The organism is Mangrovimonas spongiae (genome assembly GCF_003944795.1).
Taxonomy (GTDB): Bacteria; Bacteroidota; Bacteroidia; order Flavobacteriales; family Flavobacteriaceae; genus Mangrovimonas; species Mangrovimonas spongiae.
The window spans coordinates 288358-346028 of record NZ_RWBG01000001.1 but is presented as its reverse complement, the minus strand read 5'-3'; the positions used below and the strand labels follow the sequence as shown (position 1 = coordinate 346028).

The following is a 57671-nucleotide window of genomic DNA, read 5'->3' as shown; positions in this document are numbered from 1 at the left end:
AATTATGGGTAATCAACTCTTTTTGCTTTTAGCAGTCGTCTTAATTATCATCTATTTTTATAACCGAAATAGAGGCCGCAGAAGATAATTTATCGTGTTTTTAACCACCCAGTAATACTAAGTCTTTTAGTATTTACAGGTTTTACTTCATGCTCTAGCAACTGACTCTCAAAAATAACCATCCTACCGGGAAATGGATAAATAACTTTTGGTATTTCTTGCCCTTCATTATTTAAATACAACACCAATTCGCCGCCATTTTCTGGCGTCCAATCTTCATCGTTTAAATAACAAACTATAGACAATTTTCGTCTATCATCATTTTGAAACGTATCTAAATGGCGTTTATAAAATGTGCCTTTAGGATAAATAGCATAATGAAACTCCTTATGCAAAATTCCCATAAAGCATGTTTTGTTTAAGTAAGCAATTAAATCGTTTACTTTAGTAAAAAATAACTGTTCGGAAGCATTTGCTTTTGCCTCATCAATCCAAAAAATTTGATCGCCACGAATAGTCTTTACAACACTCTCGTTTACTTTATTCCCTATCGCAGCTTTTTTAAAGGCATCGTCCTCTTGCTTTGCTAGTAAATCATGTCGAAGTGCATGTACTTCGGTTTCAGTAAAAAACGCTTCAACAATACTGTATTGTTGCTCCAGTAAATCTGAAATAATGCGTTCATATTGTGGATTTTCAACAAAATCCAATCGCTCAAAAAGCTCGCTCATAAACTTAAATCACAAAAAGTGTGTAAATGTAATTTAAAATCCGATTGCTTTTACAAAATCGATACCTTTGCAATGAAATTTTTTTACAACATGAGTCATATTAGAATCACTAAACTATTTTCTTTTGAAACAGGACACGCCCTTTACGGCTACGACGGAAAGTGCAAAAATGTACATGGACATAGCTATAAACTATCGGTAACTGTAATAGGAAAGCCTATTAACGATACTTCCAATGTAAAATACGGTATGGTTATCGATTTTGGTGATTTAAAAAAAATCGTGAAAGAAGATATTGTTGATGTGTTTGACCATGCTACGGTTTTTAATAAAAACACCCCGCATGTAGAACTCGCCAAAGAACTACAAGACCGCGGACACAACGTTATGTTGGTGGATTACCAACCAACAAGTGAAATGATGGTCATAGATTTTGCAAAAAAAATTAAAAAACGTTTGCCTGACAATATTAAACTACACGCTTTAAAGCTTCAGGAGACCGATACGAGTTATGCCGAATGGTACGCTTGCGATAATTAAAAATGATTTGTTATGCTAAACTTGACTTAGCATCTATTATATTTACTTCATGAATATCCCAAAAGGAAAAAAAATTTATTTTGCCTCCGATAATCACTTAGGAGCACCCAATAAAAAAACGTCGTTGCCACGCGAAAAAAAATTTGTTAACTGGTTAGACAACGTTAAACAAGATGCGGCGGCTATTTTCTTACTTGGCGATTTATTTGATTTTTGGTTTGAATATAAAACCGTTGTTCCTAAAGGATTTACCAGGACCTTAGGGAAGCTTGCCGAAATTTCGGATGCCGGTATTCCTATTTACTATTTTGTGGGCAATCATGATTTATGGATGAATGGTTATTTTGAAGAAGAATTAAACATACCTGTATACCATAAACCCAAAACATTTACGTTTAACAACAAAACCTTTTTAATTGGTCATGGTGATGGTTTAGGCCCAGGAGACAAAGGCTATAAACGTATGAAAAAAGTCTTTACAAATCCGTTTTGTAAATGGTTGTTCCGATGGTTACATCCAGATTTAGGCGTAAAATTGGCTCAATACCTTTCTGTAGAAAACAAACTTATTTCTGGTGAAGAAGATGCCAAATTCCTTGGCGAAGATAACGAGTGGTTAGTGCAATATTGCAAACGAAAAGAAGCCCAAAAACATCACGATTTTTATGTGTTTGGTCACAGACATTTGCCTCTAGAAATAAACCTCAACGAAACATCTAAATACATTAATTTAGGCGATTGGATAAACTACTATACCTATGGTGTTTTTGATGGGGATACTTTTAAACTTCATACTTTTAATTAAAATGAAAAAAAACTTATTACTACTATTAACACTCTCTTTTTTGTTTTCTTGTGCTGAAAAACCTTCCAATTGCAACGCATTTAAAACAGGCACATTTAAATACACTGGAGAATCATCATTTCCTGGTGTTATAACAAGAACGGCGTCCTCACAAATTGAAGAAGTGCCTCAAAATGGTTTAGAAGTTCATAGCGATATTGAATGGGTATCAGATTGTGAATATATTTTAACTTATACAAAAGTAGTAAGTAACACTATTGGATCAGAAGGGATTGTAGGAAAGCAAATGCATGTAACTATTTTAGAAGCCAATGAAAATACGTTTTTAATTCATGCCAAAAGTGATGCTATAGACGATAATTTAGAGCTTATCAAAATAGAGTAATTTATCTATTCTTCATCATCGTGTGCTTCAACATCTTTGGTTAAATCTAAACGTCTAAAAGATGGCGAAATTAACCCCATAGAAATTACGGTAAGTAACGTCATGGAACCACCAAAAACAACAGCAGTAACGGTTCCCATAAGTTTGGCTGTTAAACCACTTTCAAAAGCGCCTAATTCGTTAGAAGACCCAACAAACATAGAATTTACCGATGCTACACGACCACGCATATGATCGGGGGTTTTTAATTGTAGAATAGTTTGTCTAATCACTACAGAAACGCCATCAAACACACCACTAAAGAATAAAGCTATTAAGGAAATCCAAAACATTTCGGATAATCCAAAAACAATAATACTTACCCCAAACCCAAAGACCGCTCCTAGAAGCTTCAACCCAGCTTTTCTACTTAATGGAATATAGGCAGTAACTAACATGGTTATAAAAGCGCCTACTGCTGGCGCAGCACGTAATACGCCAAACCCTTGCGAACCAACCTTTAAAATATCTTGTGCAAAGACGGGTAATAATGCAACGGCTCCACCAAATAATACAGCAATCATATCTAAGGTTAATGCCCCAAGAATAGCTTTGGTACCAAAAACAAAACGTAAGCCTTCTTTTAAACTTTTACCAACAGGCTCACCTATTTTAGGGTTTAAAATAGGTTTTTTAGAAACATTTAATAAGGCTATTAAAGCAAATACTGTAAAACCAAAAATTAAGCACATAGACCAATGTACACCTATCCAATGAATAGAAAACCCTGCTAATGCTGGGCCCAAAACCGCCGCCATTTGCCATGTAGAACTGCTCCAAGTTGCCGCATTAGGATATAGTTTTTTAGGCACAATTAAAGCTACTAAAGAAAATACTGTTGGTCCAATAAAAGCCCTAACAAAACCTCCTAAAAACACTAAGAAATAGATACTGTATAAAATAAGTTTTTTATCCCAGTCTTTTATAACCAAATCCCAGGTGAGTAAAAACAAGCCCAAGCTTATTATTGAAAAGGCTAAAATACATTTAATAAGCAGGTTTCGTTTTTCCTTTTGGTCTACAACATGACCCGCAAATAACGCCATAGAAACTGCAGGAATAACCTCCATTAAACCTATAATCCCTAATGATAAAGGGTCTTTAGTTAGAGAATAAACTTCCCATTCTATGACAATAAACTGCATGGACCATGCAAAAACTAAAGCAAACCTTACTAAAAGAAAAATATTGAACTCTTTAATTCGTAGGGCTGCGTAAGGATCTTTTTTGGCCATGTCTCAAACTTATTTTGAAACGTACAAAAGTACAATATGAAATCCTGCTGAAAAAAGAATTATATTAATTTTAGCTATGATAACAAGCAGAGTGCAATTTTAAGTTATCTTATTACCGACTTACTTTTCTATTAATTTAAACGCTACCCGACGGTTAATCGCTCTGTTTTTCTCTGTGTTATTTTTTACTTTTGGTTTTGAGCTACCATAGCCAAACCACTTTATTTTTGTTTTATCTAGTCCTTTATTTATTAAATAGTCGGATACAGCTTTCGCACGTTGTTCAGATAATTCCTGATTTCTTTTATGGGTACCTACATTATCGGTATGTCCATAAATTTCAATATGTAGCTCTGGGTGTTTAATTAAATGTTCATATAAATTATTTAGTTCGTTTTTTGAAGCTTCTAATAACGTTGCTTTATCAAAGTCGAAAAGCACATTTTTAAAAGTATAGGTTTTGTCTTTTTTAAAAGAGTGTTCTTTTTCTACTGGAACTTTTATTTTTAATTCATTAGTATCCTCTCGCAATAAAGAAATCGCCACATCATCTATATAATAATAAGCCATAGGCTTAAACTTATTTCGTTCTATTTTTTCAACATCACTTTTAAAATTGCTCTCAAAATTTCCTATCAAGAAATATGTTTCAAACCCTTTTGCTTTATAGCTACATTGTATTTGCACCCATTGTGTTTTATTATTAAGGTAATTCTTATTAAAAATAGGAGCAAATGCCACATTATCTGCTCTGGCAGCAACTTTATGTGCGTTAATAACACGGTCGTAATTTATATTACTCATCTTACGGTCTAAAAAATAAACTCCAAAATGCCTAATCGCTCTATTTGACTGTTCTGAAAGACTTACATAAAATGAAATTTGATATGTTTTATCCTTTTCTAATGTTTGAGAAAGTGTTCCTTGAATATACTCTCGATAATTATCATGAGTAAATCCATAAAAACCTGCATATCCTTTTCCTGTTCTAGGGTTTTGTTGCCCATTAAAGTTTGTATATCCTACTGTTTTACTACATTTATTAAAGTAATCAGGTGTGCCTCCAGTAGGTCTTAACCAATATCTTACTCCTCTATCCTCATCAAAGCTAAAATAGCCTATGCTTTCAGGACAATTTTTAAACTCTTCAAAACTGGGGTTTTTAACTAAGTTTTGAGACAGAAGGATGGTTTGAAACAAAAAGAAAAAGGTTAATAGTTGATATTTCATTTTAGAAGAACGTAAACTTGAAAGAATTTATTTTAAACGAATTCTGAATCAAGTTCAGAATGACGGTTCTATTTTATATCTCTTAATCGTAGCTGCAAAGACACATTTCCTTTCCAATGATTTTCATCGATAGAATACACAGCTTTAAAAAGGTTTTTATTAGAGATTAGCGATAACTTCTCTCCTAAACCAAATCCAATACCAACAATTTTTTGTGCACCATTAGTTACTGTAACACGTAAATGCGACCCATCGCCAACCTGTTTTCCATAGCCTGTGTCTTGCAAATGTTCGCTCATAAAAACAGGGGTTCTATTACCTGGACCAAAAGGCGCAAATTGTTTTAGAATACGGTAAAATTTAGGCGTTATATCGCTTAAATCTATTTTAGCATCGATAGAAATTTCTGGTGTTAACAAGGTTGAATCTATTGTTTGCGAGACTTCTTCCTCGAAGGCTTGTTTAAAAGCTTCATAATTTTCTGGGTGAAGTGTTAATCCTGCGGCGTATTTATGGCCTCCAAATTGCTCGATATGTTCGCTACAAGCCTCTAAAGCATTATATACATCAAACCCAATAACCGATCGTGCTGAAGCTGCTAATTTATTACCACTTTTAGTAAATACTAGAGTTGGCCTATAATACGTTTCGGTTAATCGAGAGGCCACAATACCTATAACTCCTTTATGCCAATCTTCTTGATAAACTACTGTGGTTTTTCGGTCGGTTTCGTTTTGTTCAATAATTTGTTGAAGGGCTTCATCGGTTATACGGCTATCTTCTTCTTTTCTATCTGTATTAAAGACTTCTATTTCTGTAGCAAAAGTAGTCGCATGATTAAAATCGGTTTCTGTTAATAGGGTTACAGCATGATTGCCGTGTTTCATTCTTCCTGCAGCATTAATGCGTGGGGCTATAATAAAAACCACATCGGTAATGCTTAATTCTTCTTTTTTTACTTGAGCAATTAACGCTTTAATACCTGGTCTAGGCTGATTATTGATTACTTGTAACCCAAAATACGCCAATACCCTATTTTCTCCAGTAATAGGAACAATATCGGCTCCTATTGCAATGGCAACTAAATCTAAATAATGAGTTAGATCCTTAATGGTTTTTCCTTCATGTTTTGCCAAGGCTTGTATAAGCTTAAATCCAACACCACAACCGCAGAGCTCTTTGTAAGGATAATTACAATCGGTTCGTTTAGGGTCTAGAACAGCTACCGCTTTTGGAATGTCTTTTCCTGGTCTGTGATGGTCGCAAATAATAAAATCAATCCCTTTTTCCTTGGCATAGATGACTTTATCGACTGCTTTTATTCCACAATCTAAGGCAATAATGAGTGAAAACTCGTTGTCTTTAGCAAAATCAATGCCTTTATAAGATACACCGTAACCTTCTTGATAACGATCTGGAATATAGGTTGATACCAAATCGGTTCGTGTACGTAAGTAACTACTTAGTAACGACACTGCCGTCGTGCCATCGACATCGTAATCGCCATACACTAAAATACGTTCGTTATTAGCAAAAGCTTGTTCTATACGGGCAACAGCTTTATCCATATCTTGCATTAAGTATGGATCGTGTAAATGATTTAAACTTGGACGAAAAAACCGTTTGGCATCTTCATAAGTTTCAATACCACGCTGAACTAACAAAGTTGCTACAAATTCATCAACTTGTAAGGCATCCTGTAGTTGTAATATTTTTTGTGGTTCGGGTTTTGGCTTTAAAGTCCAACGCATAAAAACTTAATCGTTATGATAATGAATAGATGTTTTTACATTAGCAAATTTTCGAAACATTTCCATAACACCGCAATATTTATCTACTGAAAGATCTACCGCTTTTTTTATTTTTTTTTCATCTAGATGATTTCCATAAAAATGATATTCTACAGAAACAGTATGGTAATATTTAGGATGCTCTTCGGTAAGTTCGCCATAAGTGTCTATCCTAAAATCTGAGATTTTCACTTTCATTTTATCTAAAATAGACACCACATCCAATCCAGAGCAACCCGCCAAAGAAGACAACATTAGTGCTTTAGGACGTAAGCCTGAATTATGCCCACCATGCTCTTCTGAAGTGTCTATAAACAGGGTTTTACCGCTTGGGTTATCTGATTCAAATTGCGAGTTTCCTTTCCAATGAGTTGTGACTTTATGAGACATCTTTAAATAAATTTTTGTTACTTGTTCTATCAAAAATACTATATAAAAACTTAAAAACTAAGTACACATGCCATTAGTTTCTCCGCTATCTCCCGACCACGATTTAGAAACCCAACAACTTGCCGAGTTTTTTAACGAAACGCTTGGGTTTTGCCCTAATTCGGTATTAACCATGCAACACCGACCTGCGATTTCCAAAGCGTTTATTAATTTAAACAAAGCGGTAATGGCCAACGAAGGTCGTGTTACCTCTGCCTTAAAACGTATGATTGCTTGGGTTAGCAGTAATGCAGCAGGTTGTAGATATTGTCAGGCACACGCTATTCGTGCTGCAGAACGCTATGGCGCCGAACAGGAACAGTTAGATAATATTTGGGACTACAAAACTCACCCTTCTTTTTCTGATGCGGAACGCGCTGCGTTGGATTTTGCTCTAGCAGCTTCGGTAATTCCTAATACTGTGGATGAAAAAATTACATCTAATCTTTACACCTATTGGGATGAAGGTGAGATTGTAGAAATGTTAGGTGTTATTTCATTGTTTGGCTACCTTAACCGTTGGAATGATAGTATGGGAACATCAATTGAAAATGGTGCTGTAGAAAGTGGCGAGCAGTATTTAAGAAAACATGGTTGGGAGAAAGGAAAGCATGTTTAGATTGCTCCAAAAACTTTTATAGCTAATCAAAAAAGATGCTGAAACAAGTTTAGGAGGACATTAGGATTACTTTCTCCCGCCAACCACAATAACAATTTCACCTTTTGGTGGTTTATTAGTGTAATGGTCTAAAACGTCTCGGGCTGTTCCTCTTATGGTTTCTTCGTATAACTTTGTAAGTTCTCTAGATACCGACACTTGTCTATCTTCACCAAGATACTCACAAAAATGAGTAAGCGTTTTTATAAGCTTATGCGGACTTTCGTAAAAAATCATGGTTCGGGTTTCTTCAGCCAATAGTTTTAATCGGGTTTGGCGCCCTTTTTTTACTGGTAAAAAGCCTTCAAAAACAAACTTGTCGTTTGGTAATCCGCTGTTTACTAATGCTGGCACAAAAGCTGTGGCGCCTGGTAAACACTCTACATCTATATTGTTTTCAACACAGGCACGTGTAAGTAAAAATCCAGGATCGGAGATTGCAGGCGTTCCTGCATCGCTTATTAAGGCCATTGTTATACCACTTTTTAGTTTATTAATTAGGCTTTCTACCGTTTTATGCTCGTTATGCATATGGTGCGATTGCGTAGGAGTAGAAATTTCGAAATGCTTTAATAACTTACCCGATGTTCGTGTGTCCTCGGCAAGGATTAAATCAACTTCCTTTAAAACTTCAACAGCTCTAAAAGTCATATCTTTTAAATTTCCTATGGGTGTGGGAACAATGTAAAGTTTGCTCATAAAATGTATAATAACATTCAAATTTACAATCTTTTTATAGTATTTTCACGCAACCATACAGGTTTATTACCATCTATTTAAAAACAGATATGTTAAGAATAATTGTACTTTTCGTTTTTCTTGTATTAAATTCTACTAATATTTTTTCTCAAACAACCGATTTGGCTATATCTGTTGAAGCTCAAGACCTTTTAGGTAATGATATTTCGCAAGCCTACATTTTTGAAGAATTTCAATATTTAGTGACTATAAGCAACATAGGAAACAGTACCGAAAATGCTATTTTTTCTCAAACCATAAATGGAAATGCTAGTATTGTTTCTGTTATTAGTCAAAACGCAACAAATGGCGCTAGTTTAATAACCAACTTTAACATAGATCAAGATAATATTATTACAGGAACTATAAGTAATTTTCCTGCTGCTTCAAGCATAGAGGTATTAGTTACTGTAATTGCTCCCGAAATTATTGGAGGCATTGCTACAGAAGCTTCTATAACTCCTAATAATGAAACAACAGACAATAACAATAGTAATAATATTTCTATAATATCAATAGATATTGTAGATGTTGTTATCGACTTTACTATTAATCAAGAACAAATACAACCTGAAGAAGGCACGCCAATTTCGACATGGGGCGATACGGTAACATATCAATTTACGATTACTAATAATAGTTCGATTGCATACCCTCTAGATGAATTTTACGCCTATTTAAGTTTGATATCACCACAGATTTTTGGTGAAGCTTTGGTTGAGGTCTTATCGGTAAATTGTATCGAATCTACTAATGGGACAGCTTGTATATCTAACTTTAATATGCCCGATGAACCCGTTTTAGTTAATAACGCTACAGGTAGCTTAATGTTTTCTACATCTAACACACACATATTCCAACCTAATAGTGCAATAACTATCGAGGCTGTTTACCGTTTTTTAGAACCTGAATGTGCTATACAAATAGATAACCCTCTAGAGGTAGAAAGTGGCGGAGCTCTAGTTCTTAACCACAGTAATATGTCTTCTAATGAGTCTAACCCTATTCAAACGGAGCTTATCGAAGCTACGCAATGCCAACAAACAGATCTTTGTATAGAAACAATACAACTCTCTCCTACTATTGGGCAAACTATTTCTTGGGGAGAAGAAATGGTTTTCGAAACAACTATTTGTAATAATGGGCCATTAGAAGTAGATGCTCAAGCTAACCTAAGGAATGTCTCTGATGAGAATGTAAACTGGGAAATTGTTTCAGTTACGTGTATCGAAAGTTCTTCAACACTTCCATGTAATTTATTATCTCTTAATATTGGATTACAAAATTGGGTTAGTAATATATTTAATATTCCTGTTGGAGAATTTTATGTTATAGAAACTACAGTAAGGTTTTTAGAGCCTGATTGTGTAATTAATTCTGGCACTATAGATGGTATTGTTAGATCTGGAATTGCCATAGAAACCAATGGCATTAGTGATAGCTATTTCAATAATAATTTTGATTATGATTATTTTGATTTGTCTCAAGGTAATGTCGAGCTTTGCGATACTTCTGACATAGAAGTAACCAAAACACAGGTTTACCCAGAACCTCCAGAAGGCTCTGGTACCGATAATACAACTGCTTGGGCAACTCCTATAACTTACGAAATAACCGTTTCCAATCTTAGTGAGACAGATATTACTATAGAACTTAAAGACTTTATTAATTCTGGAGCGATTAACTCTGCTAGCTTACAATCTGTCGAATGTGTTTCAACCACTGGAACCGCACAATGTTTCTCTATAGATCATGCTAATATAAATGTTGAACTTGATGGCATATCAGACAATGATGGAAACCCTGATCTATTTTGGGAAATCCTTCCAGAAGACGGTTGGGCTTTACCCGCAAATAGCTCGGTAACTTTTTTAACAGAAGTATTGTGGTCTCCAAAATGTGCAACTCCAGAAATTACTGCCGAAAATAAAGTTACAGTGTATCCTAATGAAAATTTAATAGAGCCTAATACTAGTAATAACGAAGCTACTGTAACGACTTATTTTGCACCTTGTATAGATTTAGTTGTGCAAACCTTTCCTGAGTTTCCAACTGTTACTACAAACCAACCATTTAATTGGGTGGTTGATGTTACTAATAGCGTAACAAGCTCTGAGGCTATTAATGTCCTTTTCGAAAACACGCTAGAAGCACCTTTTACTATTGTTGGTACGCCTATTTGTCAAGTTACTTCAGGTAATGCTACTTGCATAAACAGTTTTACGGTTTCAGATAATTTTATTTCTGGTATTATTCCAAGTATGGAAGCAAATTCTACAGTTAGAGTATTTATTCCTGTTGAAGCACCAAGTTATGGCGGTGTATTTATTAACACATCCGAAGCAATACCTAATATTATAAACAATGAAGAGTTAACACCTGAAACCAATATCTCTATTAGTAGTGTTAGAGTTTCTGCACCAAATGTTATAAAATCTTTTACACCAGAAGAAATTTATGTTGGTGAAGAGAGTGTTTTAACTTTTACCGTTACTAATATCTCTTCTAATGAAGAACAGAATAATATTTCTTTTACAGACATCTTGCCTCCAAATATTTTAATAAATGGCGATGTTTCTTGGGAAACCAGTAATGGTTGCACCGCTACATTTACAGCAAATATTGGCACTAACTCTTTCCAAGTAACAAACTTATATTTTCCAGAAGGCGTATCATCTTGTACGTTCTCTGTACCTGTTACCTCAAACACATCTGGTTTTTACACTAATAGTAGCAGTAATTTTACTAATCAAGTAAATATCGACACCTCTCAAGCCCATGCTACATTAAATGTTTTAGAAGATACATCAGATGTCGATGTTGCCGTTGAAAAAACAGTTTCTCAAGAAGATGTTTCTTTAGGAGACACTATTACTTTTACAATTTCAGCAACAAACTTGGGAACTACTCAGGCTACTAATATAGAAATTTATGATCTCCTACCTAATGGGTATAGCTTTATTGATTTTTCAACTAGTCTAGGCGTTTATAACTTAAACACTTCTATATGGAGTTTACCTTCGTTATTACCTAATCAATCTGAAACATTAACCATAACGGCTCAAGTAGTATCATCTAATAATCTTTTAAACACAGCATTACTACAATCACTTGATCAGCCTGATAGAAACACAGAAAACAACGAAGATTCTGCCTCTGTATCAGTAGATGGATGCCTTGTTATTCCTGAATTAATTACACCAAATAACGATGGTTTTAATGATGCCTTAGTCATTCCTTGCTTAGAGGATTACACAAATCATATTAAAATATTTAACAGATATGGTGTTTTAGTTTTTGAAACATCCAATTATTTAAATAACTGGAACGGAACATCCAACCAAGGATTGTTACACAAAAAAGATAATAAATTACCTGTAGGCACGTATTATTATATTTTAAATATAGAAGGACAAAGTAACCCTATTATTGGATGGATTTACCTTAATTACTAATTAAACTTACTTTCTATAATTTGCATGAAGCGCTCTTCAAATTCTTCTTTACCTTCCCAGTTGTTATAATCTGGTTTTACCATGTTTTGAATTAGCTCTTCGGCCTCGGTATAATTAGAGGTCGTATTTAATTGTGATAAGACGCGGTCGTAATCTTCACTTTCGCCATTAAACAAGTGCTTAATAAAGGCTATTTTATCGTTAAGCCCAATATTAATACCTTTTTTTAATTTATCGTTTAACGATTTTTTTTGCTTCGTTTGTTTTGATACAGGCTCAAAAACTGGAACTTCTTTAAAATCGGCTGTTATTTCCTCAAGGTCGTTCTTATGGTACTTCTTTTTCGGAATTGCTTTTTCAAACACCTCATCTACTTGTTGCGATTCGTGAGGCATTTGGGCTACCATATCTTTAATTTTTTCTATAGCTGGCTCCATAATGCCTTCATCATCATTATCATCTAGATTAATGTAAACTTTATCCTCAACTTCAATTGTATCACTTACTTTATTATTAAAGGCTACATCTAGCATATCAAAAAACGACGAATCGCTGCCTATCGTTGGCAACTCATCATCTAAATTTTCTTTTGCAAACTTTAAAACAGTTAGTTTTTCGTAAAGTTTGGCCACTTCTTTATGCATTTTATCTATATCGTCTTGTCCCTTTAACTTGAGTATTCTATGTGCAATACTCATTAGTTCTGCTTCAAGTTTCTTCTTCATAACTTTTAAAATTTATTGCAATTTATGCTTTTGTTTTTTAATAAATTTACGCCACCTTTATACAAAAAACGAATATCAACGGGCTTTAGTGCTAAAATTACAAAATGTTTCTCGAAAACACAGTAAATCATAAAGAACAATTTGGCTGGATAGAAGTTATTTGCGGATCTATGTTTTCTGGTAAAACCGAAGAGCTAATTCGCAGATTAAAACGTGCAAAATTTGCCAGACAAAAAGTAGAAATCTTTAAACCAGCTATTGATGTAAGGTACGATGAAGATATGGTGGTGTCTCACGACTCTAATGAAATTAGATCTACGCCTGTTCCTGCTGCTGCCAACATTCCTATTCTTGCCGATGGTTGCGATGTTATAGGAATTGACGAAGCCCAGTTTTTCGATGATGAAATTGTACGTGTTTGTAACGATTTAGCGAATAAAGGTATTCGTGTTATTGTTGCTGGATTAGACATGGATTTTAAAGGTAATCCTTTTGGCCCTATGCCCTATTTAATGGCAACAGCAGAATATGTTACTAAAGTACATGCTATTTGCACTAAAACAGGAAATCTTGCTAATTACAGCTATAGGAAATCTAAAAGCGATGATTTGGTTTTACTTGGTGAAGTTGACGAATACGAACCTTTAAGTCGTGCCGCTTTTTTTAAATCATTACAACGCGATAAAGTAAGAAATATGAATGTGAATGATGCCGAAGATCTGTCTCCTGAACAAACTAATAATGATACCAAATAATAAAATAAGGGAAACTACTTTATTTATTGATTTTAATGCGTTAGAACACAATTACAATTATTTAAAATCAAAACTACAGCCTAATACAAAATTCTTAGCTGTTGTTAAAGCATTTGCTTATGGTAACGATGCACAAGCTGTGGCAAAAAAACTGCAAGATTTAGGTGTTGATTACTTTGCTGTAGCTTATACTAGCGAAGGTGTTGCACTAAGAGATGCTGGAATAACTAAACCCATTTTGGTATTACACCCTCAATCTGTAAACTTTAAAACCATAATTGAACGTTGCCTAGAACCAAGCCTTTACAGCCATTTTGTTTTAGATGAATTTATACAAGTAGCCACAGATCTTAACCAGAGTAATTACCCTATTCACCTTAAATTTAATACAGGTCTTAACCGTTTAGGGTTCGATATGGAAGATGTTACAACAATTGCCTCAACATTAAAAACCTCGAAAGCGGTAAAAACAGCATCGTTATTTTCACATTTAGCAGCAAGTGAAGATTTAAACGAAAAACCATTCACACTATCGCAAATAAATAACTTTAACAATATCTGTTCTACTTTTAAAAACAAAACAGGCCACATGCCTTGGCGACATATTTGTAACACTTCTGGTATTTTAAACTACCCTGAAGCCCATTTTGATATGGTAAGGAGCGGTATTGGTTTATATGGCTTTGGTAACTCGACTAAAGAAAACAAACATTTTTTACCCATTGGAAGTCTAAAAACCTTAATATCTCAAATTCATACCTTAAAACCTGGTGAAAGTTTAGGCTATAACAGAGGCTTTATTGCACAAAAAACCACAAAAACAGCCACATTGCCCATTGGTCATGCCGATGGTATTGGAAGACAATACGGCCACGGTAAAGGTTATGTTCTTATAAATGGTAAGAAAGCTTACATTATAGGAAATGTATGTATGGATATGATCATGGTTGATATTACTCATATTGATTGCCAAGAAGGTGATAGCGTTATTCTATTTGATAAAAGTTACACAGCCGAAGATTTTGGGCAAACTACAGAAACCATTTCTTACGAAGTTATAACCAGTATTTCAAAACGAATAAAACGAGTTTTTATAGAATAAGCTCCATGATTTAAGAAAAATACCTATTTTAGATTTATACTAACTATAAAACAATAATCATGTTAAAAGAATTTAAAGCATTTGCCATGAAAGGCAATTTAATCGACATTGCTGTTGGTTTTGTAATGGGTGCAGCATTTAACAAAGTTGTTACCTCTTTCACCGGTGGAATTGTTTCACCATTAATTGGTTTAATATTCAATTCAGACTTCAAAGAGTTAAAATATATCATCACAGAAGGTGTTGCTAATGCCGAAGGTGTTGTAGAAGGTGAAGTTGCTGTACATTGGGGTGCTTTCCTTACAAACGTTATCGATTTTATTATTGTTGCTTTTGTTATGTTTATGGTTGTAAAAGGCGCTAATAAAATGAAGAAAAAAGAAGAACCTGCTCCAGAAGCTCCTAAAGGGCCAACCGATAACGAATTATTATCTGAAATACGTGATTTGTTAAAAAAATAACAGACAGTTAAAAATATAACATATCAAAATTTCTTGTTAAAAAGCCCTTGTTAACCAAAAACAAGGGCTTTTTTCATATTATAAAATCGAATTAATACTTAGTTTTGCCTTAAAATTCAAATTAAAAAATCATGAAAGTAGCAGTTGTTGGCGCCACAGGTATGGTAGGCGAAGTTATGTTAAAAGTCTTGGAAGAAAGAGACTTTCCAGTTAGCGAGCTAATTCCCGTAGCATCAGAAAAAAGTGTCGGTAAAACAATTACATTTAAAGATAAAGACTACTCTGTTATTGGACTTTCAACGGCTGTTAGCCTAAAGCCAGATATCGCTTTATTTTCAGCTGGCGGAAGCACCTCTTTAGAGTGGGCACCGAAATTTGCCGAAGTTGGCACGACTGTTATCGATAATTCTTCAGCTTGGAGAATGGATCAAACTAAAAAATTAATTGTTCCAGAAATTAATGCTAATACATTAACAACAGACGATAAAATAATAGCCAATCCCAATTGCTCTACGATACAAATGGTTATGGCTTTAGCACCTTTACATGAAAAATATACCATTAAACGTATTGTTGTATCAACCTATCAATCTGTTTCTGGAACAGGTGTAAAAGCAGTTCAGCAACTAGATAATGAAATGCAAGGTATTAAAGGAGATATAGCCTATCCATACCAAATACACCGTAATGCCATACCACATTGCGATGTTTTTGAAAACAATGGCTATACTAAAGAGGAAATGAAACTAGTTCGTGAAACACAAAAAATTTTAAACGACAAAACGATTGCTGTAACAGCTACAGCTGTTAGAATACCAACCTCTGGCGGACATAGCGAATCTGTAAATGTTCAGTTTGAAAACGATTATAATATAGAAGACATAAAACACATTTTATCACAAACAAAAGGTATTATCCTACAAGACAACCCTAGCTCTAATACATATCCAATGGCTATTCATGCTCATGGAAAAGACGATGTTTTTGTTGGGCGATTAAGACGAGACGAATCGCTACCTAACACATTAAATATGTGGATTGTTGCCGATAATTTAAGAAAAGGGGCTGCTACAAATACTGTGCAAATTGCCGAGTTCTTAAAAAAACAAGGGCTTATATAAATATTTTCTCATAAAAACGCTCGATTTAACGCTTTTTTAATAAATTTATAACCCTTAATTTACTAGGGTTATAAATTTCATGTTAAAAAAGTATATTTTCACCCCCTTTATTCTTGGGATAGCGTTATTTTTTTCGTGTTCCTCTGATAGTAACGATTATATTGAAAAACCCGAGAACGGGCAAACATCTCCTGTGGTTTTTGATATAGATAATGTCCCTTATCAAAATCTTTCCGATTATCATTTTTTTGAAGGCGACATATCCAACCTTCAACCTGTTTATGGTGTTATACCATATAATTTAATTAATCCGTTATTTAGCGATTATGCTAAAAAACAACGGTTTGTATGGATGCCCGAAAATGCTTCTGCAAACTATATTTCCGACGGAGAGATACTAGATTTTCCAGAAGGAGCTATTTTAATTAAAAACTTCTATTACAATAACGTACTTCCAGGAAATACTAAAAAAATTATAGAAACACGTTTAATGATAAAAAAACCTAGCGAATGGGTTTTTGCCAATTATGTCTGGAATGAGGAACAGGATGAAGCTTTTCTTGATTTAGATGGTAGCTTTCAAAACTTTCAATGGAATGATGAGTCTGGAAACCTTAATACTGTAAATTACAGAGTACCATCTGGTGCAGAATGCCACACCTGTCATAAATATGGAGAAGTTTCTATTCCAATTGGGCCAAAACCAAGAAATTTAAATACGAGCTACACCTATTCCGATGGGGTAAAAAACCAAATCCAAAAATGGCAGGAATTTGGATATCTAAACAATATTTCTTCAGAAGACATCAACGCTATGCCTAGTTGGGAAGACACCAATGTTTCTTTGGAGTTAAGAGCTCGAGCTTATTTAGATATTAATTGTGCGCATTGCCATTCAGAACAAGCACATTGTGCATATCGCCCTGTACGTTTCGATTTTGAATCTTCAGAAAACTCAACAAACCAAGGTGTTTGCATAGAACCCGACACCGACTTAGGCGTTGGTTTAACGCATATTGTAACTCCAGGAAACCCAGGTAGATCTGTAATGCATTATCGCATTAGTGCTACCGATGAGTCTGTAAGAATGCCCCTTTTAGGAAGAACATTAGTACACCAAGAAGGTGTCACTTTAATAGAAAACTGGATAGCCAGTTTAAATACTAATTGCAACTAAACTATAATAATTATGAAAAAACAACTACTTTTTATCCTTGCTATATTAGCAACTTGTTTTGCTAATGCTCAAGCAGGATATACTTGTAACGAAGCTATATCTGTTTCGGCTCATGACACCAATACGGTGACTGTTCCTGGGATTATAGGAACAGAAATACCTACACCTGTTTGTGCAGGTAATGGAACAACCAATACTACAGGTGGTTATTGGTATATCTTCCAGCCATCAGTTTCTACAACTTATACCTTAACTACCGATTTAGCAGTAAACTCTGGAGGAGATACACGCATGCACGTCTATACTGGAAACTGCGGATCATTAACTTGTGTTGCTGGTGATGATGATAGCGGTGATATTGGCAATGGGTATTTATCTTACCTAGAATTTAATGCCACTTCCGGGACAACATACTATATTGCTTTTGATGATAGATGGAGTGCTAGTGGTTTTGAATTTATGCTAACAGAAGGGTCTCAAGTCCCACCACCAGAACCAGGTGAGTTTGTTTTTATTGAAGACCCAGGTGTTTCAATGACTGGTGGGTCTTCTTATGCTTTTGTAGATATGAACAATGACGGTTTTGACGACTTAGTAAGAGCGTCTTCTTCAAGTGTTGATATTAATTATCAAACAGACACAGGGTTTTTATATCAATCGCACACAATAAGTGCTGATAATGGCCCAACTTGGAGTATTGCAGCAGGTGATTTAGATGCCAATGGATATAACGATTTAGTTTTTGGTGGCGGTAATGGTGTTTCAATAATAACAGCTAATAGTGATGGTAGTGCGTATTCAGAAAGTTATGCTACTACTAGTTATGTGTTTTCACAACGTTCAAATTTTGTCGATATTAATAACGATGGTAATCTAGATGCTTTTGTATGTCATGATATAGATCAAAATGTTTATTTTATAAATGATGGTAGTGGCAATGTTACCTTTTATCAAGGCGCATCTACCGCCATACCTAACGGACTTGGCACACACAACAGCGGTGGAAATTATGGTACTGTTTGGATAGATTTTGATAACGACCGAGACATTGATATGTTTATTGCTAAATGCCGTGGTGGAGACATTACTCATAAAATTAACGAATTATGGCGTAACGATGGTAATGGCGTTTTCACCAATGTTGCAGATTTAGGTTACTACCAAAGCAATTATCCAGAACAAGGTCATAACAACAGTTCTAACCTTGGAGACCCAGTACAAACATGGTCTTCTGCTTGGGCAGATTATGACAACGATGGTGATATGGATGTTTATGTTGGTGCTAGTTCTGCTGCTGATGGATCCCACAAATTTATGATTAATAATGGTGATGGCACATTTACTGATGCCACAGCAAATGCTGGTGTAGGCAGCGCTCCTTATGGTATAGAAAATGCTCCAGGTGATTTTAATAATGATGGATATGTAGATATTCTTAGTAATGGACAGATTTTACTAAACGATGGTGACAACTCTTTTACAATACACCAAACAGATATGCCACCAAGTGGTGCCATTGGTGATGCCAATGATGATGGTTTTTTAGATGTCTTTAGAGGTTCGCTTTACTTAAATAATGGCGGAAACGGAAACAATTATATAAAAATTAAAACCGTTGGAACGGCTAGTAACCTTAATGGTATAGGTGCTAGAATAGAACTACATACAAATTCTGGTGTTCAAATTAGAGATGTAAGAAGTGGCGAAGGTTTTGAGTTTATGAGTTCGCTAAATACACATTTTGGACTTGGTACAGAAACTACCATAAATAATGTAACCATTTATTGGCCTTCAGGAACTGTTGATGTGTTTACAGATGTAGATATTAATACCTTAAATGTTTTTGTAGAAGGGAACTCTTTATCTATTGAAGATGAAACACTAACAGATTTAAACATCTATCCAAACCCCGTTAAAAACACCATTTACTTTAAAACTGATGGAGAGGTCGTAAATAAAATAGCCACAGTTTTTGATATTAATGGTAAAATTGTTCAAAACGAACGATTAGAGCAAAATCACTTAGATGTTTCAAACCTATCAACTGGTCTCTATATTTTAAGGCTTGAAAAAAACGGAAAAACTATGACACGAAAATTTGTGAAGAAATAAACAAAAAAGCCGCTTGAATTTCAAGCGGTTTTTTTATTTTTCGTCCATGCTTGATGTTCAAAATATTGTTTTTTCGTATAATAAATCCACCATTTTAAATCATGTTAGTTTTAAGGCAAAAAAAGGTGAGAATATTGCTATTATTGGCGAAAGTGGTTCTGGAAAAAGCACTTTATTAAAACTTATTTATGGTGAATACGATTTAAACAGCGGCCATATTTCATGGAATAATCAACCTATTCTTGGTCCAAAATTTAACTTGGTAGTTGGTTATGATTTTATAAAACATGTTACCCAAGAATTCGATTTAATGCCTTTTACTTCAGTAGAAGAGAATGTAGGTAAACACCTTTCCAACTTCTTCCCTGAAAGAAAAAAAGATCGCGTTAATGAACTTTTAGAGATTGTTGAATTAAGCGATTTTAAGAACGTAAAAGTAAAAACCCTTAGCGGCGGACAAAAACAGCGTGTAGCACTTGCTAGAGCCTTAGCTAAGGCTCCTGAAATTATATTACTAGACGAACCCTTTAGCCACATAGATAGTTTTAAAAAACGTAGTTTAAGACGTAATGTTTTTAATTTCTTAAAGCAAGAAAATATTACCTGTTTGGTTGCTACTCACGATAAAAATGATGTCTTAGGATTTGCTGATAAGGTTCTTGTTTTACAAGATCAAAAGGTCGCCTTTAAAGATACCGTTGAAAACCTTTATAAAAGTCCTAACATACCCCTGGTTGCTTCTTTTTTTGGTGAACATAATAGTATTAATGGACAATTAGTTTACGCCAACCAATTAACAGTAACAAAACAATCGGATATAGAGATTATGGTAAAACGGTCTTATTTTAAAGGCAGTTATTATTTAATTGAGGGAATGAGAAATGGTTCTTCTATTTTCTTTCATTATGATACAGCGTTACAAGAAGGAGTAAATGTTTTTTTAAAAATCGATTAGCCACTATGCAAACTTAGCTAACTCCTCTCCTATTAAACTTCCTATGGAAACACCCATCCCACCAAGCCTTACACCACAAAAGACATTATTTGAAACCTGTTTAACAACTACCTTCTTTGAAGAACCAACCCCCATAATTCCAGACCAAAAATAATCAACTTCATGGGCTGTATTTGGCAGAATAACAGTTTTTAAAAGCTCTTTAAGTTTATGTTCTACAAGTCTTGTTTGACCAAATTTAAACGTTTCTTCTTGCTCAAAATCTAAATTTCTTCCGCCACCAAGTAGTATTCTATTATCAATATTTCTAAAATAATAGAAACCTTTATCTAAATGAAACGCTCCTTTTATGTGAAGATTTTTTATAGGTTTAGTTATCAATACTTGAGCTCTTGCTGGTTTTACTTGCTCGTTTATTAGCTTTGAAGCAAAGCCATTTGTAGCTATAAATAGTTTACTTGTAGAAAATTTAAATACTTTCGTATTTACATAAACTTTGTCGTTACCTTCTATAAATTTAGTTACTTCTATATTATTTAATACTAGAATACCTTTTAAATGTGCTTTTTTTAATAAGGCTGACATCATTTTTCCTGTATCTATTTGTCCCTCAAAAGCATTATATATAACATTCTTATTTATACCTTGAAACTTGTTCTTGTCTTGGAGTACTTTAAAAACATTTCCTTTAAAAATAGGATGTAATAGTTGGTTAACCTCTTCTAATTTAGAATAACAGGCATTAAATAGTTTATCGTTTTTTGCAAATAATTCATAACCTCCATAATCCTTATAAGCAATTGCTTTATCTGTAAGGCGTTTTCTTAAAAGTTTTAAGCCTCTATGGCGCTTTTCAACAAGATTTACTACATCTATTTTCTTCATACATGATAAATCGTCTAATATTTCACTTAAGCTTCCAAAACATGCAAATCCTGCATTTTTTGTACTAGCACCTTGAGGCAAGATTCCTCTTTCTAAAACAAGCACTTTAGCTTTTGGGTAGGTTTCTTTTAGTGAAATAGCACAGTTTAAACCAACAATACCACTACCAATAATAGTAAAATCAATATTTGAAAACCAGGATGTATTTTCCCAATATGAGAAGTTCATAATTTTTTTATAAAAATAAAAAAAGCTCCTGAAAACCAGGAGCTCTTATAATTATAGTTTAAAATTATCTATTTGATAATGAGTTTTTTGGTAGACTTGCGTCCTTCTGCTTCAACCTGAAGTAAATAAATACCTGAAGCTATTTCACCCACATTTACTTGTTGGATAAATGTATTATTATTGTTGTTAAAATTTTCATTATAAACAACTCTTCCTCTTATATCTATCATGCTAAGACTCACATTGTCCATTGTACTTAATTGTACCGTAAAAGATCCTTGAGATGGGTTTGGATAAACATTAAATACTTCAAAATTAAATTCATCTGTACTTAAATTCTCTACAATAGCAATATTAACAAGTAAATTTGGAAGCGTTCCACCATTACTATCATCTACATCAACTCTAAATCCATCAACAGCATCATTTGAAGCTGTTGTTGTGTAAGTAACATTACCTGCGTCTACATCGGCTTGTGTAAATGTATCATTAATGCCTAGAGGTATTCCATTAAGATAAAGGGTGCCTTCAAAAGGTAATACAGTTAATGTGTAAACTATATCTGCAGTATTTCCAGTATTTGGACTTGTTACAACGAGATGGGTATCGTCAATTGTTGCAGATGATAATACTTCAACCTCAACTGTATCTTGTGTTACTCTAGTTGGCGCTAGAACAGCAGCTGTACCAGATTTACAAATTTCTAGCTCTGCCGTATTAAATACCATATTTGTTCCTCCTAAATTTGCTGCCATTACTATCCATGTGCCATTCATTTCTTGACCATATATCGCATTTAATGGCTCTGGTTCTGTTGTTACTACAGGCATAGCCACTCCAGTTACAGGATTGTTTCCACAAAAATCTGCTACAGATTGTGTAGATTCATGATCCCAAGTAACCTGCATATTAGATCCTGTTGAACAAGGACCAGCAGGGTAAAGATATGCTCTTGTACCTTCTGCACTTATAACAGCCATGTGTAAATCTCCCAAAGATGATGTTGAAATATCGTATTTCACATTAACATCTGATATTGCTCCTTCATCTGGCACTTCAACCTCTATAAGTTCAAATGCTGTTGCATTTGTTGGCAAGGTTTCATTTAAATCAAATACATATGTATTACATTCTTCTCCACTTGTAAGATTATATCCTATAGCTATTCTTGCTGAATTGATATTAAAGAAGACATTGTTAGACCCTTTAACCATCACCAAACAATTATCTGCTAATAAATCTGGTACAGTTATGTCATGAGAACCATCATTAGGAACATTTGTAGCTAAAACTTCATCAAAAGTTTGACCACCGTTTATTGATAATAAAATATCAACATTTGGTGTGTTTACTGAGCCTGTATTGGTTCCTGCTACATCCCAAGTAATTGTTTCTGTATTTCCTTGTGACCAGGTTGTAATAGTATTTTGAGAAGTGACAATAAAAGGACCAGCATCTGTTGCTGTTGTTAAAGTCATAATATCTGTTGCTGTTTGACCTCCTCTAGGGTCATTATCTCTAACAGTTACTCTAAAATTAATATCTCTTGACACAGAAGATAAAACTTCCCACTCTGTAGAACCTCCCGTTTCAATCAAGTCAGGTATGTTGGGAATATATCTTGTTGGGTTAGTAGTTCCTGTCATAGACCTTACTAAAGGACCTGATGTTAGTGTAGTTGTAGGCACTCCAGCAGGACCTAAATCATATTGTTCCCAAGTATAAGTATGAGAACCTGTTCCATCAGCATCAGTAGATTCAGCAGTTAACATATAAGGCGTAGAAATAGGAATTGTGTAATTTACCCCTGCATCTACTGTTGGTACAGTATTTCCTGTAAATGTGGTAGCAGCACATTGGCTAGCACCTATAGTAATGTTATCCCATATCATTTGTAAACTTTTTTGGTGAAAATAAGCATCACTATTAGTTTGCACATTTTGAGGAGGACAAATTCCCGCATAAGCCATAATAGTACTCCCACTTCCTGGTTCATATGCATTAGAAGCTGCTCTGTTTGGTGCCGCACAGTTTGCTGCATCTCCATTAAACGTATGTGGTGCTCCAAATTGGTGCCCCATTTCATGAGCTACATAATCTATATCATAAGCATCTCCAACAGGTGATGGTGATCCTGTTATACCTCGTGCTTTGGAGGATGTACATGGTGAGTTTAACTGAGCTAAGCCACCTCCGCCAGTACTAAATGTATGACCTATATCATAATTTCCACTACCAATGTTTGCATCTATTACTGTTTGGCTTTGATCAATTAATGCAGAAGCATTGTCATTAGAAAATGAGTCGAAAGCGATGAATATAACATCTACGTTATTTGGAACTAAAGTCATAGTTATAGATAAATCTCTTTCATAAATACCATTCACTCTAGTCATAGTTACAACCATAGCTGCTAATACAGCTGCTTTTTTTTCGCTTTCAGGAGATAGTGCTGTTAACCCTGCAGCTTGCCAATGAAAAGCACTATATTCTACAGTGCTAGCAAGAGCTAAACGAAACTCTCTCATTGTTCCATCATCAGCATTTCTGTAAGATTCTGTGCTTGAATTCGAATTTCTTTCTAACTCTGTGTCTACATCTTCAACACCACAAATAAATCCATTATCTAAAATAGGTAAATCTGCCTTTAAATATGATATATAAGTGTTATTTTCTCCATAAGGATCTATTAGTTGCATACCCTCACTAGACAATGTCATGGTGTGAAGTCCTTGAGGCGTAATACTAAACCTTATTAGCTTTGAAGGGTCATTTAAGCTTGTACCTACATAAGATTTAATGTTAGGAAATCTTTCTTGAAGTTCTGGAGCCATTATTGATGCCTCCATAACTCTAAAACTTTCTATTTTACCATTTGCACTAGGAAAGTTAATAATAACACTAGACTCACCTGTAAAGTTTCTTCTTTCTGGAGCTAAACTTAATGCTTGTTTTAAAGATGTGATATCTAATTGGTAAAAAGTACTTTTTTGGGGTTCTGATTTTCTTAGAACTAGATTTTCTTGGCTTATCTTTGACTTATCTATTTTTGTCCAAAATGATTTATTTTGTGCATAAATATTTATGGAAAAAAGCATTAAAATCAACAAAATAGTCCATTTGTTGTAATTTTTTTTCATAATCTGATTTTTTTAATTAATTGATAAAATTACTACCTTAATTACATTATTGCAAAACTTTAACAACAATTGAAAATAAATAATGTCATTTTAATTATGAAAAGCATATTTTTTATAGCTCTATCCTTTACATTATTTTGCTGCTCTAATAAACAAGAGCATGCTGTAAAAAATAAAAAAACACCATTTAACAATTACTGTCCCGAAAATGGTATATGTACATTAAATGTTTTACAACAAAGCCATCTTGAATTAAAGTATGATGGCACTGGGGCTTTATATCCTGAAATAAGTAAAGGTGAAAATGTTATTATAAAAATGGATTATACCAGGAATAAAATTTCAAATACTCAAGATAGTCATTATCAAGAAATAATTTTTTTGGAATTACCTTATAATAATCTTGAGGTTAATCTTAAAAATAAACAGTTAAAAGAAGTAAAGTTATTATTTGCTAGATTGTGCTTTTGTAAAGGGAAAACGGGCTATTACGAAATAACAGAAGGCCATTTATTAATTAATAAATTAAGTAACAATACATACAACCTTAATCTTAACTTTACATGTAATGAAGTTCCTCAAGTATTAAAAGAAATAAATGAAACAATAGTTATAAAATAAAGCCCGGAAAATTCCGGGCTTTTTAATTTATTCTTCTGGCACTTGCATTTTAAAGTCTTCCATAAACTTAGTGGTGTAATTTCCTGCTAAGTAGTCTGGATGATCCATTAACTGCCTATGAAAAGGTATGGTTGTTTTTATACCTTCTATAACAAACTCATCAAGAGCTCGTTTCATTTTGTTAATGGCTTCTTCACGAGTTTGTGCCGTTGTTATTAATTTAGCAATCATGGAGTCGTAATTAGGCGGAATAATATATCCTGCATAAACATGCGTATCTAACCTAACGCCATGTCCTCCTGGTGCGTGCAGCGTAGTAATTTTTCCAGGAGATGGTCTAAAGTCGTTAAATGGATCTTCAGCATTAATTCTACATTCTATAGAGTGTAAATTTGGTGTGTAGTTTTTACCAGAAATTGGCACAGCTGCTGCTACTAAAATTTGTTCACGTATTAAATCGAAATCGATTACTTGTTCTGTAATAGGGTGTTCTACTTGAATACGTGTATTCATTTCCATAAAATAGAAGTTTCTATGCTTATCTACTAAAAACTCTACCGTTCCTGCACCTTCGTATTTAATGTATTCTGCGGCTTTTACTGCAGCATCTCCCATTTTTTTACGTAGGGCTTTCGTCATAAAAGGAGAAGGTACTTCTTCGGTTAATTTTTGATGACGACGTTGTACTGAACAATCTCTTTCAGATAAATGACAGGCCTTTCCATTAGAATCTCCAACTATTTGAATTTCAATATGTCTTGGTTCTTCAATAAGTTTTTCCATGTACATATCGTCATTACCAAAGGCTGCTTTACTTTCTTGTCTAGCAGAATCCCACGCATCTTTAAGATCTTCTTTCTTCCATACGGCGCGCATTCCTTTTCCTCCACCTCCAGCAGTAGCTTTAAGCATTACAGGATAACCAACTTCTTCGGCTAATTTTTCACACTCGTCGTAATCTTCTATAATACCATCACTTCCAGGAACACATGGTACACCTGCAGCTTTCATTGTAGCTTTTGCTGTGGCTTTGTCTCCCATTTTAGAAATCATTTCTTCAGAAGCTCCTATAAACTTAATATTATGCTCTTCGCATATTTTTGAGAACTTAGCGTTTTCAGAAAGAAATCCATATCCTGGGTGAATAGCATCGGCATTCGTTATTTCTGCCGCGGCTATAATATTGGATATTTTTAAGTAAGATTCTGAGCTTGGTGCTGGTCCTATGCAAACGGCTTCATCAGCAAATTTAACATGTAAGCTATCTGCATCTGCAAGTGAATAAACAGCCACCGTTTTGATGCCCATTTCTTTACAGGTTCTAATAACACGTAAGGCTATTTCCCCTCTATTGGCTATTAATATTTTTTTAAACATAACGTCTTGTATTTAAAATCTCAAAAATTCCAAATTCCAACAAACTGGGATTTGCTTTTGGAATTTTAAATTAGGTTATGATGGATCAACTAAAAACAGTGGTTGATCGAACTCTACTGGAGATGAATCGTCTACTAAAACCTTAACGATTTTCCCTGAAACTTCAGATTCTATTTCGTTAAATAACTTCATGGCTTCAATAATACAAAGTACATCGCCTTCTTTTATAGTTGAACCAACTTCTACAAACGTAGGTTTGTCTGGAGATGGTTTTCTATAAAATGTTCCTATTATTGGGGACTTTATTGTTATGTATTTAGAATCGTCTTCTTTAGCAGCAGGCGCTTCAGCAACTGGTGCAGCAGCTTGTTGTACTGGCTGTTGCGGTGCAGCGGGCATTGGCGCTTGAGCAACTGGTGCGTTAACAGGAATTTGCTGTACGTAAGTTGTTGTTTCTTTATCGTCGCTTCCTGTTCTTATGGTAATCTTTACATCATCTGTTTCTAATTTAACCTCGCTTGCACCAGATTTGGCTACAAACTTAATTAAGTTTTGAATGTCTTTTAATTCCATGATTATTAGGTATTAATTTAGTTTATCGTTGTTAGTTGATTTATGAATTATAGGCCCATTTTAAATAAATAGATCCCCAAGTAAATCCGCCACCAAAAGCAGCAAATATTAAATTATCGCCTTTTTTTAATTGTCCTTCAAAATCGCTTAATAATAAAGGTAATGTTGCAGAGGTTGTATTTCCGTATCTATGAATGTTTTTTAAGACTTTTGCTTCCTCTAGTCCCATTCTATTTGCGGTAGCATCAATAATACGAAGGTTTGCTTGGTGAGGCACTAACCATGACACATCTTCATGTGTTAAGTTATTTCGTTTCATAATTTCTTCGCAAACGCCTGCCATATTAGACACTGCAAATTTAAACACTGTACGCCCATCTTGATGTACAAAATGCTGTTTGTTTTTAACGGTTTCTTCATTTGGAGGTAAAATAGATCCTCCTGCTTCTATTTTTAGAAACTCTCTTCCTGCGCCGTCACTTCTTAAAAATTCGTCTTGAAACCCTAATCCTTCTGTGTTTGGTTCTAGTAGTGTTGCTCCTGCACCATCTCCAAAAATAATACAAGTTGCACGATCTGTATAGTCTATTATAGAAGACATTTTATCTGCTCCTATTAGTAAGACTTTTTTGTATCGTCCCGACTCTATATAACTTGTTGCTGTAGATAACCCGTATAAAAAGCTAGAACATGCTGCTTGCAAATCGTAAGCAAAAGCATTTGTAGCTCCTATTTGGCTTGCTACATATACAGCTGTTGAGGCTACGGGCATATCTGGCGTTGCTGTGGCAACAATTACCAGATCGATTTCTTTAGGATCGAGTTGTTTTTTTTCTAAAAGATTTTGGGCGGCTTTTATGGCTAGATAAGAAGTACCTTTGCCTTCTTCTTTAAGTATTCTACGTTCCTTAATACCTGTTCTGGTTGTTATCCATTCGTCATTAGTATCAACCATGGTTTCTAAAACCTTGTTCGACAACACAAACTCTGGAACGTAAGCGCCTACAGCTGTAATGGCTGCTGTGATTTTACTCATTGCTAATTTATTAGTTATCCAAAAAAAGGGGCTGAAATTCAGTATTTTATATGAATTTACAGCTTTTTTAGTAAAATATTACGCAAATTAAGTTGTTTTTGAGACATTCAAAAATTAATCATAAAAAAAACGCTCAAGCATGAGCGTTTTAATATATGCGTGCATAATAGTTTATGCTACGTTTTCTTCTGCCTCAGAGTTGTCAATTAATACTTGACCTCTGTAATATAGCTTTCCTTCGTGCCAGTGAGCTCTGTGATATAAGTGAGCTTCTCCTGTTGTAGGACACGTTGCAATTTCTGGAGCAACTGCCTTGTAATGTGTTCTTCTTTTATCTCTTCTTGTTTTAGAGATTTTTCTCTTAGGATGTGCCATTTTATATTAATTATTTATCCGTTAATAGTTTTTTTAATTTATCCCATCGAGGATCTGTGTCCTCTTTATTTTCAATATTTTCTTGTTGTTTTGGACTTAATTCGTCCAGTTTTTCTAGTATTTCGGAGTTTAAAGTACCGTCTTCTACACCTGGGTGAATACGCTTTCTTGGTACTGATAAGACAATGATTTCGTAGATATATTGTTGTATATTAATTTCATATTCTCCATGAGGAATAATTAATATATCTGTTTCGTCGTCGTTATACTCATGCCCAAACTTCACTACCAAGTTAAATTCGTTCGAAATGTTTTGGTCGTAGGGCTCGTTAGTTAAATCGCAATTAACATTAACTACACCTTGAAACTTAAAATGTAATTCAAGCAAGGTGCTTTTTTTTGTTAACTCAACAACAACTTTTACATTGGCATTGTTAAACTCGTTATACTCAAAATGTTCAAAGAACTGGTTTCCAATTTCGTACTCAAATTGATGTTTTCCCAGCTTCAGTCCAATAAACTGAATTGTAAACTCTTTCAATAACTCCATTACCACATCTTATTTGAGCCCGCAAATATAAGAAAATATTGTTTAGGCTCAACGACTTATAAACATTTTTTTGTTTATATCTTTTTTTGCTTTGGCTTTAAAGGGTTTTTAGTGAGGTTTTTATACTCTTTTCGATTTTTAAAAATTTTTATGGCAGTAAATACAGCTTGTTTAAATGAGTTTTCATCGGCTTCGCCTTTCCCTGCTATTTCGTAGGCAGTACCATGGTCTGGAGAGGTTCTTACTTTACTTAAACCTGCTGTAAAATTAACACCGTTTCCAAAGGATAATGTTTTAAAAGGGATAAGTCCTTGGTCGTGATAAGAAGCAATTATGGCGTCGAAATTTTTATAGTTGTTAGAACCAAAAAAGCTATCGGCTGCATAAGGTCCAAAAACAAGCATGCCTTTTTCTCTTATTTTAGACAATGCTGGTCTTAAAATTTCGTCATCTTCTTTTCCTATTACACCATTATCGCCTGTATGTGGATTAATCCCTAAAACGGCTATTTTGGGTTTACGTACTTTAAAGTCTTGTTTTAAAGATAGGTTTATAATATCTAACTTATTTTTTATTAACTTTTCTGAAATATGTTTGGTGACATCATTAACGGGAACATGATCTGTTAGCAACCCTACTTTCAATGTGTCAGTTACCATAAACATTAAGCTATTCCCTTCTAACTCTTGGGCTAAATAATCTGTATGCCCAGGGAATTTAAATTCTTCAGATTGTATGTTATGCTTGTTTATTGGTGCTGTTACCAAGGCATCAATATCGCCTGATTTTAAATATTTTACCGCTTCTTTTAATGATTTTATAGATAACTCACCCGATTTTAAGTTCTCTTTACCAAATTCTATATTATACTTTTCATTCCAAGCATTAAACACATTTATTTTTCCATGTACTATTTTATCGATGGTATTAATACCATTAAAGTTTAAATTGAATTTAAAGTGTTTTTTTAAATAGCTTATTGTTTTTACAGAGGCAAAAATAACTGGTGTACAAAAATCCAGCATTCTGTTATCTTCAAACGTTTTTAGTATAATCTCTCCTCCTATACCATTCAAATCACCTATGGTAATACCAACTTTGATTTTTTCTTTACCCTTCATTAAAATTGATGTGTTTTTGTTCGTATTTTTGTAATTACAAATTTAGACAAATAAATTAGGATTTATGTTTACAGGAATTATTGAGTCTCTTGGTTTAGTAAAAAATATTGTAAGAAAAGGCGATAATTTAGATATAACTATTAGTTGCGACTTTACTCAAGACCTAAAAATAGACCAAAGTGTGGCCCATAATGGTATTTGTCTTACAGTAGTAAATATTCAAGATGAGAACTATACAGTTACTGCTATTAAAGAAACTTTAGATAAAACAAATCTTGGTGATTTAAAAGTTGGTAATTATGTAAACCTTGAACGTGCTATGGAATTAGGCGATCGTCTTGATGGGCATATTGTTCAGGGTCATGTAGACCAAACTGCTATTTGTACAGCTATTTCAAAAAATTCTGGAAGTTGGGAGTTTACGTTTGAGTATGACAAAACCTTAAATAACATAACTATTGAAAAAGGCTCTATAACTATTAATGGAGTAAGTTTAACCGTGGTTAATTCTGGAGTAAATACCTTTAGTGTTGCTATTATCCCCTTTACATACGAACACACAACGTTTAACAAATTAAACGTGGGCACTAAAGTTAATCTAGAATTTGATGTTATTGGAAAGTATGTTCAAAAACTACATACTATAAATAAGTAAAAAACTTATTTGAGTAAAGCCTTTCTTTTTTTATAAGCCCCATAAGCTAAAGCTAATCCAGCTACAATATAAACTCCGGAATCTATAGGTGTTCCTGGTGGTGGTGGTGGTATTGGCTGGTTTCCTCCTCCAGTTGCAGGAGCAGGCATATCTTCTTGTGCAACACATACAAAACTTATTACTAAAAATAAGATTGAGGCAATTATTTTCTTGTTTTGTAGCTTCATTTGCTGTAAATGTATTAAAAAAACCTATTTAACAAAATAAAAATAGGTTAAAAACGTCTTTGAAATGCAAAAAAAATCGATTAAGTGTGTTTGTGTCGTTTTAAATGCGTGTCAAATATAAATTTTTTATCTTAAAAAAAGGATTTCAAAATTTTAATTTATTGTTATCTAATAAGTTCTAAAAAAATAGGTGCTATAAAAAGAATAATGTAGAAACAGCAACGCCTTACTTGATATCAAGTAAGGCGTTGTTTTGTGGGCCCACCTGGGCTCGAACCAGGGACTTTCTGATTATGAGTCAGATACTCTAACCAACTGAGTTATAGGCCCTATTAGCTTATTGCTAATATGCTCCCTTAAAAGAGTGTGCAATATTACTACATATTTTAAAACTCTACAAGATTTTTTATGCCTTTATCTCTTGGCATAGCTCAATTAACACACCGTTAGTAGACTTTGGATGTAAAAATGCCACTAACTTATTATCGGCGCCTTTTTTTGGTGTCTCGTTTAAAACCTTAAACCCTTCACTTTTTAAACGTACAATTTCTGCTTCAATATCTTCAACATCAAAAGCAATATGATGAATGCCTTCGCCGCGTTTTTCTATAAACTTAGCAATAGGACTATCGGCTGTTGTAGCTTGTAAAAGTTCAATTTTATTTGGACCAGATTTAAAGAAAGAGGTTAACACACCTTCACTAGCAACTTCTTCCATTTTATAATGCGGCTCGTTAAAAAGCTGTTTAAATAATGTATTGGAAGCCTCAATATCTTTTACCGCTATACCGATATGTTCTATTTTATTCATTTAGTTCTTTTTTGAAATGTTCGCTTTAAAAATAACATAATAATCAAATATGCGTTATTTTTGTACCTTAAAAGTTTAATGTTTAGCAGGATTAGAATATGGAAGAAACGCAAAGACAAAAAAAAATAGCTTCGGTTTTACAGCAAGATTTAGTTGAAGTCCTTCAAAAAGCAGCTACTCAAGGCGGTTTAAAAGGCATTATTATATCGGTTACCAAAGTAAGAGTTACCGTAGATTTATCGAATGCAAAAGTGTATTTAAGTATTTTTCCAAATGATAAGGCTAAGGAATTACTAAAAGGTATTCAATCTAACAAACATTTAATAAGACACGAACTTGCACAACGTACCAAAAACCAATTACGTAGAATGCCCGAACTTGAATTTTATATAGATGATACGTTAGAATATATAGATAATATTGAACGCTCTTTAAAAGGTAAAGACAATCCTATTGATAATCCCGACCTTTTAGATAAACGAAAAAAATCGTAATTGAATTTTTCCCTTTACATCGCCAAGCGTTACTTATTTACTAAAAGTTCCAATAATGCCATAAACTACATTACCATTATTGCTACTATAGGTATTGTTATGGGATCGGCGGCGTTATTTATTGTGCTTTCTGGATTTGCTGGATTAAAAGATTTTACTTTAGAATTTACATCTATTATAGATCCTGATCTTAAAGCGCAATCGGCAACTGGAAAGTATTTTAAACTGACTAACGAAGAAGCGAATAAACTTGATAAGCTAAAAACAACCACTGCTTATTCAAAAGTTATTGAGGAACGGGTATTTGTTGCTTACGAGCATAAAAACTACCCTAATGCTTACATAAAAGGTGTTGATGAAAACTATCAAACCGTAACTACCATAGATTCTGTTATTTTTTATGGTAATTGGCTTACTTCAAAATCTAATCAAGTGGTAACGGGTTTAGGTATTTCCAACTCACTTTCTATTGGGGTTTTAGATTATGGAAAAAAACTAAACCTTTACGTGCCTAAACCTGGAAAAGGACAAATTAAGTCGCTAAAGGATGCTTACAACTCTTTTCATGCGGTAAATGTTGGTATTTTTGATGTTAACGAGGCCTTAAACGATAAATATATTTACACGCCTATTAACATGGCTAAAGCTCTTTTAGAAGTTCCTGAGAATAGTTATTCTTATATTGAGTTTAAACTTAATCCAGACGCTACAGAAGAAGAAGCAAGAACCGAAATTCTTTCGGTTTTAGGCGATAAGGTTACACTAAAAAATAAAGCTCAATTAAACGACGCTTTATACAAAATGCTAAACACCGAAAATTTGGCTGTTTACCTCATTTTTACTCTAGTTTTAATTATCGCGCTTTTTAATGTTATTGGCTCAATCATTATGATGATTTTAGATAAAAAGAGTAACCTTAAAACGCTATACAGTACAGGAGCAACACTAAAACACATACGACAAATATTTTTTTACCAAGGCAGTTTAATGTCGGTTTTAGGCGGTGTTTTAGGGTTAACTATAGGCTACATTATTGTCAGCTTACAAAAAGCATTTTCTCTGGTTATGATAACACCTTCTCTTCCCTATCCAATGACAATAAAATGGGAAAATCTTATTTTGGTGTTTGTCACAATTTCTGTTCTTGGCATACTAGCCTCAAAAATTGCATCAAGTCGGATTTCAAAATCTTTAATTGACATTAATTAAGATACAAACTGATAATCTTTAAAATTTTCAAGCACCTCATCAAATGCAGCAAATACATCTTTTGAGTCATCGCTGGTTACCATTTTCATTCGGTATTCTTTAAAGTGTGGAATCCCTTTAAAATAGTTTGTGTAATGGCGCCGTGTTTCAAAAACGCCTAATTTTTCACCTTTCCAGTCTATGGCCATTTGTAAATGGCGTTTAGCCGCTTCTACACGTTCTTCTAGCGTAATTGGTGGTAAATGCTCGCCTGTTTTAAAGTAATGTTTTACTTGTTTAAAAAACCACGGATTACCAATAGTAGCTCGTCCAATCATAGCGCCATCCAATCCATATTTATCACGCATTTCTACAGCACGTTCTGGTGTATTTACGTCGCCGTTTCCAAATACAGGAATGTGCATTCTAGGGTTATTTTTAACCTCGGCAATAGGTTTCCAATCGGCATTGCCTTTATACATTTGCGCACGAGTCCGTCCGTGAATGGAAATAGCCTTACAACCAACGTCTTGTAAACGCTCGGCAACCTCAACAATTTTAATAGAATCGTGATCCCAACCTAATCTAGTTTTTACGGTAACAGGTAGTTTGGTACGTTTTACAATTTCGGCCGTAAGCGATTCCATAAGACAAACGTCTTTTAAAATGCCCGCACCAGCACCTTTGCTAACCACCTTTTTTACTGGGCAACCAAAATTGATATCGATAATATCTGGATTCGATTTCTCAACAATATCAACGGCTTCCAACATGCTATCCAAATTGGCTCCAAAAATTTGAATGCCTACTGGACGTTCTTTTTCATAAATATCCAACTTCATCGTACTCTTGGCGGCATCTCTAATCAAACCTTCGCTGGAGATAAATTCGGTGTATACCACATCGGCACCTTGTTCTTTGCATAGGGCTCGAAACGGTGGGTCGCTAACATCTTCCATAGGTGCTAAAAGCAATGGAAAATCAGGTAATTCTATGTCTGCAATTTTTACCATTTAAAACTGAATCTGTTTATTAACATTTTCTCCATGTCGTTTAACAACAACCGTTGTCGTATCTCCTTTACTGAAAGATGATAAAGCTTTCATGTAACTCATCATGTCGGTCACCAAACTATCGCCAAGTTTAACTACAACATCACCTTTTTGCAACCCAGCTTTTTGTGCTGGTTTATCTTCGCTAATACCATCTATTCGCATACCTTCTCCATCAAATAAATAGTCTGGAATAACACCCATTCCTACTTTAAAACGTGGTGTTTCTTCACTTTCATTTTTTGTTTTTCTAAAGGCCAATTTGCCATTATCGTCAAGTTCTGTGATGACTTCCAGGATATAGTCTGAAATTAAATTCATGCCTTCATAATTCAGCTTCTCGGCATCGTCTCCTGGTTTGTGATAATCTTCGTGTTGTCCTGTAAAGAAATGCAAAACTGGAATATCTTGAAGGTAGAAAGACGTATGATCTGATGGACCAACACCAGACTCATTTTCAATTAATTTAAAATTATTATTACTTGATGTAAGTGTTTGCTTAAAACGTGGTGAGGTTCCTACGCCATAAACTGCCAATGTACCGTCTTGTTTTAAACGACCAACCATATCCATATTTATCATATAATTGGCTGTTCCTAAATCCAATGTTGCATTTTTGGTAAAGTAATTGGAACCCAAAAGCCCCATTTCTTCACCAGAAAAGGCCATAAACAAATAATTATTAGCCGTGTTTTTATTTTTTAATCTTCCAGCTAAATCTAACATAACCGCCACACCACTAGCATTATCATCGGCGCCGTTATGTATTTCTTTAGTTTTTCCACGATATAACGAGCCTTCGCTACCATACCCCAAATGGTCGTAGTGTGCGCCAATAATTATGGTGCTTTCGGCTTGGTTATCAATATATCCTAACACATTGGTTCCTGTAACGGTACTATCCTCTGCCATAGTGACAAAGGTTACATCTTCGTGAGGATTGGTTTTGGGCTTGAATGAAAAGGTTTGATAAAAATCCTCCGTGCCTTTAGGCGACAGCCCTATTTCCTTAAATCGTTTTACAATATAAGCTGCAGCTTCTTGTTCGCCTTTGGTTCCTGTTTCGCGTCCCTCAAGTTTATCGTCTGCTAAAAAAGCTACGTCATCCTTAATTTTATTTTGGTAAGTATAGTCTTGTTTACAACCCCATAGCGTTATAAAAAGAACCAATAGCGATACTTGTTTCATAATAATAAACTTATTTTTACGCAAAATTAGGCAATAATTGCCATAAGTTACAAGCATTATAGTATGAAGTCAACATTTTACCTTTTATCGCTACTTTTTGTAATAACAACATCTTGTAAAAACGAGAAGACTAAAGTCACCGATGCCGATTCTGGTGCTACCAAATGGGTAGACACTTTAATATATCCTGGTGAAAAACACTTTAAGTCTTTAAAGCAATTAACGTTTGGTGGTGATAATGCTGAAGCTTATTGGAGTTTTGATGATAAACAATTGGTGTTTCAATCTAATAATGAAAAGTGGAACGTAAGCTGCGATCAAATGTTTTTGATGAATGTTGGTGAAACTTGGGAAACCGAAATTCCGCCTATGGTTAGCACAGGAAAAGGACGCACAACATGTTCGTATTTCTTACCCGATAACAAACACATTATTTATGCCTCTACACATTTAGGTGATAGTGTTTGCCCCGAAACACCCTTACGTAAAAATGGGAAATACATTTGGCCTATTTATGATTCGTACGACATTTTTGTAGCCGATTTAGATGGTAACATTGTAAAACAACTTACTAACGAACCTGGTTACGATGCCGAGCCAACGGTATCTCCAAAAGGCGATAAAATTGTGTTTACCTCAACACGTAGTGGCGATTTAGAGTTATATACTATGAATATTGACGGTACCGACATAAAACAGATTACCAATGAATTAGGCTACGATGGCGGCGCATTCTTTTCGCCTGATGGCACAAAATTGATTTTCCGTTCGTCTAGACCAAAAACCGAAGCCGACATAAAAGAATATAAAGACTTATTAGCCGAAGGTTTAGTGCAACCAACCCAAATGGAACTTTACATTTGTAATGCCGACGGGAGCGACTTGCGCCAACTTACCAACTTGGGGAATGCTAACTGGAGTCCGTTTTTTCATCCTTCGGGAGAGAAAGTTATTTTCTCGTCTAACTTCGAGTCGGAACGCGGTTTTCCTTTTAATTTATATATGATAGATCTTGATGGAAAGAATTTAGAACGCATTACGCATAGTAAAACTTTTGATGCGTTTCCAGTATTTTCTAATGATGGTAAAAAATTGATTTTTTCATCAAACCGAAATAATGACGGCACCAGAGATACCAACTTGTTTATTGCTGAATGGATAGATTAACTATTCATTTAATCGCTCTCTTTCTTTTAAGTTTTTAGAACGTTTATTGGTATCTAACAAGGTATTTCCAAATTTGTAACGGAAACCTATTTTTATATATCTGTTATCAAAATCGGCTTTACTTCTACTATTCTGATTAAGAAATCTTGTCGTATAATCGTAGTCTTGTGTGTTAAATAAATCTTCGGCCATTAAAGAGATTACGGCTTTATTATTCCATAACGATTTTGAGATAGCTACATTTGAAGAAAGCCTATCCTTTACGAGCCTAAACCCTTGTAGGTTTTTACTTCCGTAGTACAAAGTAACATTAAGTGTTAACGATCTGTCTTTTAAAAAGGTATAATAATTTTGAAGTACGCTATAATTAGACCACTGACTTTGCTTAACTTTTTGATTTTGTAGGGTATTTATATCTTCTATGTTGTAAAACGATGTTACCGCATAAACAAACCATCTATCATTTACATAAAAGTTGGTTAAAAAATCGAAACCATACTCAATCGTTTCATCAAAATTAATGGGTGTCCAAGTTACGGTAGTATTTGCATTATCTTGAAGCGGAATTTCATAAATATTATGGCTCATTTTCTTATAATATGCTTCAATAAAATAAGCACTTGACAGTGATGCTCCAATAACAGTATGATCTACTATTACAGGCTGTAGATTAGGGTTTCCAGAAACTATAGTATTATCGTTTAAATAAAATTGAAACGGGTTTAAATCTTTATAATCTGGCCTATTAATACTCTTTTTATAGTTTGTGTAAAGCGATAGGTTTTCGTTTGGATTAAAGCTTAAACTAATGTTAGGAAACCACTTTAAGTAGTCTTGTGTTGTTTTTTGGTTATTGCTAACCGAAATACCTTCTACATCTGTTTGCTCGGCACGTAATCCCGCTATTATACTCCACTTTTCCCAGTCTTTAGAAATATTGGCATAAGCAGCCAACACTAATTCATCATATTCGAAAGCATTGGTATTATTGGTGTCTAAAATAGGTTGATCGTTTACAACATTATATTGAGTAATATCGCTATTAGTTAAAACACTAGATGTTTTTATGCCTGTTTCTAGTATAAAGGAATCGTTTACTGGTAAGGTATAATCTAAACTTGCTGTAACTATTTTAGTGTCTTGATTATTATCGGTTAAATAATTGGTAGCGGTTAAAAAAACACCACTATTAGTGTAGTAATCACTATTTACGTTTTGATGGCGTTGGTAATCGTAGGTTGTAAAATGCGAACTAAACGATAGTTTTTCGCCATTGTCATTAAATTTATGAACATAATCTAAATCAAACCCTAAGTTATACTTTTCATCATCGTTTACATTAAATGCTTTAAAGTATGATTGTAGGTTATTAGAATCATCAAAAATATTGGTATGGTTATTTAATTTGTATTCAAAATCGGGCAACCAAAGCATGGTTGACGCTAAGCTTAGTGTATTTTTATCGTTAAACTGATAATCAAAGTTAAAGCTTACATTATGTGTTTTAGACCACGTATTTCTGTTTAATCTGGACTCCCAAACCTCATTAATAGTATTCCCATTATAGTAATTTATTCTATCTTCATTATCTCTATTTAACTTATCCTGTGTGTAACTATAGCTTGCGTAAAGATTAATCTTGTTTGATTTAAAAAAATGGCCTGTTCCTACATTATACCTAGGAAAGACACCTTGTGTATAATTCGTAAACATATTACCTCTATAACCAGTAACAAGGTTTTTACTCATCATAATATTTATAACCGCACCGCTTGAAGCATCGTATTTAGCCGATGGATTTGTAACCACCTCAACCGACTGTACATTATTAGCATCGGAGCTTTCTAAAAGTTGTGCTAACTCGGTAGAAGATAAATGTACTTTTCTTCCATTTATAAAAATCGTTGGACTTTCATTTTTTACACTTATACTGTTACCAATAACCATAATACCAGGTGTACTTTTTAACACTTGCATCATGTTGCCTTGAGATAAAGCAGTATTTTCTATATTAAAAACAATTTTATTAGGTTCTTTTTTAACAGTGGGTCTTTGGTAAGTAATGCTTATTTCGTCTAAACTCTCTGTGCTTTCCTTTAAAATAATGGGTTCTAGAGTTACATCGGAAGCCACATTAATTTGGCTAAAATGGTCTTCAAAACCTATAAATGTAACTTTAAGCAAGTAGGTCCCCTTGTTTACAGAGCGTAATTTAAATCTTCCATAATCATCTGTCGATGTACCGCTAACTATTGTGGAATCTGTTTCTGTTAACAGAATAACATTAGAAAAAGAAATAGGTTCTCCAGAAACCTCTTGTATACTACCAGAAACAGAAAACTCTTGCGAGAACGTTAATGTAGAAAACAAAACAAAGCAGAATTGGGTTATTCTTTTAAAAGTTATCAAATTATTAAGCTTTATGCTGCTAATATACTATTTGTTTATAAATTTTTAATACGGAAACCCTTAAGTATATCAACATCTTAACAATATTGCTATTTAACGTTAATAAAACACCTATATTTGCATTTCTATTTTTAGTGTAAGGAGTTTTATGAAGAACATTAGGAATTTTTGCATAATTGCACATATTGATCACGGAAAAAGTACGCTTGCCGATAGACTTTTAGACTACACTGGTGCTGTAACCGAAAGGGAAAAACAAAACCAGTTGCTAGATAACATGGATTTGGAGCGTGAACGTGGTATTACTATTAAATCGCACGCCATTCAAATGGATTATATTCATAATGGCGAACATTATATATTAAACTTAATTGACACCCCAGGTCATGTTGATTTTAGCTACGAAGTATCTAGAAGTATCGCAGCTTGCGAAGGGGCATTATTAGTAGTCGATGCAGCGCAAAGTATACAAGCGCAAACTATTTCAAATCTCTATTTAGCCTTAGAAAACGATTTGGAAATTATTCCCGTGCTAAACAAAGTTGATTTACCTAGTGCCAACCCAGAAGAAGTAACCGACGATATTGTAGATTTATTAGGTTGCGACCCATCTGAGGTTATCCCAGCAAGTGCTAAAACCGGTATTGGTATTGAAGAAATTTTAACCGCTATTATAGATCGTGTTCCTGCACCAAAAGGAAACCCAGACGAGCCTTTACAAGCTTTAATATTCGACTCTGTTTACAATCCGTTTCGAGGTGTAGAAACTTATTTCCGTGTTATTAACGGGAAAATTAAAAAAGGGCAACACATTAAGTTTATTGCTACCGGTAAAGATTATTATGCCGATGAAGTAGGAACCTTAAAACTAAAACAACAGCCTAAACAAGAGATAAACGCTGGCGATGTAGGCTATTTAATAACAGGAATTAAAGAAGCCAAAGAAGTAAAAGTTGGTGATACTATTACCGATGCCAAAAACCCAACCCAAAATGCTATTGGCGGTTTTGAAGATGTAAAACCTATGGTTTTTGCTGGTATTTACCCTGTAGATACCGAAGATTACGAAGAACTTCGTACCTCTATGGAAAAACTACAACTTAACGATGCCTCTTTAGTTTTTCAACCTGAAAGTTCTGCCGCTTTAGGCTTTGGTTTTCGTTGTGGTTTCTTAGGAATGCTTCATTTAGAAATTATTCAAGAACGTTTAGAGCGCGAATTTGATATGACCGTTATCACAACCGTTCCTAACGTGTCTTATTACGCTTATACTAACAAAAATCCAGACGAGATTGTTATTGTTAACAATCCAACCGATTTGCCAGAACCTTCAACTTTAAATCGTGTTGAAGAGCCTTTTATAAAAGCAAGTATTATTACTAAAGCCGATTTTGTTGGCCCGGTAATGAGTTTATGTATTGAAAAACGTGGTCAAATAACCAATCAAACGTATTTAACGCAAGAACGTGTTGAGCTTACTTTTGATATGCCCTTAGCCGAAATAGTTTTTGATTTTTACGACAGGCTAAAATCTGTTTCCAGAGGTTACGCCTCTTTTGATTATGCGCCAATTGGTATGCGAGAATCTAAATTAGTACGTGTTGATATTTTATTAAATAGCCAGCAAGTGGATGCGCTATCTGCATTAATTCACGCCGATAATGCTTATGATATTGGAAAGAAGATGTGTGAAAAGCTAAAAGAGCTTATTCCGCGTCAGCAATTTGATATTCCAGTACAAGCTGCTATTGGTGCTAAAATAATTGCTCGTGAAACCATTAAAGCCTTACGTAAAGATGTAACCGCCAAATGTTATGGTGGTGATATTTCGCGTAAACGTAAGCTACTTGAAAAGCAGAAAAAAGGTAAAAAGCGTATGCGTGCTGTTGGTAATGTAGAAATACCACAACAAGCCTTTATGGCGGTATTAAAGCTTAACGATTAGCCTCTACCTTTTCAACATCAAAAGGTTTTCCTAGATAAACTAATTGGTAGCCTTTTTTAATTTTGTTTTCATGATTAAATGAGGAAATGATTATAAACTCCTTCTTATCATTTTTAATGAATAAAGGAATAATGTCTTTATCCTTATCGGTAATATCTATTAAGCTATCGTAATGCTCTTTGCTTTCAAGGTCGATTTCTTGAATTGAAGGAAACTTTGATGTGACGGCCATTAAGGAGTTAAAATCGTCTGTATGACTAAATAAACCTTCTTTAGGGTTTTTGTTAGCATCTTTCATTTCTTCTCTGGTAACCAATCTAAACGAACCGTTTTCACCAAATTGTTCACCAAATTTTGTAATAGCAAATTTATTAATATCGGTACTTGGTGTTAAAGCCATTAAATACCCTACATCGTTAAGTTCTATATTATCTAGAAGGTTATCTGAATAAATATTGGAGTTTATGGCTTCTAATCCTAATTCTTCGGCTTTTTTAATATTGTTTTGGTTACTATCTATTAACACAACATGGCGATTGTGTTCTTCTAAATAATGCCCTATTAAACGTGATACTTTAGAAGCACCAACTATTAAAATACCTTCCGATTTTGTTAAAAATACACCAGAAACTTTGGCAAATAATCTTGCCGTTGTAGCGTTAAGTAATACCGTTCCTAACACAATAACAAATACTAAGGGTGTAATATATTCGGCCCCAGGAACACCTTCTTTTGCTAATTTTAATCCAAAAAGAGACGCAATACCCGCAGCAACAATACCTCGTGGGCCAACCCAACTAATAAATAGCTTTTCGTTAAGTTTTAATCCAGATCCTAAAGTGCTTAAAAACACTCCTAAAGGTCTAATTACAAAAACAACAATAGCAAACAATATAGCGGTATTCCAATTATAAATTAGGTATAAATCTTCCATATTTATATTGGCCGCTAAAAGAATAAATAGAATAGAAATTAAAAGAACGCTTAACGATTCTTTAAAATATAATAATTCCTTAAGATAGGGTGATTTAGAATTACCTAAAACCATTCCCATAACTACTACAGAAAGTAATCCAGATTCGTGTGCAAAACTATCGGATAAGACAAAAACACCTAAAACCGATGCTAAAGCAAATACATTTAATAGATAGTGTGGCACCCATTTTTTGTTAATGATAAAGTTTAAAGCATGTGCAAAGGTGAATCCAAAGGTAAATCCAAAAAGTACAATTTTACCAAACTCTATAAGTGCTGTTTTGGTAAACTCGCCTCCCGCATCAACACTAATAAACTCAAAAACCAATACAGCCACTAAAGCGCCAATGGGATCTATTAAAATACCTTCCCATTTTAGTACCGCAGAGACATCTTTTTTTAACGGAATGTTTCTTAAAATTGGCGTGATTACTGTTGGTCCAGTAACAATAATTAAGGCTGAAAATAAAAAAGAAATTTCCCAACTTAAACCAAATAAATAATAAGCAGCTATGGCAGCTGCAAAAAAGGTAGTTATGGTACCAACTGTAATAAGCTTAGTAATAACAGGGCCTACATTTTTTATTTCATTTTTTCTTAAGGTTAAACCGCCTTCAAAAAGAATAATACTAATAGCTAAAGACACAAAATAAAATAAACTCTCTCCAGGAAATAAGCCTTCTTCACCGTTCCAAATAGGTTCAATCCACTTTTTACCATCAGGGTTTATAAACTCAGAAGCGACAGGTCCTACCAATAAACCTATTAAAATTAAGGGTAAAATGGCTGGTATTTTTAATCGCCAGGCAACCCATTGTGCCAAAATTCCTAAAATGATAATTCCTGCTAATTCTACCATGTGTTATTTTTAGCCTTTAGTGGTAATATTACTACAAATATGGAGTTTCTTCAAAAAATATAACGATTTTTTTAAAACCTTTTAAAAAGGAAAAAAATACGGAATAACAAAAGATGCCGCTAACCATATAATAATATTTAATGGTGTACCTACTTTTAAAAAGTCGCTAAACTTATAATTTCCTGGCGCATAAACCATTGTGTTTGTAGGGTAGCTCATAGGGGTCATAAAAGTTAACGAACAGGCAAACATAACAGCCACAAGAAAGGGTCTAGAGCTAATTTCCATTGCAGCAGCAAGACTAATAACAATAGGTGTCATAAGAGCTGCTGTGGCTTTGCTAGAAATTAAATTTGTTGATAGTACGGTTACTAAAAATAAGGCGCTTAACGTAATGTGCGCATCGTACTGACCTAAATTATCTTGTATAAAATAAGCAATTTGTTTGGCGCCTCCTGTTTTTTCTAAAGCTGTTCCCATTGATAGTACACCTGCCATCATAAAAATAACTTTCCATTCTACAGCTTTATAAGCTTCAACAGGTTTTAAAGTTCCTGTAACTATCATTAATAAAGCGCCTATCATAGCACTTATTAAAATAGTCGTAAGATGAAATGTTGCCGCTAGAATAACCCCAATTCCTATTAAAACAGCTGGTATAGCTTTACGATAATTTGTTCTTTTCTTTTCGTACTCAGATAGTTTTACAATAAGATTATCGTTTTCTAAAGTATTAACCTCTTTTGCATGCCCAATAAGTAATAACATATCGCCTTCGGTTAGTTTTGTTGTAGAGAGTTTATCGTACATAATCTCGCCTCGCTGTCTTATTGCAATTACAGAGCATTTATATTGCTGTCTAAAATTTAATTCTTTTAAAGATTTTCCCGAAAGACTAGACCCAAAAGGAATAACAACTTCATGCAGATTATAGCTTTCGGTTTCTTCTTCGGCTTCTTTCATGCGTCTTGTCCCACTTACTTTATAGCCTTTTATATCTAAAAGTCGATTAAGCGTTTCGGGCATTACCATAATCTTTAAAATATCTCCTGACTCTATTTTTGTGTCTGCAGAAAATTGATGTTTAAGTTCGCCAGCTCTTAAAATGGAGAGTACGTTAACTTTAAAGTTTTTAACTAACCGTGTGTGATGTAACAGCATGTCGATTTCTTGACAATTGGGCTCTACCTCTATTTCGGTTATATATTTTTCGGCTTTTTTGGTTAAACCCTCACTTGTGTTTTTAGTTTTAGGTAATAACAAGGGCGCTATAAAAAGCATATACAAAAACCCTATTATAAGTAAACACAACGCCGCAACACTAAACTCAAACATTCCAAATTCTGGAACATTATATTTGGTTGCGTAACTACTTATTAAAATGTTGGTTGAGGTTCCTATAAGTGTACATGTGCCACCAAATAATGCCGCAAACGAAATAGGCATAAGTAACATACTTGGTTTTATACCTGTTTCTCGACAAACAGTTAATGCAATAGGCAACAGTAAAGCTACAACCGCAGTATCGTTAATAAAGGCCGAGAATAAACTAGAAATACCACAAAATACCACCAAGGCAACTACGTAACTCGTCTTGGCTAACTTAATTATTTTATAGCTTAAACCGTCTAAAATTCCCGAATTAAAAATGCCTCCGCTAATAACAAAAATACAGCCTAAAGTTATAGTTGCTGGATGATTAAAGCCCGAAAAACCTTCCTCTGGAGATAAAATACCCGTAACTATAAACAACGCCATAATAATAATTGACGTTGTGTCTATTGTAAAATAATCTCTAACAAATAGAATAACTCCAAAAATTATGATAGATAACGTTATGATAAGTTCTGTACTCATAACCTAAGCGTAATAAATTATTTTGTATCGTCTTCCTTTTCTTCAGACATATAGTAAAGTCGCTTTAAACTTTTCTTTAAAAGCATAAACCTGTATATACCTATAACAAAAAATATCGCACTAAAAACTAACGAGAGAATGGCTAAATATTTAAAATCTGGAAATTTTTTTAATTGAAAAAAAGCAATCCCTCCTAAAAGCAAATAAAGAGACGATCTTATGTAAGATAATAAGGTGCGCTCGTTAGCCAATCGCGTTCTTTCAATAGCTAAATAATCTCTTAAAATAACTTCTTCATCTGGTTTAAAATCGCGACCAAATCTTAAAAGTTTTAGTTTTTTAATCTTCAACGGCGAATTCACGATTTTTTTCATAAGAATAGCTTTTTATAAAAATAAATTAAATTTTTATGGTTTCATAACCTTTAAGCGATTCAAATATATCGCAATAAATTGTTAAATAATTCTCAATAATCCCTGCTAAAAGGTAATTTTTGATGAGTATTTTTTAATTTGCGACATCTTAAAAAGAAATCATTTTTATGAAACTATATCCCATTCAAGCTGGAAATTTCAAATTAGACGGTGGCGCTATGTTTGGCGTAGTTCCTAAATCGCTTTGGAACCGTACAAACCCAGCCGATTCTAATAACATGATCGATATTGCAGCGCGTTGTTTATTAATAGAAGATGGCAACCGCTTAACTTTAATCGATACCGGTATGGGAGATAAGCAAAACGATAAATTTTTTGGGTACTACTATCTTTGGGGAGACGACTCTATCGATAAATCTTTAAAACAATATGGTTTTCATAGAGACGATATTACTGATGTGTTTATGACACATCTTCATTTCGACCATTGTGGCGGAAGCATACAATGGAACAAAGATAGAACAGGCTACGAACCTGCTTTTAAAAATGCCCATTTTTGGAGTAATAAAGACCATTGGGACTGGGCAACACACCCAAATAATCGTGAAAAAGCCTCTTTTTTAAAAGAAAACATCTTACCCATGGAAGAGTCTGGGCAACTTAAATTTACAAACCTTCCAAAACAAGATTTACTAAAAAATTCTACACTAGGATTCGATATTTTTTTCGCTAACGGACATACAGATAAACAAATGATTCCAATGATACATTACAACGGAAAAACCATTTGCTTTATGGCCGATTTATTACCTACTGTTGGTCACTTACCGCTACCCTTTGTTATGGGTTACGATACCAGACCATTGCTTACTTTAGATGAAAAAGAAAAATTTCTAAACCTAGCGGCAGATAATAATTATTACTTATTTTTGGAGCACGACGCACATAATGAAATCATTACAGTAAAACACACAGAAAAAGGCGTGCGATTAAACGAAACTTTTACCTGTAATGATATTTTTAACTAAACATAAATTAATAACATGAAATTACTAAAACCTGTTTTATTTTCGGCAGTTGCAGCAACCATACTTTCTAGCTGTGGCGGTTCGTCAGAAATTTTATCTACTCCTGTAGAAAATGTAGATACTGTACCTTTAAAAGTTTCGGAGTTAACACAAGCCGAAAAAGAAAATTGGGGACACCTAGACCTTATTAAAGATACCATTCCTGGAATGAGTGTTGATAAGGCTTACAGCGAAATCATAAAAGATAAAAAAGGTAAAAAAGTTATTGTTGCTGTTATAGATAGCGGAATAGATATAGAACACGAAGATTTAGATGGTGTTGTTTGGACTAACGAAGATGAAATTCCAGGTAATGGAAAAGACGATGATAATAATGGGTACATCGATGATATTCATGGATGGAACTTCTTAGGCGATGCTTACGACGAACAATTAGAATATGTAAGAATTTTAGCCTCTGGAGATACAAGTAATCCAGAATACGATCGTGCTAAAGCAGAATACGATGAAGAATATCAAAAAACACTTGGGCAAAAAACACAGTACGAGCAAATTTACCAACAAATAAAAAATGCCGATGAAGCTGTAGCAAAACATTTAAATAAAGAAGACTACACACCAGAAGATGTAAATGGTATTAATGCCGAAGGTAACGAAACCCTAACCCAAGCCGTAGGTATGTTAAAATACATGTACGGAAATGGTTTCGACTCTACAGATAAAGCATTATCTGCTGTTAAAGAAGGTGTTGAGTATTTTTCAGATAAATTAAATTACAACATTAACAAAGAATTTAACGGTAGAAAAACTGGCGATAATCCTAACGATTTAAACGATGTAGGTTATGGTAACGGTAACGTTATGCCAAGCGAAAAAGGCGAAAGTCACGGAACTCATGTAGCAGGAATTATTGCTGCAGAACGCAACAATGGTTTAGGTGCAAATGGTGTAGCTAACAACGTTGAAATTATGAGTTTAAGAGCTGTACCAAATGGCGATGAATATGATAAAGATATTGCTCTTGCTATTCGTTATGCAGTAGATAATGGTGCAAAAGTAATTAATGGTAGCTTCGGTAAATACTACTCACCACATAGTGATTGGGTAAGAGATGCTATTGCTTATGCGTCTAAAAACGATGTGGTTTTTGTAAATGCTGCTGGTAACGAAGGTATTGATTTAGATGTTAAAGCTGTTTACCCTAACGATCAAGTAGATAATGGTCCAGAAGTTGGCGATACTTTTATTACCGTTGGTGCCTTAGCGCCAAAATATGGGGCTAATATGGTTGCTGGATTTTCTAACTATGGGAAAATAAATGTCGATATTTTTGCACCTGGAGCCAAAGTTTACTCAACAACACCAGAAAACGAATACGATACAAAAGGGGGAACTTCTATGGCTGCTCCAGCTGTTGCAGGTGTTGCTGCTTTAATTCGTTCTTACTTTCCTAAATTAACTGCTGCTCAAGTAAAACAAGTTATTTTAGATTCTGGTTTAGCGTTAAAAACTCAAGTAGTAGTTGGTGGCGATGCTAGTAATGTAAAACCTATTGCAGATTTAAGTAAATCTACTAAAATAGCCAATGCTTATAATGCACTTATTTTAGCAAGTCAATTATAAATCATTGCAAAAACATAATAAGGCTACATCTTATGGTGTAGCCTTTTTTATTAAAAATAACATCATGAAAAGAGTTTCTTTAATATTATCAACCCTTGTTTTGTTTGCTTGTGGTAATACAAAAACTGTTACTAATCAAAAAACAACAACCCAACAAAACACAACTACATATTGGCAACAACATGTGGATTACACTATGGATATTGATATGAATGTAAACAACTATCAATACCAAGGAAAACAAACATTAGTGTACACTAATAATTCTCCCGATGTGTTAAATAAAGTGTTTTATCACTTATACTTTAATGCCTTTCAACCAGGTAGCGAAATGGATGTGCGTTCAAGAACTATTGCCGATCCAGATTCGCGAGTAGGAGATAGAATAAGTAAATTACAACCCGATGAAATAGGCTACATTAATGTAACCTCATTAAAACAAAATGGTACTGTTTTAAAACATGAAACCGTTGGTACTGTCTTAGAGGTAAACTTAGCACAACCTATTCAACCAGGCGAATCAGTAACTTTTACTATGGATTTTGATGCCCAAGTTCCTGTTCAAATTCGTCGTTCTGGTAGAAATAATGAAGAAGGCGTTGCTTTATCCATGACGCAATGGTATCCTAAAATGGCCGAATACGATTTTGAAGGCTGGCATGCCGATCCTTACATAGGAAGAGAATTTCATGGTGTTTGGGGAGATTTTAAAGTCAATTTAACCATAGATAAAAATTACGTTGTTGGTGCAACAGGTTATCTTCAAGGAGAACCAAAAGTAACAGGTAACAAAAAAACACTAACCTACAAAGCGCCAAAAGTACACGATTTTACTTGGGCTGCAGATCCCGATTATATTCACGATACCATGCAAGTACCAAATGGCCCTATACTTCATTTTTACTATAAAAAGAATTTAGACCAGCAATATCTTGATAACTGGAAAAAACTACAACCAAAAACGGTTGAGTTAATGCAATATTTTAGCGAGCATATTGGTAAATATCCTTATAAACAATACTCCGTTATGCAAGGTGGCGATGGTGGTATGGAATATGCCATGAGTACCTTAATTACAGGACAACGTAAATTTGGAAGCTTAGTTGGTGTAACAGCTCACGAATTAGCACATAGTTGGTTTCAGTTTTTATTAGCTACAAACGAAGCTAAACACGAATGGATGGATGAAGGCTTTACAAGCTATATTTCTAATTTAGCTATGAATGAGATTATGAATGAAAATGCCGAAAACCCACATAGTGGTTCTTACAGAGGATATATTTATTTAGCAAAATCTGGTAAAGAACAACCTTTAACTACACATGCCGATAGATATGAATACAACCAAGCTTATAGTATTTCAGCTTACAGTAAAGGTGCTGTTTTTATGGCGCAATTAGGGTATATTATTGGAGAAGACAATCTAAATAAAACCATTAAAAAGTATTTTAATGACTTTGCCTTTAAACATCCAAGACCTATAGATGTTATTCGTTCTGCCGAAAAAGTTTCTGGCCTAGAATTAGATTGGTATTTAATGGATTTTGCACAAACAACAAATACCATAGATTATAGTGTAAAAAACATTAGTGATAATACCATTACGTTAGAACGTGTTGGATTAATGCCAATGCCTATCGATCTTACCGTAACCTATACTGATGGATCTACCGAAGATTTTTATATTCCATTACAAATGATGCGTGGCGAAAAACCAACAACAGCTACAGTAATTAAAGACTGGGCTTGGGCGTATCCAACCTATACGTTTAATACATCTAAAGCTATTAAATCTGTTGAAATTGATCCAAATCATGTAATGGCTGATATTAATCCTGAAAACAATAAAGAAGTACAGTAAATTATTAAACAAAAACAATATTAAAACCATTCAATACATTTATTGAGTGGTTTTTTTATTTCTGATTATTACCTTTGACTAAATGGATAGAACCTTTAATAAAACCGAAAAACTTAAAAGTAAAATACTTATTTCTAAACTGTTTACAGAAGGAGAAAGTGTTTCTGCCTATCCATTACGACTAGTATATTTAGAAACGTCTTTTAATTCTTCGCATAAATTAAAAGTTGGCGTATCGGTATCTAAAAGACATTTTAAAAAAGCTGTTGATAGAAATCATATAAAACGATTGTTACGAGAAGCGTATCGCTTAAATAAAGCCACGTATTTTAACAACATAGAAACACAATATGCGTTTATGATTTTGTACATTGGTAAACAAGGCACAACATTTGATGAAGTAAACCTTAAAACACAACACTTGTTTAAAAAGTTTCTAACTAAAGTAACGTCTTAATTTATGTCCTTATGAAAACATTTTTAAAGAAAAAAATACTTATCCCAATACTAGCAATAACTGTATTTTTTGCTGGAAGCGCCTTTCAAAACGACTTTTTTGAAATTGCTAAACAAATCGAAATTTTTACAACGCTTTTTAAAGAACTCAACATGAACTATGTTGATGAAACCAATCCAGCAGATTTAATGGATACAGCCATTAAAAGTATGTTAAACGATTTAGATCCGTATACAAGATTTTATAACGAACAAGATGTAGAAGCCGAACGCATAAGGCAAACTGGAGATTATACAGGAATTGGTGCTAAAGTAAGAACACTTAAAGATAAACTTATTATCATAGAACCTTACAAAAATTATCCAGCCGATAAAGCCGGTTTAAAAGCTGGAGACGAAATTATAAAAGTAAATAATATAACTGTAGCAAATTATAAAGATGATGCTGGAGAGCTCTTAAAAGGCGCTTCTAATTCTACTGTAAATGTTACTTATGTAAGACAAGGAAAACAACACCAAGCTTCCATTAAACACTCCGAAATAGAAATTGATGCCGTACCGTATTTTTCAATGATAAATGATAACATAGGTTATATTGTTTTAAGTAAATTTAATAGTAAAATATCCGCGCAAACAGCCTATGCTGTTAAAGATTTAAAAGCACAAGGTGCTAAACGTATTATCTTAGATTTACGTAACAATCCAGGAGGTTTATTACACGAAGCCGTTAATGTGGTTAATCTTTTTGTACCAAAAGGACAACTAGTAGTTACAACTAAATCTAAAGTAAAAAAGTTTAACAGAACGTACTACACCCAAAAAGAACCTCTAGATACCGAAATTCCTCTAGTAGTATTAATTAATGGAAAAAGTGCTTCGGCAAGCGAAATTGTTTCAGGATCCTTACAAGATTTAGATCGTGCCGTTATTGTAGGGTCTAGAAGTTTTGGTAAAGGTTTAGTACAACGCCCAAAAAAGCTAACCTATGGTACCCAACTTAAAGTCACTATTTCACGCTATTACACACCATCTGGAAGATGTATTCAAGCCTTAGATTATTGGAATAGAGATGAAGAAGGAAATGCTGTTAAAATAGATAAAACCAAATACAACGAATTTAAAACCAAAAACGGCCGCCCCGTTTTTGATGGTGGCGGAATTTTACCAGACGAGCAAATGCCTATTACTAAAAACTCGCCTATTACTCAAGAAATCCTAAACGACTTTTTAATTTTCGATTACGCTACTAACTATTACTACAAAAATACAGTAAACAATATTGATAACTTTAAACTTACCGATTCCGATTTTAAAGCCTTTAAAAGCTATTTAAAAACTAACAATTTTACATTTGTTACCGAAACCGAAAAAGCTTTAAACAAAGTTCATGAAAAAGCTATAAAAGAAGCATTAGATGATAATATTAAATCCGATTATAATCGATTATTAAACAATTTAAAATCATCTAAAGATGTTGCAATAGACGAAAATAAAGACCAAATTTTATCATTACTAACCGACGAAATTGTTAAACGCTACGTGTATCGCGAAGGATTGTACGATTACTACAAAACACATAATCCAGAAATAAAAAAAGCCACTCAAATTCTTTCAAATATTACAACATATCATGATTATTTAAGATAAAATTTCATTTTTAATAAAAAAATTAACTTACTTTTTATATTTTTCTATTCTAAATGATTAAAAAAATATACATATTATTTTGTTTAAGTCTATGTTTAAATAGCTATTCTCAAAACAAAAAATTCACTCACGACGTATTTTTTGAAACCGATAAATACGAGGTAAACGAAACAGAATACAGTAGATTACTTGGTTTTTTGTTTGATATTGAAGGTTTAGATATAGAAAAAGTATCTATTTATGGTTTTACAGACGATCGTGGTAGCGACGACTATAATTTAGTGCTTTCGCAACAACGTGCCGATGCCATAAAAACCATTTTCTCCAACAACGAATTCGATGAAAATGTGATTACCAATGTTGATGGTAAGGGTAAAATACTCCTTAAAGTTGTTAAAGAAGAAGATATTCATAAAATAAGAGGATTAAACCGTAAAGTAGAAATCATTGTTCAACCATACAATCCACCAAGAAAACTAGAAGCTCCTAAAGAAAAACTTACCACAGAAGAAAAATTAAAAGGCGACCTTAAAGCGGGCGATAAAATAAAACTAGAAAATATTTTATTTAAAACAGGTTACAGTATTTTACTCCCAGAATCTGAAAAAACTCTTGAAGAAATTGCCAAAATTCTTATAGAGAGAGAAAGCGTTTATTTTACTATCCAAGGCCATGTTTGTTGTACAAAATATAGCCGAGATGCTATTGATAGAAAAACACGAAAACGTAATTTATCTGTTGCTAGAGCCAAATATATTTACGATTATTTAGCTAAAAGAGGGGTTGATAAACGCCGAATGAAATATGTAGGTATGCGAAGAAAATTTCCATTAGGTGGCGAACCAAAATTTGATCGTCGGGTGGAGATTTTGGTTACATATGCTGGCGATGAGGAAACTAAAAATTAACCTTTTAACGTAACTAAAGTTATATTTTTACCAGTTTTATTTATAATTCTCAAAATCTGCATATTTAAAATTATAATTAAGTAAAGTTTTCATTTTGTTACTACTTACAATTTTAAAATCATTCTTTGAGTTTTCATCGAAAATAACAGTCGATTTTCCAACTTTTTTAATTTCTTTAAGGTAAAAATGCCGTCGTTTTGGATGACTATCTGAACAGGCATTTAAAACTTCATTCCAAACATTTTTTATAATAATTTGCTCAATTATTCCAATACAATCATCTCTATGTATAAAGTTTATATACCCTTCTGGATTTTTAACAGGTCTATTAGATTTAATAAAATTTCCAGGCTTTCTATCATAACCAAATAATCCTCCAAATCTTATTATTGTAGCTTTAAAAGAAGTGTTGGTTACAAATAAGTTTTCTATTTTAGAAAGTGGTGTAATAGCTGTATTAGTTTCTTCAGTAACAATTCCATTTGTTAATGGATAAACAGAAGTAGAACTAATAAATAGTATTTTTTTTATTCCAGATTTTTCAATACTTCTAATTAAATTATTGATATCCTCAAGGCTTTTAGATGTAATCGCAATAATTAATACATCGGAAGATAAAAAATCCATCATATCAACATTACGCTTACTAATGTCTATAAGAAATGGTTTTATTCTTTTCTCTTCAAGGATTTTTATTTTAGAAACAGAAGTTGTTGAACCATATACTTTATATCCTTTGTTAATTAAACTAACTGCTAAGGCTAATCCAAGCCAACCACATCCTAATATACTTATTCTTTCATTCAATAAATCTTAATTTTTATTTATGTACAACATAGCAATATGCGGAATGCCATCTTCTAAATATTCCTCACCTATTTCTTTAAATCCTAGATTGTTATAAAAGCGTTTTAAATAGCATTGTGCAGAAATTTTTATATTGGTTTCATTATAAAACGTTTTTATGGCATTAATAGAGGCTTCCATAATTTTATAACCATATTTATGAGCCCTTTCAGATTGCTTAACTACTACACGACCAATACTAGCTTCTTTAAAATAATCGCCAGGTTTAAATAAGCGTGTATAAGCTACCAAAACATTGTTTTTATACCCTAAAACATGTAACGCTTTTTGGTCTTTTCCGTCTATATCTTGGTATACACAATCTTGCTCAACAACAAATACTTCGCTACGTAATTGTAAAATGTCGTACAATTCGGTTTTAGATAATTCGTCGTAATTTTTTATAGTTATTTTAAGCATAGTATTTTAAATACGTATAAGGCACTTAATAGCATTTTAAATATCGATTATCGAGTTAATCTTGAACAATAACATCTTTAGAATCGTCCTTTTTATATTCTGGTTGAATAGTAATGTGATTGATATTAAATTTATCATGAAGCAAGGCTTCAATAGTTATTAACAAGGTATTAAATTCTGAAGTAGAAATGTCTTCTTGTAAATCTAAATGAGCTTCTAAATGCAATTCATCATCACTTAAATTCCAAATATGAACATGATGGAGTTTTTTTACTTTTTCAAGTTTATTAACAGTTCTAACAACCGCTTTTAAATCGATATGATCTGGTGTAAACAACATCAACATTTTAGTAGATGTTTTTAATAAATCGTACCCTACATAAATTAAGTATAAAGCTATAAGAAAGGTTAATAAACTATCTACCCAATATAGCTGATAATACTTCATTAACAATCCACCAACCAATACGGCAACACTTGCTAACATATCGGTTAACATATGTAAATACGCCGACTTAATATTTATGTTATTTTCAGAACTTTTTTTAAGTAATAAAACACTAAATCCATTACCTATAATAGCAATAAGCGATAACCATATTACTAAATTAGATTCAATTTCTTGTGGTTCTTGAAAACGCTCATAAGCTTCTTTTATAAGAATTATAGCAACTATTATTAAGGTAGAAGCATTAACAAATGCGGCTAAAATTTCAGCACGTTTATACCCAAAGGTACGGTTTAAAGAGGCTTTTTGCTTTGATAGTTTAGAAGCTATATAACTTACTATTAAAGATAGAACATCGCTAAAATTATGCAAGGCATCACTTAATAACGATAAACTACCAGAAACCAATCCACCAACTACTTGAGCTGCTGTGATAACAATATTTAATAAGATAGAAATCATTAAATTTCTACCTTTCATATCGTGATGATGTTGTGAATGGTTATGTGAATGAGAATGCGCCATTTAGCACGATACTGGAATTTTGTTTACACGATTTTCATGTCGGCCGCCTTCAAAAGCAGTTTCTAAAAATGTATCAACCATATCTAAAACTTGGGGTAAAGCAGTAAATCTGGCTGGAATACTTAAAATATTAGCATTATTGTGCTGTCTTGCTAAGGCTACAATTTCCTTGTTCCAACAAAGAGCAGATCGTACACCTTGATGTTTATTAGCTGTCATATTAGCGCCATTACCGCTTCCGCAAATAATAATACCAAAATCAACAACTTTGTTTTCTACATCTCTAGCAACAGGATGTACAAAGTCTGGATAATCTACACTATCATTAGTGTCTGTACCATAATTATTTACGGTAAATCCTTTGTTTTTTAAATGTTCTACTACAGCAAATTTGTAGTCGGTTCCTGCGTGGTCGTTTCCAATTGAAATAGTCATGTTTTTAGTATGTGTTGTTTTGTGGTGTAAAGGTACAAAACCAAGTACATTACCTAAGATTAATTTAGTATACTTTTTTACAATGTTAATTACTTTAACAACTGTTTTTTATAAGTTGTTAATAACTGTTTATTTCTTTCTAATAGAAAAATTTTTAAAAGTCATAAAAAATTACAAAGCAGAATAGGAATGAATAAAGCAAATTATAACTCTAGTTTTTTTAGACGACTTTTCAGCATCAAAATTGTGGATTACTAACACCAGTTTTTAAAAAACATGTCAAAAAATAATTGTGAAATCACATTGTAAACAACTGTTAATAACATTTTAAATTCCCTTAAAAATGAAACAGTTAAAATTAAAACCTATGTTAATTAAATATTAACAGAACGTAAACTATGTATTTTCAAAATAAAACTTAAAAAAGTTATACTAGCTATTAACACCCCATAATAATCATTAATATTTTTTTAAAATTTTAAAAGAAGAATAATTAATATAGTATTAAATGTGAATAAACTTTTTATCAAGCTAATGTTCTTACTATATTAAAGCTTAGATTTGTTATAATTAGAAATAAGTAGATGGGAAGAAAGAAACGAAGAAGACGATCAAACAATAAAATTTCAAACCTTACAAATACTATTCTTAGTATTTTAAAAAAGGATAGAAATAAAAGCTTTAATTACAAGCAAATAGCTGCAAAACTTGGTGTAAACGATGCTAGTAGCAGAAACCAAATTATAAAAAAACTTCAACAGCTTAAAGCTAAAAAAGAAATAGAAGAAGTAGAACGTGGTAAATTTAAAGCCGTTGTAACAACGCAATATCACAAAGGTGTTTTAGATGCCACTTCAAAAGGATCTGGTTATATTATCTCTGAAGATTTTGAAGATGATGTATTTATAGCCTCAAATAATATTAATCGCGCTTTAGATGGCGACGAAGTTGAATTTTACCTCTTTAAACGTAGAAAACGTGGTAAATTAGAAGGGGAAATTACACAAGTACTAAAACGCGCTAAAACCGATTATGTTGGCGTTGTACAATTACATAGTAATTATGCTTTTGTTATTCCAGATAGCCCAAAAATGTATAAAGATATTTTTGTACCTATTAACAAAACAAACAATGCAGAAGATGGCGATAAAGTTTTAGTATCGTTAGAAGATTGGCCAGAAAAAGCCGATTCACCTTACGGAAAAATACGCGAAGTTTTAGGAAAACCAGGAGAACACAGTACCGAAATTCATTCTATTTTAGCCGAATACGGTTTACCTCACGATTTTCCTCATGAAGTAGAAGCTTATGCTAATAAAATAGACACGTCTATTACTAAAGATGAAATTGCGAAACGTCGTGATATGCGTCAAGATTTAACCTTTACCATCGATCCAAAAGATGCCAAGGATTTTGACGATGCTTTATCATTTACAGTCTTAGAAAATGGATTGTACGAAGTAGGTATTCATATTGCTGATGTATCACATTATGTACAACCAAATACCATTTTAGATGACGAAGCTTACGAACGCGCCACGTCTGTTTATCTTGTAGATCGTGTGGTACCTATGTTACCAGAAATTTTATCAAACAAAGCCTGTTCATTACGTCCAAACGAAGAAAAATATACGTTTTCAGCTGTTTTTAAAATCAATGATAAAGCCGAAGTAAAAGACCAATGGTTTGGTAGAACGGTAACCTATAGCGATGCCAGATTTGCTTACGAAGAAGCTCAAGCAGTTATCGAGTCTAAAACCAATACCATTCCAAAAGAAGTGTCTTTAACAGGAGACACTTATCAAACCAAACAAGATATAGCCGATGCTATTTTAAAACTAGACGAATTAGCAAAAAAAATGCGTAGTAAACGCATGCGATCTGGCGCTATTTCTTTTGATAAAGTTGAAGTAAAATTCAATTT

General features: G+C 33.5%; 53 protein-coding genes and 1 tRNA gene (2 of these 54 only partly in view). 26 read left to right on the top strand and 28 right to left on the bottom strand.

Annotation, left to right across the window (positions count from 1 at the left end):
• Nucleotides 1-2, top strand: partial view of a hypothetical protein gene (locus tag EJA19_RS01635; RefSeq protein WP_125466597.1) — a 2-nt sliver only. Its footprint begins 184 nt before the window's first position; only 2 of the gene's 186 nt are visible here; its start codon lies off the left edge, out of view; only part of the stop codon is in view: it crosses the left edge, with 2 bases visible at nucleotides 1-2.
• Between the two features lie 87 nt (nucleotides 3-89).
• On the opposite strand, the gene EJA19_RS01630 is transcribed toward EJA19_RS01635, so the two are convergent.
• Nucleotides 90-731: a 2OG-Fe(II) oxygenase gene (locus EJA19_RS01630; protein WP_125466596.1), complete on the bottom strand. Its 642-nt coding sequence runs from the start codon at nucleotides 729-731 to the stop codon at nucleotides 90-92.
• 90 nt (nucleotides 732-821) lie between these two features.
• Between EJA19_RS01630 and EJA19_RS01625 the strand changes: the two genes are divergently transcribed.
• The 3 genes from EJA19_RS01625 to EJA19_RS01615 are packed head-to-tail and all read left to right on the top strand — an operon-like array spanning nucleotide 822 to nucleotide 2461.
• The gene (locus EJA19_RS01625) at nucleotides 822-1271 is read left to right on the top strand and encodes a 6-pyruvoyl trahydropterin synthase family protein (RefSeq protein ID WP_125466595.1); all 450 of its coding nucleotides are present in this window, start codon (nucleotides 822-824) and stop codon (nucleotides 1269-1271) included.
• Nucleotides 1272-1320: 49 nt separating this feature from the next.
• Complete coding sequence (locus tag EJA19_RS01620; RefSeq protein WP_125466594.1) at nucleotides 1321-2076, top strand: UDP-2,3-diacylglucosamine diphosphatase; 756 nt, start codon at nucleotides 1321-1323, stop codon at nucleotides 2074-2076.
• Between the two features lies 1 nt (nucleotide 2077).
• Entirely contained in the window at nucleotides 2078-2461 is a 384-nt protein-coding gene (locus EJA19_RS01615; protein WP_125466593.1) for a hypothetical protein, read from the top strand.
• Nucleotides 2462-2466: 5 nt separating this feature from the next.
• Here the strand turns inward: EJA19_RS01615 and EJA19_RS01610 are convergent, their stop codons facing one another.
• The 4 genes from EJA19_RS01610 to EJA19_RS01595 form a co-directional block, all read right to left on the bottom strand.
• Nucleotides 2467-3735, bottom strand: coding sequence for an MFS transporter (locus tag EJA19_RS01610; RefSeq protein WP_125466592.1), 1269 nt, complete (start codon nucleotides 3733-3735; stop codon nucleotides 2467-2469).
• A 120-nt stretch (nucleotides 3736-3855) separates the two neighbouring features.
• Complete coding sequence (locus EJA19_RS01605) at nucleotides 3856-4965, bottom strand: OmpA family protein (protein WP_125466591.1); 1110 nt, start codon at nucleotides 4963-4965, stop codon at nucleotides 3856-3858.
• Between the two features lie 68 nt (nucleotides 4966-5033).
• Entirely contained in the window at nucleotides 5034-6716 is a 1683-nt protein-coding gene (gene recJ, locus EJA19_RS01600; RefSeq protein WP_125466590.1) for a single-stranded-DNA-specific exonuclease RecJ, read from the bottom strand.
• A 6-nt stretch (nucleotides 6717-6722) separates the two neighbouring features.
• Nucleotides 6723-7145 carry an OsmC family protein gene (locus EJA19_RS01595; RefSeq protein ID WP_125466589.1) on the bottom strand — a complete coding sequence of 141 codons (423 nt, stop codon included), beginning with the start codon at nucleotides 7143-7145 and terminating at the stop codon, nucleotides 6723-6725.
• A 67-nt stretch (nucleotides 7146-7212) separates the two neighbouring features.
• Between EJA19_RS01595 and EJA19_RS01590 the strand changes: the two genes are divergently transcribed.
• A complete protein-coding gene (locus tag EJA19_RS01590; RefSeq protein ID WP_125466588.1) occupies nucleotides 7213-7803 on the top strand; it encodes a carboxymuconolactone decarboxylase family protein in 591 nt (196 codons plus the stop codon).
• A 66-nt stretch (nucleotides 7804-7869) separates the two neighbouring features.
• Here the strand turns inward: EJA19_RS01590 and rsmI are convergent, their stop codons facing one another.
• The gene (rsmI, locus tag EJA19_RS01585; RefSeq protein ID WP_125466587.1) at nucleotides 7870-8541 is read right to left on the bottom strand and encodes a 16S rRNA (cytidine(1402)-2'-O)-methyltransferase; all 672 of its coding nucleotides are present in this window, start codon (nucleotides 8539-8541) and stop codon (nucleotides 7870-7872) included.
• Between the two features lie 89 nt (nucleotides 8542-8630).
• On the opposite strand from rsmI, the gene EJA19_RS01580 reads away from it, so the two are divergent.
• The gene (locus tag EJA19_RS01580; RefSeq protein ID WP_125466586.1) at nucleotides 8631-12035 is read left to right on the top strand and encodes a DUF7933 domain-containing protein; all 3405 of its coding nucleotides are present in this window, start codon (nucleotides 8631-8633) and stop codon (nucleotides 12033-12035) included.
• On the opposite strand, the gene EJA19_RS01575 is transcribed toward EJA19_RS01580, so the two are convergent.
• Nucleotides 12032-12760 (bottom strand): hypothetical protein, encoded by a 729-nt coding sequence (locus EJA19_RS01575; protein ID WP_125466585.1) that lies wholly within the window; start codon nucleotides 12758-12760, stop codon nucleotides 12032-12034. The genes EJA19_RS01580 and EJA19_RS01575 overlap by 4 nt on opposite strands.
• Nucleotides 12761-12864: 104 nt before the next feature.
• Here EJA19_RS01575 and EJA19_RS01570 point away from each other — a divergent pair, with 104 nt between their 5' ends.
• From EJA19_RS01570 to EJA19_RS01540, 7 genes are all read left to right on the top strand, one after another.
• On the top strand, nucleotides 12865-13515 hold the full coding sequence (locus EJA19_RS01570; protein WP_125466584.1) for a thymidine kinase: 651 nt from the start codon (nucleotides 12865-12867) through the stop codon (nucleotides 13513-13515).
• Nucleotides 13502-14617, top strand: a complete 1116-nt coding sequence (gene alr, locus EJA19_RS01565; RefSeq protein ID WP_125466583.1) for an alanine racemase — start codon at nucleotides 13502-13504, stop codon at nucleotides 14615-14617. Before EJA19_RS01570 ends, alr begins: the two co-directional genes overlap by 14 nt.
• 59 nt (nucleotides 14618-14676) lie before the next feature.
• On the top strand, nucleotides 14677-15078 hold the full coding sequence (gene mscL, locus EJA19_RS01560) for a large-conductance mechanosensitive channel protein MscL (protein ID WP_125466582.1): 402 nt from the start codon (nucleotides 14677-14679) through the stop codon (nucleotides 15076-15078).
• Nucleotides 15079-15209: 131 nt separating this feature from the next.
• On the top strand, nucleotides 15210-16199 hold the full coding sequence (locus tag EJA19_RS01555; RefSeq protein WP_125466581.1) for an aspartate-semialdehyde dehydrogenase: 990 nt from the start codon (nucleotides 15210-15212) through the stop codon (nucleotides 16197-16199).
• A 79-nt stretch (nucleotides 16200-16278) separates the two neighbouring features.
• A complete protein-coding gene (locus EJA19_RS01550) occupies nucleotides 16279-17376 on the top strand; it encodes a hypothetical protein (RefSeq protein WP_125466580.1) in 1098 nt (365 codons plus the stop codon).
• Between the two features lie 12 nt (nucleotides 17377-17388).
• Nucleotides 17389-19488 carry an FG-GAP-like repeat-containing protein gene (locus tag EJA19_RS01545; RefSeq protein WP_125466579.1) on the top strand — a complete coding sequence of 700 codons (2100 nt, stop codon included), beginning with the start codon at nucleotides 17389-17391 and terminating at the stop codon, nucleotides 19486-19488.
• Nucleotides 19489-19534: 46 nt separating this feature from the next.
• Complete coding sequence (locus EJA19_RS01540; RefSeq protein ID WP_125466578.1) at nucleotides 19535-20443, top strand: ABC transporter ATP-binding protein; 909 nt, start codon at nucleotides 19535-19537, stop codon at nucleotides 20441-20443.
• Nucleotides 20444-20446: 3 nt separating this feature from the next.
• Here EJA19_RS01540 and EJA19_RS01535 read toward each other — a convergent pair whose 3' ends face one another.
• Complete coding sequence (locus EJA19_RS01535; RefSeq protein ID WP_125466577.1) at nucleotides 20447-21556, bottom strand: NAD(P)/FAD-dependent oxidoreductase; 1110 nt, start codon at nucleotides 21554-21556, stop codon at nucleotides 20447-20449.
• Nucleotides 21557-21624: 68 nt separating this feature from the next.
• Nucleotides 21625-24696, bottom strand: coding sequence for a reprolysin-like metallopeptidase (locus EJA19_RS01530; protein ID WP_125466576.1), 3072 nt, complete (start codon nucleotides 24694-24696; stop codon nucleotides 21625-21627).
• A 69-nt stretch (nucleotides 24697-24765) separates the two neighbouring features.
• On the opposite strand from EJA19_RS01530, the gene EJA19_RS01525 reads away from it, so the two are divergent.
• Nucleotides 24766-25317, top strand: a complete 552-nt coding sequence (locus EJA19_RS01525) for a hypothetical protein (RefSeq protein WP_125466575.1) — start codon at nucleotides 24766-24768, stop codon at nucleotides 25315-25317.
• A gap of 27 nt (nucleotides 25318-25344) precedes the next feature.
• On the opposite strand, the gene accC is transcribed toward EJA19_RS01525, so the two are convergent.
• The 6 genes from accC to pdxA form a co-directional block, all read right to left on the bottom strand.
• The gene (gene accC / locus EJA19_RS01520) at nucleotides 25345-26694 is read right to left on the bottom strand and encodes an acetyl-CoA carboxylase biotin carboxylase subunit (RefSeq protein ID WP_125466574.1); all 1350 of its coding nucleotides are present in this window, start codon (nucleotides 26692-26694) and stop codon (nucleotides 25345-25347) included.
• Between the two features lie 75 nt (nucleotides 26695-26769).
• Nucleotides 26770-27267: an acetyl-CoA carboxylase biotin carboxyl carrier protein gene (gene accB / locus EJA19_RS01515; RefSeq protein WP_125466573.1), complete on the bottom strand. Its 498-nt coding sequence runs from the start codon at nucleotides 27265-27267 to the stop codon at nucleotides 26770-26772.
• Between the two features lie 40 nt (nucleotides 27268-27307).
• Nucleotides 27308-28303 (bottom strand): beta-ketoacyl-ACP synthase III, encoded by a 996-nt coding sequence (locus EJA19_RS01510; protein WP_125466572.1) that lies wholly within the window; start codon nucleotides 28301-28303, stop codon nucleotides 27308-27310.
• 171 nt (nucleotides 28304-28474) lie between these two features.
• Entirely contained in the window at nucleotides 28475-28678 is a 204-nt protein-coding gene (gene rpmF / locus EJA19_RS01505; RefSeq protein WP_036120317.1) for a 50S ribosomal protein L32, read from the bottom strand.
• A 10-nt stretch (nucleotides 28679-28688) separates the two neighbouring features.
• Entirely contained in the window at nucleotides 28689-29228 is a 540-nt protein-coding gene (locus EJA19_RS01500) for a YceD family protein (protein WP_125466571.1), read from the bottom strand.
• 74 nt (nucleotides 29229-29302) lie between these two features.
• A complete protein-coding gene (pdxA, locus tag EJA19_RS01495) occupies nucleotides 29303-30349 on the bottom strand; it encodes a 4-hydroxythreonine-4-phosphate dehydrogenase PdxA (RefSeq protein ID WP_125466570.1) in 1047 nt (348 codons plus the stop codon).
• 64 nt (nucleotides 30350-30413) lie between these two features.
• Here pdxA and EJA19_RS01490 point away from each other — a divergent pair, with 64 nt between their 5' ends.
• Nucleotides 30414-31004 carry a riboflavin synthase gene (locus tag EJA19_RS01490; RefSeq protein WP_125466569.1) on the top strand — a complete coding sequence of 197 codons (591 nt, stop codon included), beginning with the start codon at nucleotides 30414-30416 and terminating at the stop codon, nucleotides 31002-31004.
• Between the two features lie 5 nt (nucleotides 31005-31009).
• On the opposite strand, the gene EJA19_RS01485 is transcribed toward EJA19_RS01490, so the two are convergent.
• From EJA19_RS01485 to mce, 3 genes are all read right to left on the bottom strand, one after another.
• Entirely contained in the window at nucleotides 31010-31231 is a 222-nt protein-coding gene (locus tag EJA19_RS01485) for a hypothetical protein (protein ID WP_125466568.1), read from the bottom strand.
• Between the two features lie 256 nt (nucleotides 31232-31487).
• A tRNA-Ile gene (locus tag EJA19_RS01480) sits at nucleotides 31488-31561 on the bottom strand.
• Between the two features lie 76 nt (nucleotides 31562-31637).
• Nucleotides 31638-32042 carry a methylmalonyl-CoA epimerase gene (mce, locus tag EJA19_RS01475; RefSeq protein ID WP_125466567.1) on the bottom strand — a complete coding sequence of 135 codons (405 nt, stop codon included), beginning with the start codon at nucleotides 32040-32042 and terminating at the stop codon, nucleotides 31638-31640.
• Between the two features lie 98 nt (nucleotides 32043-32140).
• Between mce and rbfA the strand changes: the two genes are divergently transcribed.
• Both rbfA and EJA19_RS01465 read left to right on the top strand, forming a co-directional pair.
• Entirely contained in the window at nucleotides 32141-32536 is a 396-nt protein-coding gene (gene rbfA / locus EJA19_RS01470) for a 30S ribosome-binding factor RbfA (protein WP_125466566.1), read from the top strand.
• Nucleotides 32537-33745 carry an ABC transporter permease gene (locus EJA19_RS01465; protein WP_125466565.1) on the top strand — a complete coding sequence of 403 codons (1209 nt, stop codon included), beginning with the start codon at nucleotides 32537-32539 and terminating at the stop codon, nucleotides 33743-33745.
• Here the strand turns inward: EJA19_RS01465 and dusB are convergent.
• Both dusB and EJA19_RS01455 read right to left on the bottom strand, forming a co-directional pair.
• A complete protein-coding gene (gene dusB, locus EJA19_RS01460; RefSeq protein WP_125466564.1) occupies nucleotides 33742-34737 on the bottom strand; it encodes a tRNA dihydrouridine synthase DusB in 996 nt (331 codons plus the stop codon). The two genes, EJA19_RS01465 and dusB, sit on opposite strands and share 4 nt — an antisense overlap.
• The gene (locus EJA19_RS01455) at nucleotides 34738-35964 is read right to left on the bottom strand and encodes a M28 family peptidase (protein ID WP_125466563.1); all 1227 of its coding nucleotides are present in this window, start codon (nucleotides 35962-35964) and stop codon (nucleotides 34738-34740) included.
• A gap of 63 nt (nucleotides 35965-36027) precedes the next feature.
• Between EJA19_RS01455 and EJA19_RS01450 the strand changes: the two genes are divergently transcribed.
• Nucleotides 36028-37131, top strand: a complete 1104-nt coding sequence (locus EJA19_RS01450) for a TolB family protein (protein WP_125466562.1) — start codon at nucleotides 36028-36030, stop codon at nucleotides 37129-37131.
• On the opposite strand, the gene EJA19_RS01445 is transcribed toward EJA19_RS01450, so the two are convergent.
• A complete protein-coding gene (locus EJA19_RS01445; protein ID WP_240640188.1) occupies nucleotides 37132-39501 on the bottom strand; it encodes an outer membrane beta-barrel family protein in 2370 nt (789 codons plus the stop codon).
• Between the two features lie 187 nt (nucleotides 39502-39688).
• On the opposite strand from EJA19_RS01445, the gene lepA reads away from it, so the two are divergent.
• On the top strand, nucleotides 39689-41485 hold the full coding sequence (gene lepA / locus EJA19_RS01440; RefSeq protein WP_125466561.1) for a translation elongation factor 4: 1797 nt from the start codon (nucleotides 39689-39691) through the stop codon (nucleotides 41483-41485).
• Here the strand turns inward: lepA and EJA19_RS01435 are convergent.
• The 3 genes from EJA19_RS01435 to EJA19_RS01425 form a co-directional block, all read right to left on the bottom strand.
• On the bottom strand, nucleotides 41475-43319 hold the full coding sequence (locus EJA19_RS01435; protein ID WP_125466560.1) for a cation:proton antiporter: 1845 nt from the start codon (nucleotides 43317-43319) through the stop codon (nucleotides 41475-41477). The two genes, lepA and EJA19_RS01435, sit on opposite strands and share 11 nt — an antisense overlap.
• Before the next feature lie 81 nt (nucleotides 43320-43400).
• On the bottom strand, nucleotides 43401-45176 hold the full coding sequence (locus tag EJA19_RS01430) for an SLC13 family permease (RefSeq protein WP_125466559.1): 1776 nt from the start codon (nucleotides 45174-45176) through the stop codon (nucleotides 43401-43403).
• Between the two features lie 17 nt (nucleotides 45177-45193).
• Complete coding sequence (locus EJA19_RS01425) at nucleotides 45194-45550, bottom strand: DUF202 domain-containing protein (protein WP_125466558.1); 357 nt, start codon at nucleotides 45548-45550, stop codon at nucleotides 45194-45196.
• Between the two features lie 167 nt (nucleotides 45551-45717).
• Here EJA19_RS01425 and EJA19_RS01420 point away from each other — a divergent pair, with 167 nt between their 5' ends.
• From EJA19_RS01420 to EJA19_RS01395, 6 genes are all read left to right on the top strand, one after another.
• Nucleotides 45718-46578, top strand: coding sequence for an MBL fold metallo-hydrolase (locus EJA19_RS01420; RefSeq protein ID WP_125466557.1), 861 nt, complete (start codon nucleotides 45718-45720; stop codon nucleotides 46576-46578).
• 15 nt (nucleotides 46579-46593) lie between these two features.
• Complete coding sequence (locus EJA19_RS01415) at nucleotides 46594-48201, top strand: S8 family peptidase (protein WP_125466556.1); 1608 nt, start codon at nucleotides 46594-46596, stop codon at nucleotides 48199-48201.
• Between the two features lie 64 nt (nucleotides 48202-48265).
• Entirely contained in the window at nucleotides 48266-50062 is a 1797-nt protein-coding gene (locus EJA19_RS01410) for a M1 family metallopeptidase (protein WP_125466555.1), read from the top strand.
• 82 nt (nucleotides 50063-50144) lie between these two features.
• On the top strand, nucleotides 50145-50519 hold the full coding sequence (rnpA, locus tag EJA19_RS01405; protein WP_125466554.1) for a ribonuclease P protein component: 375 nt from the start codon (nucleotides 50145-50147) through the stop codon (nucleotides 50517-50519).
• A gap of 11 nt (nucleotides 50520-50530) precedes the next feature.
• Nucleotides 50531-52165 (top strand): S41 family peptidase, encoded by a 1635-nt coding sequence (locus tag EJA19_RS01400; RefSeq protein ID WP_125466553.1) that lies wholly within the window; start codon nucleotides 50531-50533, stop codon nucleotides 52163-52165.
• A 53-nt stretch (nucleotides 52166-52218) separates the two neighbouring features.
• Complete coding sequence (locus tag EJA19_RS01395) at nucleotides 52219-53073, top strand: OmpA family protein (RefSeq protein WP_125466552.1); 855 nt, start codon at nucleotides 52219-52221, stop codon at nucleotides 53071-53073.
• Between the two features lie 36 nt (nucleotides 53074-53109).
• Here the strand turns inward: EJA19_RS01395 and EJA19_RS01390 are convergent, their stop codons facing one another.
• From EJA19_RS01390 to rpiB, 4 genes are read right to left on the bottom strand one after another with little or no spacing between them, the layout of a single operon-like run.
• Nucleotides 53110-53880: an NAD(P)-binding domain-containing protein gene (locus EJA19_RS01390; protein ID WP_206075151.1), complete on the bottom strand. Its 771-nt coding sequence runs from the start codon at nucleotides 53878-53880 to the stop codon at nucleotides 53110-53112.
• A 6-nt stretch (nucleotides 53881-53886) separates the two neighbouring features.
• Entirely contained in the window at nucleotides 53887-54339 is a 453-nt protein-coding gene (locus EJA19_RS01385; protein ID WP_125466551.1) for a GNAT family N-acetyltransferase, read from the bottom strand.
• A gap of 55 nt (nucleotides 54340-54394) precedes the next feature.
• On the bottom strand, nucleotides 54395-55312 hold the full coding sequence (locus EJA19_RS01380; RefSeq protein ID WP_125466550.1) for a cation diffusion facilitator family transporter: 918 nt from the start codon (nucleotides 55310-55312) through the stop codon (nucleotides 54395-54397).
• Nucleotides 55313-55747 carry a ribose 5-phosphate isomerase B gene (gene rpiB, locus EJA19_RS01375; protein ID WP_125466549.1) on the bottom strand — a complete coding sequence of 145 codons (435 nt, stop codon included), beginning with the start codon at nucleotides 55745-55747 and terminating at the stop codon, nucleotides 55313-55315. It abuts the gene before it with no gap.
• Between the two features lie 584 nt (nucleotides 55748-56331).
• Between rpiB and rnr the strand changes: the two genes are divergently transcribed.
• On the top strand, nucleotides 56332-57671 hold the 5' portion of the coding sequence (gene rnr / locus EJA19_RS01370; protein ID WP_125466548.1) for a ribonuclease R. 853 nt of this gene lie beyond the right edge of the window; the window shows 1340 of its 2193 coding nt (coding positions 1-1340); the start codon lies at nucleotides 56332-56334; its stop codon lies off the right edge, out of view.

What these genes read in the sequence shown, in the direction of transcription:
- lepA (WP_125466561.1), top strand. Translation starts at nt 39,689, where the DNA reads ATGAAGAACATTAGGAATTTTTGCATAATTGCACATATTGATCACGGA.
- rpmF (WP_036120317.1), bottom strand. Translation starts at nt 28,678, where the DNA reads ATGGCACATCCTAAGAGAAAAATCTCTAAAACAAGAAGAGATAAAAGA.
- EJA19_RS01540 (WP_125466578.1), top strand. Translation starts at nt 19,535, where the DNA reads ATGCTTGATGTTCAAAATATTGTTTTTTCGTATAATAAATCCACCATT.
- EJA19_RS01595 (WP_125466589.1), bottom strand. Translation starts at nt 7,145, where the DNA reads ATGTCTCATAAAGTCACAACTCATTGGAAAGGAAACTCGCAATTTGAA.
- EJA19_RS01580 (WP_125466586.1), top strand. Translation starts at nt 8,631, where the DNA reads ATGTTAAGAATAATTGTACTTTTCGTTTTTCTTGTATTAAATTCTACT.
- rnpA (WP_125466554.1), top strand. Translation starts at nt 50,145, where the DNA reads ATGGATAGAACCTTTAATAAAACCGAAAAACTTAAAAGTAAAATACTT.
- EJA19_RS01490 (WP_125466569.1), top strand. Translation starts at nt 30,414, where the DNA reads ATGTTTACAGGAATTATTGAGTCTCTTGGTTTAGTAAAAAATATTGTA.
- EJA19_RS01605 (WP_125466591.1), bottom strand. Translation starts at nt 4,965, where the DNA reads ATGAAATATCAACTATTAACCTTTTTCTTTTTGTTTCAAACCATCCTT.
- EJA19_RS01545 (WP_125466579.1), top strand. Translation starts at nt 17,389, where the DNA reads ATGAAAAAACAACTACTTTTTATCCTTGCTATATTAGCAACTTGTTTT.
- EJA19_RS01530 (WP_125466576.1), bottom strand. Translation starts at nt 24,696, where the DNA reads ATGAAAAAAAATTACAACAAATGGACTATTTTGTTGATTTTAATGCTT.
- recJ (WP_125466590.1), bottom strand. Translation starts at nt 6,716, where the DNA reads ATGCGTTGGACTTTAAAGCCAAAACCCGAACCACAAAAAATATTACAA.
- EJA19_RS01570 (WP_125466584.1), top strand. Translation starts at nt 12,865, where the DNA reads ATGTTTCTCGAAAACACAGTAAATCATAAAGAACAATTTGGCTGGATA.
- EJA19_RS01550 (WP_125466580.1), top strand. Translation starts at nt 16,279, where the DNA reads ATGTTAAAAAAGTATATTTTCACCCCCTTTATTCTTGGGATAGCGTTA.
- EJA19_RS01380 (WP_125466550.1), bottom strand. Translation starts at nt 55,312, where the DNA reads ATGGCGCATTCTCATTCACATAACCATTCACAACATCATCACGATATG.
- rsmI (WP_125466587.1), bottom strand. Translation starts at nt 8,541, where the DNA reads ATGAGCAAACTTTACATTGTTCCCACACCCATAGGAAATTTAAAAGAT.
- dusB (WP_125466564.1), bottom strand. Translation starts at nt 34,737, where the DNA reads ATGGTAAAAATTGCAGACATAGAATTACCTGATTTTCCATTGCTTTTA.
- EJA19_RS01485 (WP_125466568.1), bottom strand. Translation starts at nt 31,231, where the DNA reads ATGAAGCTACAAAACAAGAAAATAATTGCCTCAATCTTATTTTTAGTA.
- EJA19_RS01555 (WP_125466581.1), top strand. Translation starts at nt 15,210, where the DNA reads ATGAAAGTAGCAGTTGTTGGCGCCACAGGTATGGTAGGCGAAGTTATG.
- EJA19_RS01535 (WP_125466577.1), bottom strand. Translation starts at nt 21,556, where the DNA reads ATGAACTTCTCATATTGGGAAAATACATCCTGGTTTTCAAATATTGAT.
- EJA19_RS01425 (WP_125466558.1), bottom strand. Translation starts at nt 45,550, where the DNA reads ATGAAAAAAATCGTGAATTCGCCGTTGAAGATTAAAAAACTAAAACTT.
- EJA19_RS01500 (WP_125466571.1), bottom strand. Translation starts at nt 29,228, where the DNA reads ATGGAGTTATTGAAAGAGTTTACAATTCAGTTTATTGGACTGAAGCTG.
- EJA19_RS01430 (WP_125466559.1), bottom strand. Translation starts at nt 45,176, where the DNA reads ATGAGTACAGAACTTATCATAACGTTATCTATCATAATTTTTGGAGTT.
- EJA19_RS01615 (WP_125466593.1), top strand. Translation starts at nt 2,078, where the DNA reads ATGAAAAAAAACTTATTACTACTATTAACACTCTCTTTTTTGTTTTCT.
- EJA19_RS01620 (WP_125466594.1), top strand. Translation starts at nt 1,321, where the DNA reads ATGAATATCCCAAAAGGAAAAAAAATTTATTTTGCCTCCGATAATCAC.
- EJA19_RS01385 (WP_125466551.1), bottom strand. Translation starts at nt 54,339, where the DNA reads ATGCTTAAAATAACTATAAAAAATTACGACGAATTATCTAAAACCGAA.
- rpiB (WP_125466549.1), bottom strand. Translation starts at nt 55,747, where the DNA reads ATGACTATTTCAATTGGAAACGACCACGCAGGAACCGACTACAAATTT.
- EJA19_RS01395 (WP_125466552.1), top strand. Translation starts at nt 52,219, where the DNA reads ATGATTAAAAAAATATACATATTATTTTGTTTAAGTCTATGTTTAAAT.
- EJA19_RS01610 (WP_125466592.1), bottom strand. Translation starts at nt 3,735, where the DNA reads ATGGCCAAAAAAGATCCTTACGCAGCCCTACGAATTAAAGAGTTCAAT.
- pdxA (WP_125466570.1), bottom strand. Translation starts at nt 30,349, where the DNA reads ATGAAGGGTAAAGAAAAAATCAAAGTTGGTATTACCATAGGTGATTTG.
- EJA19_RS01420 (WP_125466557.1), top strand. Translation starts at nt 45,718, where the DNA reads ATGAAACTATATCCCATTCAAGCTGGAAATTTCAAATTAGACGGTGGC.
- EJA19_RS01435 (WP_125466560.1), bottom strand. Translation starts at nt 43,319, where the DNA reads ATGGTAGAATTAGCAGGAATTATCATTTTAGGAATTTTGGCACAATGG.
- EJA19_RS01590 (WP_125466588.1), top strand. Translation starts at nt 7,213, where the DNA reads ATGCCATTAGTTTCTCCGCTATCTCCCGACCACGATTTAGAAACCCAA.
- EJA19_RS01450 (WP_125466562.1), top strand. Translation starts at nt 36,028, where the DNA reads ATGAAGTCAACATTTTACCTTTTATCGCTACTTTTTGTAATAACAACA.
- EJA19_RS01400 (WP_125466553.1), top strand. Translation starts at nt 50,531, where the DNA reads ATGAAAACATTTTTAAAGAAAAAAATACTTATCCCAATACTAGCAATA.
- EJA19_RS01630 (WP_125466596.1), bottom strand. Translation starts at nt 731, where the DNA reads ATGAGCGAGCTTTTTGAGCGATTGGATTTTGTTGAAAATCCACAATAT.
- EJA19_RS01575 (WP_125466585.1), bottom strand. Translation starts at nt 12,760, where the DNA reads ATGAAGAAGAAACTTGAAGCAGAACTAATGAGTATTGCACATAGAATA.
- mce (WP_125466567.1), bottom strand. Translation starts at nt 32,042, where the DNA reads ATGAATAAAATAGAACATATCGGTATAGCGGTAAAAGATATTGAGGCT.
- rbfA (WP_125466566.1), top strand. Translation starts at nt 32,141, where the DNA reads ATGGAAGAAACGCAAAGACAAAAAAAAATAGCTTCGGTTTTACAGCAA.
- accC (WP_125466574.1), bottom strand. Translation starts at nt 26,694, where the DNA reads ATGTTTAAAAAAATATTAATAGCCAATAGAGGGGAAATAGCCTTACGT.
- EJA19_RS01625 (WP_125466595.1), top strand. Translation starts at nt 822, where the DNA reads ATGAGTCATATTAGAATCACTAAACTATTTTCTTTTGAAACAGGACAC.
- EJA19_RS01455 (WP_125466563.1), bottom strand. Translation starts at nt 35,964, where the DNA reads ATGAAACAAGTATCGCTATTGGTTCTTTTTATAACGCTATGGGGTTGT.
- EJA19_RS01415 (WP_125466556.1), top strand. Translation starts at nt 46,594, where the DNA reads ATGAAATTACTAAAACCTGTTTTATTTTCGGCAGTTGCAGCAACCATA.
- alr (WP_125466583.1), top strand. Translation starts at nt 13,502, where the DNA reads ATGATACCAAATAATAAAATAAGGGAAACTACTTTATTTATTGATTTT.
- accB (WP_125466573.1), bottom strand. Translation starts at nt 27,267, where the DNA reads ATGGAATTAAAAGACATTCAAAACTTAATTAAGTTTGTAGCCAAATCT.
- EJA19_RS01510 (WP_125466572.1), bottom strand. Translation starts at nt 28,303, where the DNA reads ATGAGTAAAATCACAGCAGCCATTACAGCTGTAGGCGCTTACGTTCCA.
- mscL (WP_125466582.1), top strand. Translation starts at nt 14,677, where the DNA reads ATGTTAAAAGAATTTAAAGCATTTGCCATGAAAGGCAATTTAATCGAC.
- EJA19_RS01410 (WP_125466555.1), top strand. Translation starts at nt 48,266, where the DNA reads ATGAAAAGAGTTTCTTTAATATTATCAACCCTTGTTTTGTTTGCTTGT.